Here is a 54865-nt window from a genome sequence, read left to right as displayed (position 1 = left end):
GGCAAAATGCAAGCCGGCCCGTCGCGGCGCTTCCGCAGCGGCGGACACCCTGCAGCTGACCGGCCGCCATCAGCCGCCGGCGCGGCTCGCCGATCAGCCGGAGATCCGCTCGATCTCCGCGCCGCAGTTTCCGAGCTTCTCCTCGAGCCGCTCGAAGCCGCGGTCGAGATGGTAGACGCGGTTGACCAGCGTGTCGCCCTCGGCCGCGAGGCCGGCGATGACCAGCGACACCGAAGCCCGGAGATCGGTCGCCATCACCGGCGCGCCCTTCAGCTTCTCGACCCCCTCGACCCGCGCCACCTGGCCGGCGAGCGAGATCTTCGCCCCGAGACGCGCGAGTTCCTGGACGTGCATGAAGCGGTTCTCGAAGATCGTCTCGGTGATGCTCGCCGTGCCGACCGACTTCGTCATCAGCGCCATGAACTGCGCCTGAAGATCGGTCGGAAAGCCCGGATAGGGGTCGGTGGCGACGTCCACCGGCGCGATCCCGCCGCCGTTGCGATAGACCCTGATGCCGCCGTCGACCGGAGTGAGCGAAACCCCCGCCCGACCGAGCGTCTCCACCGCCGTCGGCAGCAGGTCGGCGCTGGTGCCGGTGAGGATCACGTCGCCGCCGGTCATCGCCACCGCCATGGCATAGGTGCCGGTCTCGATCCTGTCGGGCAGGACGCGGTGGCGGGCGCCGGAGAGGGCGCGCACGCCGTCGATGCGGATCGTCGACGTGCCGGCGCCCTCGATCTTCGCGCCCATCGCCGTGAGGCAGCGGGCGAGATCGGCGACCTCCGGCTCGCGGGCGGCGTTTTCCAGCACCGTCTCGCCCCTTGCGAGCGTCGCCGCCATCATCAGGACATGGGTCGCGCCGACCGAGACCTTGGGCAGGCGGAACCGGTCGCCGACCAGCCCGCCCTTCGCCCGGGCGACGACGTAGCCGGACTCGATGTCGAGATCGGCGCCCAGCGCCCTCAGGCCGTCGATGAAGATGTCGACGGGCCGGGTGCCGATGGCGCAGCCGCCGGGCAGCGACACCTTGGCCTCGTGCATGCGGGCGAGCAGCGGCCCGATCACCCAGAAGCTCGCCCGCATCTTCGAGACGAGATCGTAGGGCGCGGTGGTGTCGACGATGTTGCGGGCGTTGAAATGAACGGTGCGGCCGAAGCCCGATTCCTGGCCGAGGCGTTTGCCGGCGACCGAGATGTCGACGCCGTGATTGCCGAGGATCCGGGTCAGGAGCTCGACGTCGGCGAGGTGCGGCACGTTCTCGAGCGTCAGGATGTCGTCGGTGAGCAGCGAGGCGATCATCAGCGGCAGCGTCGCGTTCTTCGCCCCGGAAATCGGGATCGTGCCGTTGAGTTCGTTGCCGCCGCGAATGCGAATGCGATCCATGAGCGCTCCTGGTGGCCGGTCGTCCGGCGGTGTCGGTTCTAAAATCCGGGCGGATCGGCCAGGCGGGGCCGCAGAACGGTCCGTCGCAAATGTGGCGGCAATGGGCCGATCGCGGGCGACCACCCGCGACCCGTCTCTTCCGCGGCGGTCTCTACACCAGCGAGGAAAAGGTTACAAATCCGCGAAAAGCGGCCGGATGCCGGGGAGGACCGCAGGGCGACGCTGCACCGAGGTGTCGCCGTCAGATAACTGCAATCCGGATCGAGCCTGGCGGTCGGCGACGCGCCCATCCCGGTCCTTTTCGAGGGAGACGGGCAATCCGGAGCGTGTTGCGCCGCTATCCATCGAAGGTCGGCCGCGAGTTCGCCCCCCTCTGCCCTGCCGGGCATCTCCCCCGCCAGGGGGGAGATCACCCCTTGCATCGACGCCCTGCCGTATCCGTCGATCGATCGGCCCGCCCCTCGTCGATCGATCGGCCCGCCCGTATTGGTACTGTTCCGCCCGCCGCCGCTCGTCGGCAGAAGGGGCGGCAGCGTCCAAGCTTCAGATCTCCCCCCGTGCGGGGGAGATGCCCGGCAGGACAGAGGGGGGGTGCCTCGCGCAGCTTCAACGAGGGGGCCGCCCCGCGCCAACCTATCCCTCCCGAACCGGTCTCCTCAGCGCTTGACCTCCCAGGTAGTCACCCGCTCTCCCGTCGCCGGGTCCTTGCCGTCCTTCAGCTGGATGCCCTTTGCCGCGAGTTCGTCGCGGATGCGGTCGGCCTCGGCAAAGTTCCTGTCGCGGATGAGCGCGAGGCGATTGGCCACGGCGGCATCGACTTCCGCCGGATCGATCCCCGCCGATCCTTCGGCCGTCGCTTCCGCCAGCCGTGTCTGGAAGGCCGCGAGATCGACGCCGACGAGGTCGAGGCAGGCGACCAGCGCCGCCGGGTCGGAGCGGCGCAGCGCGTGCAGTTCGGCGATGGCCCCGGCGCTTGCCAGATCATCCTGAAGAGCGGCGACGAATGCCTGGCTCGGTGCGCTGGCTGCAACGCCCGTCCCGGCCCGGGCAAATCCGTCCAACAGGTCTTCCGCCTCTTCCAGCCGCTTGACCGAAAAATCGATCGGCTCGCGGTAATGCGTCATCAGCATGGCGAGGCGCAGCACCTCGCCCGGCCATTTGCGGCCGCCGAATTTTTCGGTCTCCAGCAGTTCGCGGATGGTGACGAAGTTGCCTTCCGACTTCGCCATCTTGCGGCCTTCGACCTGCAGGAAGCCGTTGTGCATCCAGACCTGTGCCATGGCGTCCGTGCCGTGGGCGCAGCGCGACTGGGCGATCTCGTTCTCGTGGTGCGGGAAGATCAGGTCGAGACCGCCGCCATGGATGTCGAAGGTCTCGCCGAGCAGCGCCTCCGACATCACCGAGCATTCGAGGTGCCAGCCCGGGCGGCCGCGCCCCCAGGGGCTCTCCCAACCCGGCTCCTCGGGCGATGACAGCTTCCACAGAACGAAGTCGCCCGGGTTCTTCTTGTGAGCGTCGACGGCGACGCGGGCGCCGGCCCGCTGGTCCTCGAGCCTGCGCCGCGAAAGCCGGCCGTAGTCGGCCATCGAGGTGACGTCGAACAGCACCTCGCCGCCGGCCTCGTAGGCGTGGCCCCTCTCGATCAGGGTCTCGATCATCGAGACCATGTCGTGGCCGTCGCCGCGGCTGACATAGGCGGTGGCGCGCGGCTCGAAGGTGGGCGGAAGGCAGCCGAGCGCCGCGACGTCGGCATGGAACTGCTCGGCCGTCGCCGAGGTCACCCGGACGATCGCCTCGTTCAAAGGCAGCTCCGGATAGTCGCGCAGGGCCCGCGCGTTGATCTTGTCGTCGACGTCGGTGATGTTGCGGACATAGGTGACGTGGTCGGCGCCGTAGAGATGGCGGAGCAGGCGGTAGAGCACGTCGAAGACGATGACCGGCCGGGCGTTGCCGATATGGGCGAAGTCGTAGACCGTCGGCCCGCAGACATACATGCGCACGTGCCGGTCGCGCTCGGCGACGCCGCTTTCGGCGCGCCAGTCGAGCGGGCGGAACGGCGCCTTCTCGCGCGTCATGGTGTTGAAGAGGGTGAGGCCGCGAAAGCCGTCGTCTTCGCTCATCGTCTCAGATCCCGTCCGGCGGGGCTCGTCCCCTGCCACCCCGTCCATGCAAGTCGATATGGTCGCCGCCCGCCTTACAGGATGTCGCCGGTGATGGCGATTCTCGGCTGCTTCGGCCGGGTGGGGCGAGGCCCCCGCGCTGGTGTCCGGCACGCCGGTCCGGCCCTCGGACATGCCGCCGCCGGCCGCCGCGGAGGGCACCCTGCATTCACACATCCGCAGCCTGACGATTCGTCTCGAAACGAAACACAAATTGTCCGCTGAAGCGATCTGGAACGAAAGTCCTCGCACCGGCCGATACGAGGAAAAATCCTCCGCTTTTCAGCATCATCCCTGTCGCCGACAGGCAACGGCCGAGGAACCTCGACGGCCATGGCGGATTAGCCACAAGGATCCGTTAGCGATTGTCTTCAAACTGGCGCAATCGGCGGCCTCTTAGAGACCATCACCCTGAAGATGCGAGCAGCATGACATGACTACCAAGGACACCCTGAAATTCCGGTCGAAGCGCGAACGCGAGAGCGAGATCGACCTCGTCCGCAACTATCGCGACATCGCCATCCCGGCGATCGCCGCCGCCAGCAGCGCAACGCGCAAGAACAACACGGCGACGCGCGAGGCAGCGGCGCGGCAGACGGTCACTCTCGTCGCCGCGGAATAGCGCTTGCAGCCTGGCGGGCGGATCGCAGCGACGAGGCGCTGCAGATCCGCGCGTCCGGGCGGCGCTCGACAAGGGAGCGAGCGCGTGCCGGACGGCGATCCTGCGCGGGATTGCCACAGGGCGCGTTCGCCACGGAACAGCTTGACGGCGGGTGCTCCGATCGGGTCGCCCGCCGTCTGCATCTCGAAGGAGTTGCGTCCGCTTTTCTCAGCCGGGCATCTCTCCTGACACGGCGAGATCCGCCAGAGCCGGCGCCCGCATCAGATCGGCGATCCCTTCCGGCGGAACGTGCCGGCAATCGAGCCAGCGGGCGAAATCGCCCTTACGAATGACGACAGGCAGCCTCTGGACCGGCGACCCCTCGCCGGGGCGCGGCTCCGCGGTAAGGATCGCCGCCGTGTCGATCTCGCTGCCGTCCGGTGCGAGATAGGTCTCCACCAGCCCGGCCATCGCGAACACCGCCGCGCCCTTCGCCGAAAAGCCCAGGGCGGCGCCCGCCCGGCCCTCACCGCTCATCTTGCGGAAGAAGGCGGTTGCCGGGACGAGGCAGCGCCGGTAGCGCAGGGCGCCGCGGAAGGCGGCATTTTCCGCCGCGGTCTCCGCCCTGGCGTTGAACATCGCCGGCAGCCGTTCGTCCGCCTTGAACCAGGCGGGGATCAGTCCCCAACGGACGAGCATGGCCGCGCGGCCGTCGTGGGTCGCCTCGGCCCTCCCTTCCCGGCCGGCGAGAACGACGAGGATCGGCTGGGTCGGAAGGATGAGCGGCCGCGGCGGAAAGTCGTCGATGCTGGACAGGCCGAGACATTCGGCGACGATCGGCGGTGGGGCGGTCAGGGCGAATCGGCCCGGCACGGCGTCAGTCCCTTCCGCCGCGCCGGATCGCCGCGAGGCCGATGGCGGGGCCGCAGAAGGACGAGAAGGCGCGACGCGATGGCTGCAGCAAGCGGAAAACCACTCCTCGGCGTGTCGGTGTGTCTGGCAAACGAGGAGGGTATCCTTCTCGTGCGCCGCGGCAAGGAGCCGTTCCGCGGACTCTGGAGCCTTCCGGGCGGGGCCGTGCAGTTCGGCGAGACTCTCGAATCTGCGGCACGGCGGGAACTCTCGGAAGAAACCGGCGTCGCGGCGCCCGCCCTCAGTCTCGCCACGCTGCACGAAGCGATCGGCGAGGACGCGCATGCGGTCATCGCGGTGTTTCGCGGCAGGCTCCCCAGCGAAACGGCGCCGCTCGCCGGCGACGATGCCGAAGCGGCCGAGATCGTCGCGTTCGCCGATGTCGAGGCGCGCGAGGCGGCCGGCCGCACGACGCCGGGGCTTTGGGGGGTGGTGCGGCAGTGTCTTGCGGGCAGGTCGCTGCCCGAGCCTTGAGCGCCGGCCGACGGCTTTGTCCTGTCTTTCCCCTTCTGGCTGCAGGATGACGCCAAAAGCAACCTTCTGGGCTGTTGCGAAGCGGACGCAGGCTTGGGAATAACGCCCCTCACCCGCCCACTCGCGCTTGCAGCAAGGTTAGCGAATGATGAATTCTCGTCCCATGCAAGCGAGACGACTCATCGCTGCCGCGTTTCTGGCCCTTGCGGGGCCGGCGACGGCGGGCGCCGCAATGGCGCAGGCACCCCTCGAGGCTCCGCCCGAGCGGCAGAACGAGGCCGCCTACATGCCGCAGCTCAGCCGTCTCGCGATGATTCTCGGCTCGATGCACTTTCTGCGCAAGCTCTGCGGCGATGCCGAGGCCGACGTCTGGCGCGACGAGATGCAGGCGCTGCTCGATGCGCAGAACCCGGCGGATGCGGAACGCCAGCAGATCATCGCGAGCTTCAACAACGGCTACCGCACCTTCGCGGCGACCTATCGCAGCTGCACCAGCGCCGCCCGCGTCGCGGTGAACCGGTATCAGAAGGAGGGCGCCGCCCTCGCACGTGAGATCGGCTCAAGGTACGGGACTTAACGTTTGATTAACGATCGCGGGGGATTCGCCGGTCGCGCGTGTCGGATCATGCTAGGTCTTAACGACTGGTGAAATTCGGTACGAAAGTTTTATGGGGGTCACATGATCGATGTACAGAGCGCCGAGCTGGAGGAAATGATCCAGGCGGAGAAGAAGCAGGTGGCCCTGGAATACCACAACGAGGCCTGGGCGGACGGCATGTCCGACGGGATCGAGGCGGACATCCTGGCGGAGACCGCCATCGCCACGGCGCTCACGGAACTCGTCCGGCTGCATGGGGAGGACGACGTCCTGATCATGATGGAGACGCTGAAGAAGCGGCTCGAATACGGAGAGTTCCGCCCCGACCGGACGATCCAGTAGCCACGACCCGCATCGCGATACTGAAAATTTTGCACGGCAGGGCGTCGGGGCGCGCTCTGTCGCGGCAGCCTGACGACATCGGAGACAGCCGCACCATGCGCCCGTCCAGACGCCCCGCCCTTCGCCCGGCCCTTCGCTATGCCCTCGCCGGCCTGTCGCTGCTCGCGGCCGAGGGCGCCTCTGCATTCTCGCAGTTCGAGGGTGACAGCGGCAAGTACAGCGGCAGCCGGGACGGCATCCTGGCCGTGCCTTTGCCCCCCCTTCCAGGCACGGAACGCGAGCGCGCCGGCCCCTATCTTCCCTCCGACAAGCCGGCCGGCAAGGCCCGGCAGCAGGACGACCGGCATCGCGGCACGCCCTCCGGCGGCACCGGCGGAGACGTCGAGGGGACCGACGCCGGCGAGGTGCCGATCTCGCCGGAAGACGAGAAGGAGAGCGGCGGCAAGTCGGGCCGCCCGGCGGCCACGCCGCGCCCGATCGAGGAAGGTGCCCCCTCCGCGCCGGTCAGATACCAGGCCGACCCCCCGCCGCCCGGCCGGGACGGCACCGGACCGCGGGTTGGCCGGCCGTCGCTCGGAGACGAATCGGCCGCCGGCGCCGATGCCGCTGCGGCGGTACCGCTCGCGGCGGAGATCGGCCATGGCGAGGAGAAGCTCCCCGGCCCGGTTCGCGAGATTCGCCGCAAGCTGATGGAGGTCGCCCGCAGCGGCGACATCGAGCGCCTGCGGCCGCTGATTGAGACCGGCGACGAAGGCACGGTCTTCAGCTTCGCCGACACGCCCGAGGATCCGATCGCCTTTCTCAAGCAGATTTCCGGAGACGGGCAAGGCATCGAGCCGCTCGCCATCATGCTCGACCTTCTGGAATCGGGCTATGCGCGGGTCGAGCCGGACACGCCGGACGAGATCTACGTCTGGCCGTATTTCACCCAGGTCGACATCACCAAGCTGACCAAGCCGCAGCTGGTGGAGCTGTTCCAGATCGTCACCGCCGGCGATTACCAGTCGATGACGGATTTCGGCGCCTACAACTTCTACCGGATCGGCATCACGCCGGACGGCAAGCTGCAGTTCTTCGTCGCCGGCGACTGACCGCCGGCCCTTCCGTCCTGCGAAAAGCCTCTCCCGGGCCGGCAGACGCCGTTCGCCCCGGCGCGGCCTCAGCGAAAGCGTGTCGCCGCCTGCCCGTGGGCGGCCCGCAATGCCGAGACGTCGACGCCGAGCGGCAGGCCGTCGACCACCCGCCAGTTGCCGGCCACCATCACCCTGTCGGCGCCCTGGGCGCCGCAGAGGACGAGCGCGGCGATCGGATCATGGGCTCCGGAAAAGCGCAGATCATCGAGCGTGAACAGCGCGAGGTCCGCCTGTGCACCGACGGCGATGCGGCCGAGTTCCGGCCGGCCGAGACAGGCGGCGGAACCGGTGGTGGCGAGGGCGATCGCCTCGCGGGCGGTGAAGGCGGCCGCCGACCGCGTCCTCAGCCGCTGGAGCATCAGCGCGCTGCGCAGCTCGGCGATCATGTTCGAGCCGTCGTTCGAGGCAGAGCCGTCGACCCCGAGCCCCACCGGCGCGCCGGCGGCCAGGAGATCGCTCACCTGGCAAAAGCCCGAGGCGAGCACCGCGTTGGAGGACGGGCAGTGGCAGACGCCCACTTGATGGCGCCCGAGCCTGCGGCATTCCTCGGTGGTGAAATGAATGCCGTGGGCGAGCCAGGTCCGCGGGCCGAGCCAGCCGACCTCCTCCAGATAGTCGAGCGGCCGGCAGCCGAAGGTCGCCTCGCAGAAGCGGTTTTCGTCCTCGGTCTCGCCGAGATGGGTGTGCAGCCGGCAGTCGTGCCGCTCCGCGAGCGACGCGGTCTCCCGCATCAGGTATTTCGTCGCTGAAAAGGGCGAGCACGGCGCCAGCGCGATCTGCACCATCGCCCCTGTCGAGCGGTCATGGTGGCGGGCGATCAGCCGCTCGCAGTCGGCGAGGATGGTGTCGGCATCCTGGACGACGTGGTCCGGCGGCAGGCCGCCGTCCTTTTCGGAAAGATCCATCGAGCCGCGGGTGAGCGTCACGCGGATGCCGAGCGCCTTCGCCTCCTCGACCTCGATGTCGATCGCCTCGTCGAGCCCCCGCGGGAAGAGATAGTGATGGTCGGCGGCGGTCGTGCAGCCGGACATCAGAAGTTCGGTGAGCGCCAACCGGGCGGCGAGCCGCAGGCTGTCGGCGTCGAGCCGTCCCCAGATCGGATAAAGGCTCGTCAGCCAGGGGAACAGCTCTTTGTCGATCGCCGCCGGATGGGCCCTCGTCAGCGTCTGGTAGAAATGGTGGTGGGTGTTGATCAGCCCCGGCAAAACGACGTGCCGCGAGGCGTCGAAGGTCTCGTCGACGGGCGCCTGCGGCGCCCTGCCCGCCGGCACCAGCTCGGCGATGCGGCCATCCTCGACGACGATGCCGCCGCCGGCAGCGTCGTCAAGGATCGCCAGCGGGTTCTTCAACCAGAGGCGGCGCGGGCGTGGGGGCGCCCCTTCGCCTTCATGACGCGGCTCTCCGGCCATCGGCGGCTCCCCTCGTGAAGACGGCGCCCCGGTCACGGCGCGAGGTCGTCCATGTCGAAGGCCAGGACGTCGCGGAGAAAGGCGACGAAGGCCTCCGCCTGATGCTCGGCGATCGCCCGTCCGATCTCCGGCGTCGCGAGGCCGGCGTCGCCGACGACGCCCGCGCGGTTGAGATCGCCCGCCATCCAGCCGAAGCCGAGGCGGCCATGGGCGCGCAGATGGGTGTGGCGCCCGGCAAGTTTCGCCTGCAGCGTCTCAAAGCGGCGGATCTTCTCGCGGCGCACCAACGCCGGGCGAAAATGCAGCATCAGCGCGGTTTCGACGGCACCGCCATGGATGCCATGGTCGATCTCGGCCTCGGGCAGGACGCCTTCGGGATAGCCGAAGCGTAGCCACGAACATGTGGCGACCAGCATATGGCGTCTGTGCCTCAGTTCCAGCGCCGCCGTGTCCATGACCGGCGTGTTGCCGCCATGGGCGTTGACCACGACGAGGCGCCGGAAGCCGGCATCCGCCAGTCCCTCGCCGATCTCGATCAGCGTCTTCGTGGCGGTCTGCCAGCTTAGGCTGAGGGTGCCCGGAAAGCCGGTGTGCTCGGTCGACTTGCCGAACCTGAAGGTCGGCAGGAACGTCGCCGGCAGGTCGTCCGGCAGGCGCTCGATCACCGTTTCGACCATCGCGTCGGCGAGCATCGCGTCGGTCCCGAGCGGCAGGTGCGGCCCGTGCTGTTCGACGGCGGCGATGGGCAGCACGGCGGCGGCGCGGCCGAGTTTCGGCCGCAGCCCCGCCAGTTCCTCGCTCGTCAGTTCCTCGAAGCGGCGTCGCATCGGCCCCTCGTCGATCCCGTTCCCGCCTTGATGCCCTCCCCGCCGGTCGGGCGCAAGCTCTTGTTGCGACTAGACAACGCCGTTCCGCTCGCCCATGGTGGCGCAGGGTCATGGCATGGGAGACATGATGGCGCGGAAAAAGAAGAAGAGCTCCGTCACGGGTCAGCTCGTGCTCGCCGCCCGAAGCGCCAGAACCGCCCTCATGCATGATCTCGACGACGTCGGCCTCTATCCGGGCCAGGACAGCGTCCTCGTCGCCATCGGCGAGGAGGACGGGATCTCGCTGCGCGATCTCGCCGAAAAGCTCGCCGTCAGACCGCCGACCGTGACCAAGACCATCGCCCGCCTCGTCGGCCAGGGACTGGTGGAAAAGCGCGCGTCGGAAAACGATCTGCGGCAGAGCCGGGCGTTCCTGACCGTCGCCGGCCAGGCGGCGGTCGAGGACGTGAAGAGGGCGCAGAAGTCGCTGGAGCGCCGCGCCCTTGGCGGGTTCTCGCCCAAGGAGCGCAAGAATTTCCGCCGCTATCTGATGCGCATTCGCGAGAATCTCGGGGCCGCAGGCGCCGCCGAACTGACAGACGCCGAAGACTGACGGTCCCGGGGCCGCCACCCGGCAGGCGCCGAATTTCGCCCGTGACGAGCCGGCTGGATTGAAGACGGCGGGATTTCGAAAAGCGAAGGCGGCTCCGGCGCCGCCACCGTCCCGTGAAAATCCCCCGGACGATCGCCTCGCCGGCCTTCGAGGCCCGGCCGCTCTGCCAGCGGCCGGGCGTCTTCAGGCGGGATACGGCCGTCGTCCAGTCCGGCGATTAGCCGAGCTGCGACTTCACGAAGTCCTTGACGATCGCCACGATGCCGCGGCCGAGCAGGTCGTCCAGCGCGTCGCAGAACTGGTCGACATGCTCCTCGCCGCAGATCAGCGGCGGCTCGAGCCGGATGACGTTGCGGTTGTACTCGGTGAACGCGACGAGGACGTCGTAATCCCTGAGCAGCAGCGCCCCGATGAAACCGGAGAGCGAGCCCTTCAGCTTGTCGTCCAGCATCGCCACCATCGGCCGCAGCGCCAAAGGCAGCGTGCGGGAGAAGTCCTGGAACTCCAGCCCCACCATCAGGCCCTGGCCGCGGACCTCCTTGATGATCGTCGGATACTTCGCCTGGATGGTCTTCAGTCGGGCCAGCAGATAGGCGCCGGTGTCGGCCGAATTGCCGATCAGGTCCTCGTCGTAGAGGACGTTGAGGCCCTCGATCGCCGTCACGCAGGCTTCGCCGATGCCGCCGAAGGTCGCCTGGGCGTGGATCATCGCCGTCTTCGGCGAACCATAGGCCTTCATGTAGACGTCGCGCCGGGCGATCATCGCGCCGACCGCTGCCTTGCCGGCGCCGAGCGACTTCGCCAGCGCCGTCACGTCCGGCACCACGCCGTGATGCTCGAAGGCGTAGAACCTGCCGGTCCGGCCGTAGCCGCACTGCACCTCGTCGGCGACCCAGATGACGCCGTGCCGGTCGCAGAGAGCCCTCACCCCCTGCCAGTATTCTGTCGGCGCGCCGATGATGCCGCCGCCGCCCTGCACCGTCTCGAGCACGACGACGCCGATGTCCCTGTCGTTCTCCACCGCCCGCTTCAGGGCTTCGAGATCGCCGAAAGGCACCTTCACCCGGTTGTCGACCAGCTTGAACTCGCCCTGATAGAGCGTCGAATCGGTGATCGACAGAACGCCCTTCGACTTGCCGTGGAAGGAGTTCTCGGCATGGACGACCTTGCAATTCTTGCGGCCCGATGCCCGTTCGGCGACCTTGATCGCCGCTTCCATCGCTTCCGACCCGGTCGAGCCGAGAAACACCATGTCGAGCTCGCCCGGCGAGCAGGCGGCGATGTTCTTCGCCAGCGCCGCGGCATATTGCGACAGGAAGGCGATCGCGATCTCGTGGCGCTTCTCCTCCTGGAAGCGCTCGCGCGCCGCGAGGACCCGCGGGTGGTTGTGGCCGTGGGCGAGCGAGCCGAAGCCGCCGAAGAAGTCGAGGATCTTGCGGCCGTTCTGGTCGGTGTAGAACATCCCCTCGGCGCGCTCGATCTTCACCTTGTGGAAGCCGAGCAGCTTCATGAAGTGGAACTGGCCGGGATTGATGTGGCTCTTGAACAGGTCGGCCATGGTCTCGACCGGCATCGCCTTGGCGTCCTCCACGGAGAGGAGGTTCGGCTTTGCCGGGCCGCGGCGTTCTGCGGCATCGAGCGTGGTCACGGGACGGTCGAGCATCGTCTACTCCCTCACTCGGCGGGTTGCGCGCTGGGCGCGGCGTGGCCGGCCGCGCCGGCGCGCTTGTTGCGGTATTCGCTGTAGGCGGCGATCAGCATGTCCTCGTCGCGGTACTGAGGTACCCAGCCGAGCTGCCGCTTGCCCTTGGAAACGTCGAGGACGCACTCCTCGTCGGCGATCAGATACTGCTCCGGGTCCATCAGCGGCATGTTGAGACGGTCCAGGAGGTCGAGCGTCTTCTTCACCGCCCATCCCGGCGTCGGGACGAGGATCGACTTCGAGCCGGCATGCTTGATCAGGTCGCCGAGCAGCTTCCTGACCGGCGGCGGGTTCAGCGAGCCGAGATTGTAGGCCTCGTTGGGCACGCCCGCCTTCCAGGCGAGCCGCGCCGCCTCGGCGCAGTCGAACACCGAGATGAACTGGTAGGGATTGCGGCCCGAGCCGATCATCGGGACCGGCAGGTTGTGGTCGATCAGCTTGAACAGCTTTTCCAGGATGCCGAGGCGCCCAGGTCCGATGATCAGGCGCGGCCTGAACAAGGAGATGTTCATGCCCTTCTCGCGCCATTTGGCGGCGAGGATCTCGGTGTCGAGCTTCGACTGGCCGTATTCGCCGAGCGGGGCGACCGGATGGTCCTCGGTCATCGGATAGACCACGGTGTGGCCGTAGATCATGTCGGTGGTGAAGTGGACGAGGTTCGGCGCTCCGGCCCTGGCCATCGCCTCGATGATGTTCTCGGTGCCGAAATAGTTCACCGGGTAGAAGAAGTCGTGGCGCTTCGCCCGAACCTGGATCGGCGACAGCATCTTGGCCGACAGGTTGTAGACCATGTCCTCGGGAGCGATCGCCACCGCCGCGACGGAGGCCTTGTCGGTGACGTCGCAATGGACGAAGCGGGCCCGGCCGTAATGCTTGAGGTCGCTCCTGACGATGTCGGCGACGACGACATCCTGGCCCTCGGCCACGAGCTTCTGGGCGAGGTGGCGGCCGACGAAGCCGTCGCCGCCGAAGATCACGTGTTTCATTGCGAAACCTCTGACGCGTTGTGCATGTGGGAGGGATTGGCGACGGCGTCGGCCACCTGCCGGTCGACGCTCTCGGCACGCGACGGTCCGCCGCTCTGGGCGATGAAGAAGGTGCCGCCGCAGATCAGGGCGATGCCGAGGATGCGCATCGCGTTGACGTCCTCGCGGAAGACGAAATACGCAAAGACCGCCACGGCGACGTAGGCGAGGGACAGGAACGGATAGGCGAAGGAGAGATCGACCTTCGACAGGACGAAGAGGTGCGAGGCCATCGAGATCACGAAGGTGCAGAGGCCGAGGAACACCCAGGGGCTGAAGACGATCTGCAGGATCTTCAGGATCGGATTGACGCCGGCGAAGGTCAGCGGACCGAGCTGCATCATGCCGTATTTCAGCATCACCTGCGCCGCGGCGTTGGTGAAGACGGTGAAGAGGATGAAGGGGATGTATTTCGTCATCGGCCGGATCTTTCCGTCGAGCCATCAAGGCATTGGCGAGGCATGCGCGACGCGTGCGCGGGGCGTCTCCATGACCGAACGTCATAAGGCCTGAAGTTCAGTGATGGGTTAAAGGTCGTCGCCCTCAGGCGCGGGCGCCAAGTATTGTCCCGGCGATGGTAAAGGAAGCGTCCGCCGGATCGCTCGAATTGTCTGCATCGGCGGGGTTTGCCGCCGGCGCCGCGCCGAGGCGCATTCCGGTCCGCCGCCAGAAGTCCGACATGGCGGCGGGATCGCGCAGCGCCTCCAGCGCGGCGTGGTGCGGAAAGCCCGCCGCGAAGGTCGCGGGCGACATCCGCGCGTCCTTGTAGGGATTGACGGCGCCGCCGGCCTCGACGGTGATCCGGTCGAGTTCGGCGAGAAGCGCCAGCGTCCGCGCGCCGCGATGCGGAAAGTCGAGCGTCAGCGTGTAGCCGGGACGCGGAAAACTGGTGAGGCCCGGGCTCTTCAGATCGCCGAACCGCTTCAGCACCGTCAGGAATGAGCCGTGACCGTGGCTCCTGGCGCATTCGATCAGCGCCCGCACCACCGCCTCGCCGTCGGCGAGGGGGACGACGCTCTGGTGCTGGAACAGGCCGCGGGGACCGTAGAGGCGGTTCCAGTCGCCGATGCGGTCGAGCGGGTAGAAGAAGCCGGAAAACGGCACCGTGCGCTGCCGCGTGCCGGGCCGGGCCTTGCGGTAGTAGGCCTCGTTGAACGCCTTCAGCAGCGGGCCGGCGAGCGGACTGACCGGCGGGGTGAAGGGAACGCCGGCGAGCCGCGGCGAGGCCTCGCCGGTATGATCGCCCTTCGCGGCGTGGTCGCCGCAGATCAGGTGTCCGCGCCCGAGGCTGCTGCCGCCGGCGAGCGAGTCGATCCAGGCGACGGCGTATTCGTGCGCCGCGTCGGCTTCGGCGGCGAGGTCGAAATAGTCGGCGAGCCGGTCGAAGCGGGTCGTCGTCTCGACGATCGACAGCGACGGCACCCGCATCAGCCGCACGGTGGCGCGGCGGATGAGGCCGGTCAGCCCCATGCCGGAGATGGTGGCGGCGAACAGCTCCGCGTTCTCCTCCGGCGTCAGCGTGAGGCGGCCGAGATCGGAGCGTTCGAGCTCGATCGCCTCGACCCAACGGCCGAACGTTCCCCGACGATGGTGGTTCTTGCCGTGGATGTCGTTGGCGATCGCCCCGCCGAGCGTGACGAACTGTGTGCCGGGGGTGACCGGCAGGAACCAGCCATGCGGCGCGACGTGCCGGGTGATCTCGGAGAACAGCACCCCCGCATCGGCGGTGAGGAGTCCCGTCTCCACGTCGAAGGCGTGAATCTGCGGCAAAAACCCGATCCGCGCGTCGACGAGGACGCCGGCGTCGTTGTGGCAGGAGTCGCCGTAGGAGCGGCCGTTGCCGAAGGGCAGATAGCCGCCCTCGCCCGTCGCCGGTGCGGGATCGAGGATCGCCTCGCGCATCGGCATTGCCGCACGCGGCCGGCGGTTCAGCCGGCCCCAGCTGTCGTGGTCGGCACTCTCACGCATAGGCGGCCAGGAGGAACATCACGCCACCGATGCCGATCATCATCTGGCTGCGCCAGTCCTGCAGCATGAAGACGACCGGATCGTCGTGCATCTGGTTGCGCCGCGCCAGCACCCAGATCCGCACGATGATGTAGAGGAGGATCGGACAGAGCGGCCAGACCAGCCAGGGCACCTGGTAATGCGTCAGGACCTCGGGGCTGTTGATGTAGAGCGCGAGCACCATCACCGCCGCGAAGCCCGAGGCCATGCCGGCCTGGGCGAGCGTCTCCAGATCGGCGTCGACATAGCCGCGGCCGGTCTTGGACCGCTCGGCGCCGGAGCCGAAATCCATGAGCTCGGTGTAGCGCTTCACCAGCGCGAGCGAGAGGAAGAAGAACAAGGAGAAGGCCAGCAGCCAGAACGACACCGACACGTCCGTCGCGGCGACACCCGCCATGATGCGGGTGGTGTAGAGGCCGGCGAGCGTCAGCACGTCGATCAGCAGCATCCGCTTGATCACCATCGAATAGGCGGTGGTGGCGACGAGATAGACCGCGAGCACCCCGAGGAAGGCCGGCGGCAGCAAGAGGCCGAGCACCAGCGACGTCGCCAGTAGTCCGGCGGCGAGCTTGAGCCCGTCCGGGATCTTCAGCGTGCCGCTGGCGAAAGGCCGGTTGCGCTTGGTCTTGTGCTTGCGGTCGGCGGTCAGGTCGACGAGGTCGTTGAGGATGTAGACCGAGGACGCGGCGAAGGAGAAGGCGAGAAACGCGATCATCGCCTCGACGATCATGCCGAGGTTGAAGAACTCGTGGGTCAGCGCGGTCGGAACGAAGACGAGGACGTTCTTCGCCCACTGGTGCGGCCGCATCGCCTTCAGCGCCGCCCGGACCGGATTGCCCTCCGCGACGATCAGCTCGGCGCCGCTCGTCCGCTGCCAGCGGCGGGCCGTGCGGTCGGGCGCGACGACGGTCGCCTCGGCCGCCGCCTCGAGCAGGCAGATGTCGTCACGCGAATTGCCGAGATAGTCGAAGCCCTCCTCCCCGCAGCTGGCGGTGATCCGCTCCAGCTTGCGGTCCGAGGTGAGGTTCACCGCGTCGCAGGACGCCATCACCTCGTCGAACAGACCGAGATGGTCGGCGATCGCATGGGCGAGCCGCTCGTTGGCGCCGGTGGCGAGGACGATGCGCCGGCCCTGCGCCTTGGCCGCGCGAAGCTGGCGAAGGACGTCCTCGCGATAGGGAACCAGCGCCGGATCAAAGTTGATCCCGGCGGCGAGTTCCGCCTTCATCCGTGCCTTGCCGGCAAGGTACCAGCCGGGAAGCTGCGCGAGGCGGAGGGGCGACTGGCGGGCGGTGAGGAACAGCGTCTCCCACAGCATGTCGCTCTTGATCAGGGTGCCGTCGAGATCGACGTAGATCGGACGGTCTTTCTGGCCAACGCAAGCGTCCACGAAACCTCTCCCTCGGAACCGGGAGTTTCGGCTCCCTGTCGTGGCGACCATTCTCGTCGCTGACGGTTTCGAGGGCGTTGAGGATCGCGGATCCGGCGCGTGCGAACGGCCGCTATCGCCGGATGTGGCAAAGGAACGGTGAATCCGCGTCGCTCGATTCGATCGACCTCGGCGGCGCGAAGTCGTGCCGCCGCTGCCGGCAGTCGGACCCGTCCGCCGCCGGCGCGGCCCTCAAGAGGCGCGCCCTCGGCGGCGCGACCGGCGCCACCTGGCGATCCGCACGTCCATGCGCCGCCGCCAGCGCCGCATGAGCGGCGAATCGACAGACAGGACGACGAGGCCGAGCGGCGCCATCCAGAATCCGAGGATCGGCAGGAAACCGAGGATGCCGCCGACAAGGAGGGCGCTGCCGAGCGCGATCCGCCAGGGTTTCGACCCGGGCAGCGGAAACTCCCGCCCGAAGAGGCGCAGCCTCGCGCGCGTCCCGCTCCGCTCCGACGCCCCCTGACCGTCGAAAGACGCGTCCGGCGCCGCGTCTTCCGGCCGCCTGCGATCCTCCCTGCCTTCCGGCGTCGATGCCATGCCTCGTCTCCGACGCGTCTTCACGAAATGTGGAGGCAGAGATGGGAGCGCCGGCAGCGGAGCGCAATCGGCCTCGCTGCCGGGCGCCGGCCGGCGGTCGACGCCGGGATTCCGGCAATTTCCGGACCGGTGAGCTTTTTTCCCGCCGAGGCTTGGCAAAGGGCGAAGGCCTTTGCTATAGGCCACGCCAACGCGGTGCCGCGTATTCCCCGGTAGCTCAGCGGTAGAGCATTCGACTGTTAATCGACAGGTCGCTGGTTCGAATCCGGCCCGGGGAGCCACCGCGCTTTTCAAGAAAGACGACGACTGAAAGCCACCGACCGAAACGGTCGTCGGGCCGCGTCGGCGTTTTCGCCGCCCTGCGCCGCCGGGTGCGGCCCTGTGACGCGGGAGAGCGTGTGGCGCCCGCGGCTGCGGCCCCCAAGATTCAACTTGTAAGATTGCCGAGAAAGACCCGTCATGAATGAACCGCCCGCCATCCTCTTCGTGTGCCTGGGCAACATCTGCCGTTCGCCGCTGGCGGAAGCCGCCATGCGCGCCGCGGCGGAACGCGAGAAGCTCTCCCTCCACGTCGAATCTGCCGGCCTCGGCCGCTACCACATCGGTTTTCCGCCGGACCGCCGGGCGCAGGCCGTCGCGATGCGGAACGGCATCGACATCGGCCAAAAGCGGGCGCGCCTCGTCACCCGCGAGGACTTCTACCGCTTCGATCACGTGGTCGGGCTCGACACGGAGAATCTCGCCGGCCTGCGCCGGTTCGCGCCGGCAGATTCCACCGCCAAGGTCAGCCTCCTCCTCGATCACGTCTCCGGGCGCGAGGGCCAGTCGGTCGCCGATCCCTATTACGATCAGGATGCCGCCTTCGACACGGCGTGGCGCGATGCCGTCGCCGGCGCGGAGGCGCTGGTCGCGGAACTGAAGGGGAAAGCCGCGGATCAATGACGGATCTTGCCGGACGAGCCGCCGAACTCGTTGCCGGCAAGGTCGCCGAAGCCCGGCATTTCGCCGGCGGCTCCCTGTCGAGCGTCGAGCTCGTCCGCCTGACGGACGGCCGCGAGATGCTGGTGAAGTCCGGTCCCTCGCCCGAAGCGGAGGCCCGGATGCTGGGCGCGCTCAGGAAGGCCGGCGTTCCGGCGCCGCAGGTCTTCGCCTCGGGTGCAGAGGTGCTGGCGATCGGGCGTCTGCCCGACGACGGCGGCCTTGCCGCCGCCTGGGGCGACCTCGGCCGGGTGCTGCGGCGCCTGCACGGGACGAAGGGCGAATCCTATGGCTGGCCGGATGACTATGCCTTCGGCCGGCTTCCGATCGTCAACCGGTCGTCCGACGACTGGCCGGCCTTCTATGCCGAGCATCGCCTGCTTGCCGCCGCCCGCGGCACCGGCGCCGACGTCGAGCGCCGCGTCGACGCCTTGTGCGGCAGGCTCGCAGAGATCCTGCCGCGGCGACCGTCGCCCGCCCTCCTCCACGGCGATCTCTGGAGCGGCAACGTGCTGACCTCCGGCGGCCGGGTGTCGGGGCTCATCGATCCCGCCTGCTATTTCGGCGACGGCGAGATCGACATCGCCATGCTGTCGCTCTTCGCCCGGCCGAGCCGGGCGTTCTTCGAGGCATATGGCGCACTGCCGGACGGTCACCGCGAACGCGCGCCCGTCTATGCCCTGTGGCCGGCGCTCGTCCATCTCAACCTCTTCGGCGCCGGCTATCGCGGCATGGTCGAGGGATTCCTCCGCGTGGCCGGCTTCTGAAGCCCCGGCGCCTGCCGCGGCGATCCGCCCGCCCGGTGCTGCCTTTCCGATTGACGTCTTACGGCCAGATAGTCGGGCATGACCGAGCCCTGCATCATCACCGTCGCGATCACCGGGTCGCTGCCCACCAAGGCGAACAACCCGGCCGTGCCGATCAGCGTCCCCGAGCAGGTCGAATCGACTCACGCGGCGTTCGAGGCCGGCGCGAGCCTCGTCCACTGCCATGTCCGCAACGACGACGGGACGCCCTCGTCGGACCCGGAGAAATTCGCCCGGCTGATGGAAGGCGTGCGCCGGTACTGCCCCGGCATGATCGTGCAGTTTTCGACCGGCGGGCGATCGGGAAGCGGGCGCGAGCGCGGCGGCATGCTCTCGCTGAAGCCGGACATGGCCTCGCTGTCGACGGGTTCGGTGAACTTCCCGACGCGGGTCTACGAAAATTCCCCCGATCTCGTCGACTGGCTGGCCGAGGAGATGCTGCGCCACGGCGTGAAGCCGGAGATCGAGGCGTTCGACCTGTCGATGATCTTCAAGGCCGTCCAGATGGCTGAGGAAGGCCGGATCGAAGGGCCGCTTCACGTCCAGTTCGTGATGGGGGTGAAGAATGCGATGCCGGCCGATCGCGAGAGCTTTGCGTTCTTCGCGGCGACCCTGAAGCGCCTCGCCCCGGACGCGACCTTCACCGGCGCCGGCATCGGCCGTTTCCAGACGACGCTGGTCGACTGGAGCCTCGACGCCGGCGGCCACTGCCGGACCGGCCTCGAGGACAACGTTAGGCTCAGCCGCGACGCGCTCGCACCCTCGAATGCCGCGCTGGTCCGGCTTGCCGCCGAACGCTGCGAACGGCATGGCCGCCGGGTCGCGACACCGGCCGAGGCGCGGCGCATCCTGTCGCTTCCCGCCGCCTGATTCCCCTCCCTTCAAGAAAACGCCTCGGAACGGACGCGATGATCGACACCGGCAGGACCGCGCATTGGATTCGCCAGCTTTCGCTCCGGCTCTGGTCGAAGGTGGAACTCTGGACGCTGATCGGCGCGCTGCTCGCCGCCGGGGCGATCTGGGCCTTCGTCGCGCTCGCCGGCGAGGTCGTCGAGGGCGACACCAAGGGGCTCGACCGGACGATCCTTCTGGCGCTGCGCTCCTCGACCGACCCTTCCGATCCGGTCGGTCCGCGCTGGCTGGAAGAATTCGGCCGCGACGTGACCGCCCTCGGCGGCACCGGCATCCTGATCATGATCACCACCTTCGTCGCGATCTATCTTCTGATCTCCGGCAAGCACCGCTCGATGGTGATGACCGTCGCGGCGATCGCCGGCGGCTTCCTGGTCGGCCAGGTCCTCAAGCGCAGCTTCGACAGGCCGCGTCCCGACCTCGTCCCGCATGGCGATTACGTCTACACGGCGAGCTTTCCGAGCGGCCATTCGATGATGTCCGCCGTCACCTATCTGACGCTGGCGATTCTCCTCGCCCGCGTCGAGCCGCGGCGGCGGGTGCGGGCCTTCCTGCTCGGCCTCGCGGTTTTCCTCACGGTGATCGTCGGCATCAGCCGGGTCTATCTCGGCGTCCACTGGCCTTCCGACGTCCTCGCCGGCTGGACGGCGGGCGCCGCCTGGGCGCTGATGTGGTGGCTGCTCGCGACCTGGCTGGAGAGCCGCGGCGCCGTCGAGCCGAGCCCTCAGGACGTCGCGGGCCCGGTGACGATCGGCCTCGCAGAACCAGACGAGAGGGAAGCGATCCGCAGCGACCTCGCCTCCCGCGGCGCACCGGCGGGCGGTGCGCCGCGCCCTCAAAAATAGGGCGCCGCACAACCGCCGGCGTCCCGCGGCGGGCGCTGGCGAACGGGCTCAGACTTTCGTCGCAGGCCGGCCCGGCACGTCCGGGCGCAGGGACTTTTTTCGCCACCGAGGCTTGCCATGCCCGTCCCTGCTATGGAATTCATCATGCCCAGTGACGTGGCGCTCCTGACGACAAAGCCGCGCGACGACGCCCTGACCAGATAAGAACCGGCAAAAGGCGGTCGATGGAATATTTTCTGCAGCAGCTGATCAACGGGGTCACCCTCGGTTCGATCTATGGGCTGATCGCCATCGGTTACACGATGGTCTACGGCATCATCGGCATGATCAATTTCGCCCATGGCGAGATCTTCATGATCGGGTCGTTCATCGCGCTCGCGGTGTTTCTCGGTCTCGCCGCCCTCGGCATCACCTTCCTGCCGCTGGTGCTGCTCATCATGGTGATCGTCGCCATGATCTGCACCGCGGCCTGGGGCTGGACCATCGAGCGGGTCGCCTATCGGCCGCTGCGCGGCTCCTTCCGCCTCGCGCCGCTGATCACCGCCATCGGCATGTCGATCTTCCTGCAGAACTTCGTCCAGGTGACCCAGGGCGCGCGGGTCAAGCCGCTGCCCCCGCAGATCCAGGGCGGGCTGATCCTGATGGACTCGCACGACGGGATCGTCGTCCAGATCTCCTGGATGCAGATCATCATCATCGTCATGACCGTCGTCCTGATGACCGCCTTCTCGCTGATCATCTCGAAGACCTCGCTCGGCCGTCAGCAGCGCGCCTGCGAGCAGGATCGCAAGATGGCCTCGCTCCTCGGCGTCAACGTCGACCGCACCATCTCGCTGACCTTCGTGATGGGGGCCTCGCTCGCTGCGGTCGCCGGCATGATGTACCTGCTCTATTACGGCGTGATCGACTTCTACATCGGCTTCATCGCCGGGGTGAAGGCGTTCACCGCCGCCGTCCTCGGCGGCATCGGCTCGCTGCCCGGCGCAATGCTCGGCGGCCTCGCCATCGGCCTCATCGAGACCTTCTGGTCCGGCTACTTCTCGGTCGAATACAAGGACGTCGCGGCCTTTTCGATCCTCGCCATCGTGCTGATCTTCCTGCCCTCCGGCCTGCTCGGACGGCCCGAGGTCGAGAAGGTCTGAGACAATGGCCGACATCACCCAATCCGCCTCCGCCAACCGCCCGGAAGGCGCCGAGCGGCTTTCGGAGGACCGCCGCGAGGCGATGCGGGGCGAGCCGCCCTTCGTCGAGGCGCCGGCCGAGGACAGCCGCCTCGTCAGGGCGCTGAAGGAAGCCGGCATCACCGCCGGGCTGATCGCGGTGCTGACCTTCTTCTTCTTCTTCATGAAGACCGACATCGCGGTCGGCGGCCTGTCGCTGACCGTCGACCCGTGGACCTGGTTCGTCGCGATCGCGATCACCTTCGTCGGCCGCTTCCTCCTCACCTTCTTCGTTTTCGCGGGTGAACGCCCGGCGGTCGGCGGCTGGAAGAAGATCGCGGCGGCGACCGCCGGATGGCCGATCGGCAAGGTCGTCGGGGCGGTGCTCCTCTTCGTCGCGCTGACCCTGCCCTTCCTTCTGACGATCTTCCTGCCGAGCCAGGACCGCTATCTCCTCGATCTCGCGATCCTCATCCTCACCTATGTGATGCTCGGCTGGGGCCTCAACATCGTCGTCGGCCTCGCCGGCCTGCTGGACCTCGGCTACGTCGCCTTCTACGCGGTCGGGGCCTATTCATTCGCGCTGCTCGCGACGAATTTCGACCTCGGCTTCTGGGTCTGCCTGCCGATGGCGGGCCTGTTCGCGGCGCTCTGGGGCGTGATGCTCGGCTTCCCGGTGCTGCGGCTGAGGGGTGATTATCTCGCCATCGTGACGCTCGCCTTCGGCGAGATCATCCGCGTCGTCCTGTTGAACTGGTACACCTTCACCGGCGGTCCGAACGGCATCCTCGGCATTCCCAAGCCCACCCTCTTCGGCCTGGAATTCTCCCGCGGAAAGGGCTCGTTTTCCGACTTCTTCGGGATCGAATATTCCTCGATCCAGCGCTTCATCTTCCTCTACTACATCATCCTGGCGCTGGCTCTTCTGACCAATTTCGTGACGATGCGCATGCGCAAGCTCCCCGTCGGCCGCGCCTGGGAGGCGCTGCGCGAGGACGAGATCGCCTGCCGCTCGCTCGGCATCAACACCACCAACGTCAAGCTGACGGCCTTCGCCACCGGCGCCATGTTCGGCGGTTTCGCCGGGTCGTTCTTCGCCACCCGCCAGGGTTTCATCTCGCCCGAAAGCTTCACCTTCATCGAATCGGCGATCATCCTCGCCATCGTCGTGCTCGGCGGCCTCGGCTCGCAGCTCGGCGTCGTCATCGCCTCGGTGGTGATGATCGGCGGCATCGAGCTGCTGCGCAACCTGACCGGCCTGCAGGCGATCTTCGGCACCGGCTTCGATCCCACCCAGTACCGCATGCTGATCTTCGGCCTCGCCATGGTGCTGATCATGGTCTGGAAGCCGCGCGGCCTCGTCTCGACCCGCTCGCCGTCGGCGATCTACAAGGAGAAGAAGGCGATCGGCGCCGATCTCGTCGCCCAGGGCGAGGGTCACTGATGCTGAAGCAGAACCGCAACTGGTCGGCCGATCCGGTCCTGTCCGTCGAACACCTCACCATGCGCTTCGGCGGCCTCGTCGCCGTCGACGACCTCTCCTTCGACGTCGGCCGCGGCGACATCACTGCCCTGATCGGGCCGAACGGCGCCGGCAAGACAACCGTCTTCAACTGCGTCACCGGCTTCTACAAGCCGACCGAGGGCCGCATCGCGCTGCGCCGCGACGGCAGCGTGACGCCCGAGGCGCTGGCCGAGCTCACCCGCAGCGGCCGCCAGTATGCCGAGGGCGACAAGGGCTCGATCTTCCTGCTCGAGCGCATGGCCGACTTCAAGATCACCGAGGTCGCCGGGGTCGCCCGCACCTTCCAGAACATTCGCCTCTTCGGCGGCATGACGGTCCTGGAAAACCTCCTCGTCGCCCAGCACAACGAGCTGATGCGCGCCTCCGGCTACACCATCGGCGGCCTGCTCGGGCTGCCGGGCTATCGCCGCGCGGCGGAAGCCGCCAAGGAGACCGCCGTCGAATGGCTGCGGCGGGTCAACCTGCTCGACCGCGCCGACGATCCGGCGGCCGACCTTCCCTACGGTGCCCAGCGGCGGCTCGAGATCGCCCGGGCGCTCTGCACCAATCCGGTGCTGTTGTGCCTCGACGAGCCGGCCGCCGGCCTCAATCCGCGCGAATCAGCCGAGCTCAACACGCTGCTGAAATACATCCGCGACGATCACGGCGTGTCGGTGCTTTTGATCGAGCACGACATGGGCGTCGTGATGGAGATCTCCGACCACATCATCGTCCTCGACTACGGCAAGAAGATCTCCGACGGCACGGCGCCCGAAGTGCGCAGCGACCCGAAGGTCATCGCCGCCTATCTCGGCGTCGACGACGAGGAGGTCGAGGACGTCGAGCGCGACCTCGAGGTCAAGCCGGCGCCGACGCGCGCCGAGGGAGACGCCCGATGAGTGCAGCGGAACGCATCGCGGCGCAGCCCGACGCCGAGCCCCTGCTCTCGGTCAGCGGCGTCGAGACCTTCTACGGCAAGATCCAGGCGCTGCGCGGCGTCGACATCGAGGTGCATCGCGGCGAGATCGTCACGCTGATCGGCGCCAACGGCGCCGGCAAGTCGACGCTGATGATGACGATCTGCGGCAATCCGCAGGCGCGCACCGGCCGCATCGTCTACAACGGCAAGGACATCACCGGGCTGCCGACCCACGACATCATGTCGATGGCGATCGCCCAGTCGCCGGAGGGCCGCCGCGTCTTCCCGCGCATGACGGTGATGGAAAACCTGCAGATGGGGGCGATTCTCGAGGACGATCGCTATTTCGAGGATGACCTGCGCAAGGTCTTCGAGCTGTTCCCGCGCCTCAAGGAGCGGCGCGGCCAGCGCGGCGGCACGCTGTCGGGCGGCGAACAGCAGATGCTGGCCATCGGCCGCGCCCTGATGAGCCGGCCGAAGCTCCTGCTTCTCGACGAGCCGTCGCTCGGCCTCGCCCCGCTGGTCGTCAAGCAGATCTTCGAGGTCATCCGCGAACTCAACGCCAGCGAGGGCCTGACGGTCTTCCTCGTCGAGCAGAACGCCTTCCATGCGCTGCGGCTCGCCCATCGCGGCTATGTGATGGTCAACGGCGCGATCACCATGGCCGGAACCGGCCGGGAGCTTCTCGCCCGTGAGGAGGTGCGCAGCGCCTATCTGGAAGGGGGAGCGCACTGACATGACGAATGCGATGGGCATTCTTTGGGAAGTCTCCTTCTGGGAGTTCTTCTTCGTCACCATCCTCCTCGGCGGCGGCGGCGCCTGGATGATCGGCCGCTCGACGGCCCTGACCTGGAGCGGCTGGGGTCTGCTCGCCTTCTACGTGCTGCTGCTGGCGATCGCGGTGCGGTTCATCCACTTCAGCCTGTTCCACGGCACGTTCCTGCTGCCGCCGACGGGCTTTAAGACCGGCCTCTATTACGGCGTCGTCGACTACATCGTGCTGTTCGCCATCGCCGCGGCCGGCCGGCTCTATGTCAGGGGCCTCCAGATGTCGCGGCAATACGGTTTTCTCGACCAGCAATCGGCGTAACGCCGCAGAAATGCCGGTCGCCATCGGCCCGTTCTGCTTCCATCCGGAGGCGATCCGGGCTTTAATCCCCGCCAGGTAGGGGGAGATTTGCTACCTGCTGCGGCTCAAGCCGCAGAAACGTCCAACGATAGGGAAGGTTCGTATGAAGAAGGCACTTCTTTTAGGCGCGGCGCTCAATCTGGTCTTCGCGGGCGCGGCCCTTGCCGACATCACCATCGGCGTCGCCGGCCCGATGACCGGCCAGTATGCGAGCTTCGGCGAACAGTTGAAGATCGGTGCCGAGCAGGCGGTCGCGGACATCAACGCCAAGGGCGGCGTCAACGGCGAGATGCTGAAGCTCTCGGTCGGCGACGACGCCTGCGATCCGAAGCAGGCGGTCGCCGTCGCCAACAACTTCGCCTCCGAGGGCGTGCCCTTCGTCGCCGGCCACTTCTGCTCGGGTTCCTCGATCCCGGCGAGCCAGGTCTATGCAGACGAGCAGATCGTCCAGATCTCGCCGGCCTCGACCAATCCGGACTTCACCGACAAGCGTCCCGGCGACGGCGTCTTCCGCGTCTGCGGCCGCGACGACCAGCAGGGTGAGGTCGCCGGCAACTACATCGCCAAGAACTTCCCCGACGCCAAGGTCGCGATCATCAACGACAAGACCGCCTACGGCAAGGGTCTCGCCGACCAGACGCAGAAATACTACGAGCAAGCCGGCGGCAAGCCGGTGCTCGTCGAGGCCTACACGGCGGGCGAGAAGGACTACACCTCGCTGGTCACCAAGATGAAGCAGGCGGGCGTCGATCTCGTCTATATCGGGGGCTACCACACCGAGGCCGGCCTGATGGCGCGCCAGATGCGCGAACAGGGCATGAAGACGACGATCATGTCCGGCGACGCGCTGGTCACCGACGAGTACTGGGCGATCACCGGCGACGCCGGCGAAGGCACGCTGATGACCTTCTCGCCGGACCCGCGCAAGAACGAGGAAGCCAAGCCGGTCGTCGACGAGCTCAACAAGAAGGGCCAGACGGCGGAAGGCTACGTCCTCTACACCTATGCCGCGATCCAGGCCTGGGCGCAGGCGGCCGAGAAGGCCGGCTCGACCGACTACGACGCGGTGGTCAAGGCGCTCGACGACGGCACCTTCGACACGGTGATCGGCTCGCTGCAGTTCGACGACAAGGGCGACGTCACCCTGCCGGGCTACGTCGTCTACGAGTGGAAGGACGGCAAGTACGACTACGTCGAATCGGCCGACGCCGGCGACGCGATGGGCACCGAGAAGAAGAGCAACTGAGCTTCTTCCCGCGCCGCAGCCGACGTCCGGAGTTGATCCTCCGGACGCCGGATCGGCAGTGTCGGCCCTCATACCGGCGCCGCGCCGCGGCGATGCGGCAGGGCCGGCCGATGCCTCGCCTGTGAATCATAATCGACGGGGTGCGGACCACGACGGCGGTCCGCACCCTTTTTTTGCGTCTGACGTTTTTGCATCTGCCGGGGTGAGGTTCACCACGGGCCGCGCCCGGCTTGCGTGAACGCGTCCCGGCGGTCTGCCGAGCCTCATACGGTTTCCGGTAGATCACGTCGTGATGCCGGAAACAAAGCCGCTCATTCGCCGCGCGGGCTTGCGACGAGCCCCGCTCAGATCGAGCGGATCTCGTGTCAGTGGCTGATCGCCCGGTCGAGGCCTTTCAGGCCCGTCTCCAGACCCAGCCGCTCGTCCTCCGAGAGACTGCTGAGAACGGCGGACTCCGCCTCGAAGATCTTCGGCATCAGATGCGCGAGCGCGTTACTGCCGGTCTCGGTGAGCGTCAGATATTCGAAGCGCCGGTCCGACGTCGCGCGTTCGCGGGAGATCCAGCCGCGCTGGTCAAGCGCCGCCACCGCCCGGCTTACCTTGGTCTTGTCCATCGCCGTCACTTCGACGATGTGCGACGAGGTGAGCTTGGATCGCTCGCCGCTCAGCGCCACGAGCACGGCGAATTCCGGAGAGGTCAGGCCCTGCTCGCGCTTGTGAACGCGAGACGTGACCCGGCCGAGCGCCGTCGCCGCGCGAATCAGCCGATTTGAAATCAGAAGTGGCAGACCTTGGTCCCCAACGCCTCCCATGATCCGGCTCCTCGGTTCAGAACGGTCGTCTTCTCGTCGCGGCCTCTCGGACCTCGCAACAGGCCGCCTTCGCGCTCTCTGGCCAAACTGGCTCGCGGCCGGCGCCAGCATCCGCGCGTTCGAGGCTCGATGGATCGCCGGTCACGTCACGCAACGCCAGCTTCGCGCGGATTTAGCCGGCTTGCAAGTCGTGACTGTTGGATTTTGTCCGGGCGATCGGCGCCCGCCGAGGCCGCCGCACGGCCCCTCCGGCGCCGTCATGGCTGCCACGCGGACAGGGGAATCGAACAGACTTTGCTTTTCGCCCGCCTTTTCCCTATAGCATCGCGCCAATCCGAAGAGACCAGTTGCATAAGGGTGGGTCATTGTCGTCAACATTCGACCGGGTCGCCGACATCATTGCCGAAACCAGCGAGATCGACCGCTCGGAAATCACGCCGGAAAGCCACACGATCGAGGATCTCGGCATCGATTCCCTCGACTTCCTCGACATCGTCTTTGCGATCGACAAGGAGTTCGGGATCAAGATCCCGCTCGAGAAGTGGACGCAGGAGGTCAACGAGGGGCAGGTTCCGACCGAGGAATACTTCGTCCTGAAGAATCTCTGCGCCAAGATCGACGAATTGCGGGCGGCCAAGGCCGCCGGCTGAGCGCTCGCGGCGCCGGGCTTCCGGCGCATCGACGCGGCGATCCCGCGGGCCGCCGTTTCACGTTCCGTGGGGCAAGGCCCATATGCGCCCTTGCCCGCAACCGCGGGCGAAGCGGCGACGCCCGTGCCGTCGCCGCCCTCCGGACTTGATGGAAGCTTTGCATGAGCGACACGCAGAGGGACGTCCTGATCACCGGGATCGGTCTGGTCTCATCCCTCGGCGAAGGGATCGGCACGCATCTCGACGTCTTCGCCCGCGGACCGGGCCTGCAGCCGAACATCCGCAGCGACGGCTTCGCACCCTATTTCGTCCACGGCCTGCCGCCGATCGACTGGTCGCGGCAGATCCCCAAGAAGGGCGACCAGCGCCAGATGGAGACCTGGCAGAAGCTCGGCACCTATTCGGCCGGGCTGGCGCTGGAAGATGCCGGCATTCCGATGGACGAGGCCGTGCGGAGCGAGATCGACATGGTCGTCGCGGCCGGCGGCGGCGAACGCGACGCCGCGGTCGACGCCATGGTGCTGGAGCGGGCCCGCGGCGCGAACGACGTCGAGACCGTCATCAACGAGACGCTTTCCACCGAGCTGCGGCCGACGCTGTTTCTCGCCCAGCTGTCCAATCTCCTCGCCGGCAACATCTCCATCGTCCACAAGGTCACCGGCTCGTCGCGGACCTTCATGGGCGAGGAGGCCGCCGGCATCTCGGCGCTCTACTCCGCGCGGGCGCGGATCGCCTCCGGCCAGAGCGAGATCTGCCTCGTCGGCAGCGCGTTTTCCGCCGAGCGCAAGGATCTGCTCCTGAACTTCGATCTCGCCGGCCTGCTGCTCAGGGACGAATGGCGGCCGGTCTTCGCCCGTTCCGGCGCGCATCAGGGCATCGCCGTCGGCAGCGTCGGGGCGTTCCTCGTGCTGGAATCCCCCGCCCATGCCGCGCGGCGGTCGGCGCGGGCCTATGCCCGGCTCACCTCGGCGGTCGGGGACCGCGGCCGGCGCGGCGGCGGAAAGACCGCGAAGCGCTTCGCCGATCTCCTGCCCGCAGCCTCGGGCGGGTCCGATGAGTTGATGGTGCTTTCCGGCGCGACGGGGATCGAAGAGCTGACGGCTGCCGAGCGGGCGGTGCTCGCCGAACGGTATCCCGGCGCGGCCGTCCGCGCCTACGGCACGATGCTCGGCCATTCCTTCGAGGCGCAGATGCCGGCCGGCGTCGCGATTGCCGCCGGTGCCCTGGCGCGCGGCATGGCGCTTCCAGCCTTCGACACCGGCGAGGAGCGTGCCGCCGGCGCGCCGCCCCGCCGCGCCGTCGTGACGAGCATCGGCCATCTTCATGCCGAAGGCGTGTGCCTGGTGGAAAAGATCGAGGACAGCCCGGCGTGACGTGCGCGGCACAAGGGCGGACCAGCCCGGCCGAACGGCCCGGACCACCAAGCGACAGGAAGGACAAGCGATGAGCGCCAGCGACACCGACTTCCTCGGCCGGCCGATCGTCGCCGTGACCGGGATCGGCATCGTCTCCTCCCTCGGCCGCGGCGTCGAGGAGAACTGGCGGGCGCTCACCTCGGGCCGGTCCGGGATCCACCGGATCGAGCGCTTCTCGACCGACGGGCTGAGGACGACGATCTCCGGCAGCGTCGACTTCATGGGGGAGATGGGCCGGACCTCGACCGGTCTGTCCTACGCCATGGCGGAAGCCGCCGGGAGCGAGGCCGTCGCCATGGCCGGCCTCGACGACGGAGATTTCGGCGGCCCGTTGTTCCTCGCCGCCCCGCCCGTCGAGATGGAATGGCAGCACCGGATCGGTCTCGACCGCATGGACGGCGCCGAGACGGCCGAGGCCGGCTACGACCGGCTGCTCGAGATCGCCCGCAGGCACCCCGATCCGTCGATCTACCATCTCACCCAGTGCAGCCGGATCTCCGAGCTCCTCGCCGATCGGCTGGGCACCCGCGGCCTGCCGATCACCCTGTCGACGGCCTGCGCCTCGGGCGCGAGCGCCATCCAGCTCGGCGTCGAGGCGATCCGCCGCGGCGAGACGAGCCGGGCGATCACCATCGGCACCGACGGGTCGATCACCCAGGAATCGCTTATCCGCTTCTCGCTGCTCTCCGCCCTGTCGACGCAGAACGAGGTGCCGGAAAAGGCCTCGAAGCCGTTTTCGAAGGACCGCGACGGCTTCGTCATGGCCGAGGGCGCCGGCGCCCTGGTGCTGGAATCCCTGTCGGCGGCGAAGGCCCGCGGCGCGACGATCCACGGCCTGATCCTCGGCTGCGGCGAGCGGGCCGACGACTTCCACCGCACCAGGTCCAAGCCTGACGGCTCGCCGATCATCGCGGCGATCCGCGCCGGCCTCGCCGATGCCGGCCTTGAGCCGGAGGGCGTCGACTACATCAACGCCCACGGCACCTCGACGCCGGAAAACGACCGGATGGAGGCGACGGGGCTTGCCGCCGTATTCGGCGAAACGCTGAAGAAGACGCCGATCTCCTCCAACAAGTCGATGATCGGCCACACGCTGACGGCGGCCGGCGCCATCGAGGCGGCCTTCTCGATCCTGTCGCTGCGGGAAGGCGTGCTGCCGCCGACGATCAACTACAACAATCCCGACCCCGCCATCGAGCTCGACGTCGTGCCGAACGAGGCGCGCCGCGCCGAGATACGCACCGTCCTTTCCAACTCCTTCGGCTTCGGCGGCCAGAACGCCTGCCTCGTGCTCGGCCGCGCCCCCGGCGCCTGACCGCATCGTCCGGACCATCGCTTCAGGGCTTTTCTCCATGCGCGCACTGCAACTCGTCGCCGACCGCGACCTCCGCTCCGTCGACGTCCCGCCGCCGCCGCCGCCCGCTGCCGGCGAGGTGACGTTGAGGATCGCCGCCGTCGCGCTGAACCACATCGACGTCTGGGGCTGGCGCGGCATGGCGTTCGCCAAGCGCAAGCTGCCGCTCACCGTCGGCGCCGAGGCTTCCGGTGTCGTCGAGGCGATCGGGCCCGGCGTCGGCAACGTCCTGCCCGGGCAGCTCGTCGCGATCTACGGCGCCCGCACCTGCGGCCTCTGCCACCACTGCCGCGCGGGGCGCGACAATCTCTGCGAAAACGTCGGGGGGGTGCACGGCTTCCATCTCGACGGATTCGCCCAGGAGAAGATCAACCTCCCCGCCCGCCTCGTCGTCCCTGCCCCGCCCGGCTGCGACGCCGTGGGCGCGGCGCTCGCGCCGGTCACCTTCGGCACGGTCGAGCACATGCTCTTCGACAACGCGAAGCTCCAGCCGGGCGAGACGATCCTCGTCCATGCCGGCGGCTCGGGCATCGGCACGGCGGCGATCCAGCTCGCCAAGCGCACCGGCTGCACGGTGATCACCACCGTCGGCTCCGACGACAAGGTGGAGCGCGCCAAGGCGCTCGGCGCCGATCACGTCATCAATTACCGGGCGGACCGCTTCGAGGGCGTCACGCGCAAGCTGACGAAGAAGAAGGGCGTCGACGTCGTCTTCGAACATGTCGGCGCCGACACCTGGGCAGGCTCGATGCTGTGCCTAAAGCGCGGCGGCCGGCTGGTCACCTGCGGCTCGACCTCGGGCGTCTCCACCCAGATCAACCTCATGCAGCTCTTCCAGCAGCAATTGAAGCTCTTCGGCTCCTTCGGCTGCCGCATGGAGAACATGGCCGACGCGATGGAAAAGATGGCGCGCGGCCTCGTCCATCCGGTGATCGATTCCGAGATCGGCATGGACGAGATCGATCTGGCGCTGAAGCGGATGGAGGCCCGCGAGGTGTTCGGCAAGATCGTCCTGAGGGTCGACCGGCAGGACGGCGCGAAAGAGGCCGGCAGCACCGCCCCGGCATGAACCCGCGGTTTCTGAAATTCGCGCTTAGGGCGAAGCGCGCCGGCGACTTCGTCATCGCCAAGACGCTGTTCGGGCTCTTGCGCATCCTGCGTCTGCTCCCCGCCGATGCGGGCCTTGCGATCGCCGACCGGGCCGCTCGGCTGCTCGGCCCGCTGTCGCCGCGCCACGCGCTCGCCAAGGAGAACCTCGCCCAGGCGTTTCCGGAGAGGGACGCCGCCTGGGTCGAGGCGACCGCCAAGGCGAACTGGGGTCAGATGGGCCGGATCGCCGCCGAGTTCGTCTATCTCGACGACCTCTTCGACTTCGATCCGGCGCGGCCGAACGAGGGCCGCATCGAGGTCGCCGGCATCGACACCTTCGTCGAGCTGCGCGAACGCAAGGGGCCGTTCATCTTCTTCACCGGCCATCTCGGCTGCTTCGAGCTCCTGCCGATCGGCGCCGCCGCCTACGGCCTCGAATTCACCGCGCTCTTCCGTCAGCCCAACAACGTCTATGTGGCAAGACGCGTCCAGGCGGCGCGCCGCACCGCCGGCGGCCATCTGATCCCGTCGAAGGCCGGGGCCGTGTGGTCGCTCGCCGGCATCCTCAAGGGCGGCGGCTCCGTCGGCGTGCTGGTCGATCAGAAATTCCGCAAAGGCGTCAGGACGACGTTCTTCGGCTTACCGGTGAAGACCAATCCGCTTCTGCCGAAGCTCGCGCGGCAATACGGCGCGGAGGTCTATCCCGCCCGCTGCATCCGCCTTCCCGGCGGCAGATACCGGCTGGAACTCCAGCCGCGGCTCGATCTGCCGCGCGACGGGGCCGGCGAAATCGACGTCGAGAAGAGCTGCCAGGCCCTCAACGACGTCGTCGAGGGCTGGGTGCGCGAGCATCCGGACCAGTGGATGTGGTTCCACGACCGCTGGCAGATCAAGCGCCGGCTTAACAAGCGACGGACGGGCCGGGCATGATCCGCGCCGGCGGCGAATGTCGCCGCCGCGAACCTCCTTGCCCGTTTCGTCCCGGAAAAGCCTCCGGCGCTGCGGTCAGCGCTGGATGACCACGCGGGTGTTGCTCATGCCGTTCTGCTTGACCAGCGAGTAGAACACCTTGGCGTTCGCCGGATGCAGCCGCACGCAGCCATGCGAGGCGGGCCGGCCGAGCCGGCTGACCGCGCCCGTGCCGTGGATGGCGTAGCCGCCGGTGAAGAACACCGAATAGGGCATCGGCGACATGTCGTATTTGCGGGAATACCACATGCGATGCAGGCGCTTCGGCGTCCAGCTGCCGGTCGGCGTGCGGTAGCCGCGCCGGGCAGTCGAGACCGGCCAGCGATACATCACCGTGCCGTCGTTGATGACCGTCAGGGTCTGCGAAGATAGATCGATCTTCGCCACGAGACCGGCTTCTGCTCCCGACACCGCAGCAAAGCACGAGGCGATCGCGACCGCGGCCGCAAGGACAATTCGTTTCACAACACCACTCCTGCCAAAACGTCGTCGTTCTTTTGCCCCGAAAAAACCTAAATCGAGCGGACTGGTGAATCAATTGCCAAAGTCGTGATCGTCCGAAGCTTCGCCGCTATGGTTAGCGCCGAGAAGATCGGCGCTCGCCTCGCAGAAAAACACCTCGGGGCGACGCAGAGGAATCCCGGACGTTCGTCGCAATGCCTTCGGCAGGTCTCGGCGATCGGCCGCGAAACGCTCGGAAGCCCGCGGCGCCGATCCGCAAGCCCTCGAAGCCGAGAGGCGGCGAGGGACGACGGCCGCTTCAAAGGTCTTCCGACGGGAAAAGTGAGAGAGCGCCCGGCGGCGCGAGGAGCCCGCCGCAAGGCCGAGCGGTGCTCGCTGTCGCCCTGTCCCAGCCGCCCGGTCGACTTCGCCGCGCGTACGGCACCGGTCGGCTCGTCCATCCCGGGCCGGCCCCGGCCGGGCCTCAGCCGTGCCGGACCTGCTCGTCCTTCATCGCCAGCATGTCGAAGTCGAAACCCGGGCCGTCCTCGTCGCCGCGACGTCGGAGCGTCGCATGCGAGGCGACGAAGCGTGCCTGGCAGGCGGCGCTGAGCGCGCCGGCGAGGCCGAGAAGCTCGTCGAAAAGGGCGACCACGAGAAGGTTCGGATCCGGGGCATGCCGGCAGAACGGCTTCAGCGCCGCGGCCGCCTCGGTCGGCGGGAGGCTCGCCGCGAGGATGCCGAGCGCCACGGCAGGGGCGCGGCGCACGCCCTGCAGCCCGTGCAGGCAGAGCCTCGCCTCCTCCGGAAGCGCGCCGGCAAAATCCATGATCTCGCGCATTGCCGAAAGGGTCGGGGCGCCCGGCCGGGCGGCATCCTCGACGTCGTCGAACTCGATCTTCAGATGCCTGTCGGGCGGAACGTCGCGCGGCCCGAGATAGGAGCGCCCCGGCGTGACGATCGACAGGACGTGGCTCGGCGCCAATTCCACATGGAACCGACGCGCTTCCGACTGCCCGCAGACGAGCATCCGGCAGGGCCATCCGTTCGGGTGGGAGCCCGGCTTGGGAAGAGCGTGAAACGTCGTGACCAATTGATCCTCCGAAGGCTCCGCCCGAACTTTGCGTAGAGGCACTATGCACCCGAGCGAAGCGCGGCGCCAAGCCGGAAAAGCCCGGCAGCGCCCCGTCGAAGGTTACAAATCGTTAAAATTGCCGGCAGCGACTTCCCGCGGCGGCAGGCGCACGCGGCGCCGGAAACCATGATGGCGCAAAAAAAATTTCGGCGGTCGGGAACCCTGCTTTCGTCGGCGCATTATTCAGGCACCCCCAAGCGATCATCCCCCTCGATCGCAACATGCAGACGAAAAAGGGCAGCTTCCCCCTCGCTGCCCTTTTTCGTGTCTGCACCTCCCTGCCATGGCCGCCGCCGATCCTCCGCGCTCCTGCGCGACATGGCCGAAGTCCGACGTCCGGCTCCCATCGATGCCCGACCGCCCGCCGGCCGGGTCGCGGCGCGTTTATCCTCTGCCGTGTCCCGATGCGGCTTGTCAGTTCCGTCCCGCCGGGGCTATCGCGGGGTCTGACCTCTTGAGGAAAGCCCCTCCCCCATGCAGACCGGCATCCTGCTCGCTTTCGCGGCGTATCTTTCGTTCGCCTTGGGCGACGCCACGCTGAAGGCGATCGGGCACCGGCTGCCGGTTTTCGAGGTCGGCTTCTTCATCTCGCTGATCGCGCTTCTTCCCGCCCTCTTCACCAAGCGGCCGGAAGACAGCTGGGCGAGCGTCTTCGTCCCGAAGCGCCCGGCCCTCCTCGCCGTCCGCATGGCGAGCGGCACGATCGGCGGCATCCTCGGCGTCGTCGCCTTCACCTCGCTGCCGCTCGCCGAGGCCTATGCGCTGATCTTCCTCCTGCCGATCTTCGTCACGGTGTTTTCCTACGTCGTCCTCAAGGAAGAGATCGGCTGGCGGCGCTGGCTCGCCGTCCTCGGCGGCCTTCTCGGCGTCATCCTCGTGGTGCGCCCGGGCTTTCGGGAGATCCTGCCCGGCCATTTCGCCGCGGTCGGCGTCGCGATCTGCGGCGCGGTCACCGTCATCGTGCTGCGCGTTCTCGGCACGAGCGAACGCCGCGTCACGCTGATCGGCGCCGTCCTCGTCGCCGCGGTGGCGGCGAACGGCCTTTTGATGCTGACGGAGTTCGTCATGCCCACGCGCGAGCTCTGGCCGCTGCTCGTCTTCGGGGGTCTGGTCGTCGGCGTCGCCCATCTCCTCCTCGTCTTCGCGACGCGCCTCGCCTCGGCGGCGCGGGTCGCGCCGACCCAGTACAGCCAGATCATCTGGGCGACGGTGATGGGGGCGATGTTCTTCGAGGAGTTCCCGGACGTCGTCGCCATGGCCGGCATGGCGCTCGTCGCGGTCTCCGGCCTCTTCACCTTCGTGCGCGAGAAGGAAAAGACCGACTGGCCGGAAAAGACGCCGCTCTTGCGCAACCGATAGACGCTGCCTCGCACGTCTGGCGCAGCGAAGCGCAGTCACATGATCGCCTCGACCCCCTTCCTGTAGGCAAGCGAGAGCAATTTCAGCGACGGCCCGCTGGGCCGCTTCTCTCCCTGCTCCCACTTGCTGACGACCGAGGTACTGACATTCAACACTCTGGCAAAGACGGCCTGGCTCATTTGCGCCTTCTCGCGAAGCGCCCGAATGCCATCGGCATCGAAAGTTTCGATGGTCGTCAGGCATTCGACGTCGAATTCCCGCATGGTCTTCCGGTCTATCGCACCGACCTTGTGAAGCCCTTCCATCGCCAGATGAAGCGAACGAAGCGCCTTACTTCGATAGGGGTGTTGCTTCGTCGCCATTTTCGATCTCGATCCATTCCCCGGATTGAACAAGAGCCTGCACCTGACCTTCGGTCAGACCAACGATGACCTTTGCCGCCTTTTTGTATGAGCGCTCCTCATTCGTGCTCAGATTGGCCTTCTCGCTCTTGCCGAAAAGATGGACGAAAACGAGCCGGTCGCGCGCCCTGAAGACGATCACGGCCCGGTGTGAGCCCCACCGGCCGCCCTGTCCCTGGGATATCCTCTGCTTGATCAGAAAGGCACCAAGCTCTGCATCGATGGTCCCGCCGAGGGTCCGTTTGATCGTTTTTCTCAATTCGTCTTCGACGACCTTCTCTTTCCGGGCGGCTCGCGCAAATTCCTTGGTCTTGAAAACCCTCATTTCTCTGCTCGTCGACGTAACGATGGAAAATCGCAAGGCTCCAAAAGCGGTCTCGCCGTCGTCGCAACTGATGTGAAATCGCCTGAAATCTATATGACCAAGTCATATAGATCAAGAATCGCTTCCCACGGTGCTGACATTCGCGGAGGCCGCGAAACAGGGACCGAGGTCCCGATCCGGAGACGCGCGGCGCGCGGCCACTTCTTCGCACTTGCGAAATCAGACGCCGCGCCGCAATCTTGTGCATCCGCGCCGCTGGCGATAAGTCGGCGGTCCATGTGAACGATCGGGAGGTGTTCCTCAGTGGCCATCCGCAAGATTCTCGTCGCCAACCGGTCGGAAATCGCCATCCGCGTGTTCCGCGCCGCCAACGAACTCGGGCTCCGCACCGTGGCGATCTGGGCGGAAGAGGACAAGCTGGCGCTGCACCGCTTCAAGGCGGACGAGAGCTACCAGGTCGGCCGCGGATCGCATCTCGACAAGGACATGGGGCCGATCGAGAGCTATCTGTCGATCGACGAGGTGATGCGGGTCGCCAAGCTTTCGGGCGCCGACGCGATCCATCCCGGCTACGGCCTGCTCTCCGAAAGCCCAGAATTCGTCGAGGCCTGCGTCCAGAACGGCCTGACCTTCATCGGCCCCACCGCCGACACCATGCGCCGGCTCGGCAACAAGGTCGCCGCCCGCAATCTCGCCGTCGAGGTGGGGGTGCCGGTGGTGCCTGCCACCGCGCCGCTGCCGGATGACATGGCAAAGGTGCGGGAGATGGCGGCCGAGGTCGGCTATCCGGTGATGCTGAAGGCCTCCTGGGGCGGCGGCGGCCGCGGCATGCGCGTCATCCGCTCGGAAAAGGACGTCGAGCGCGAGGTCGTCGAGGCCAAGCGCGAGGCCAAGGCCGCCTTCGGCAAGGACGAGGTCTATCTCGAAAAGCTCGTCGAGCGCGCCCGCCACGTCGAGGTGCAGATCCTCGGCGACACCCACGGCACCGTCGTCGACCTCTTCGAGCGCGACTGCTCGATCCAGCGCCGCAACCAGAAGGTCGTCGAACGCGCGCCTGCCCCGTATCTCTCCCACGAGCGGCGGCGCGAACTCGCCGGCTACGCCCGCAAGATCGCCGAAGCGACGAACTACGTCGGCGCCGGCACGGTCGAGTTCCTGATGGATGCCGACACCGGCGCCTTCTACTTCATCGAGGTCAATCCGCGCATCCAGGTCGAGCACACCGTCACCGAGGAGGTGACCGGCATCGACATCGTCAAGGCGCAGATCCACATCCTCGACGGCGCGGCGATCGGAACGCCCGAATCCGGCGTCCCCGCCCAGGCCGACATCAAGCTCAACGGCCACGCGCTGCAGTGCCGGATCACCACGGAAGATCCCGAGCACAACTTCATCCCCGACTACGGCCGCATCACCGCCTATCGCGGCGCCACCGGCTTCGGCATCCGGCTCGACGGCGGCACCGCCTATTCCGGCGCCGTCATCACCCGCTTCTACGACCCGCTGCTCGAAAAGGTCACCGCCTGGGCGCCGACGCCGGAGGAGGCGATCGCGAGGATGGACCGGGCGCTGCGCGAGTTCCGCATCCGCGGCGTCGCGACCAACCTCACCTTCCTCGAGGCGATCATCGGCCACGAGAAGTTCCGCAACAATTCCTACACGACGAAGTTCATCGACGAGACGCCGGAGCTGTTCCAGCAGGTCAAGCGAAGGGACCGCGCGACGAAGCTCCTCACCTATCTCGCCGACGTCACGGTGAACGGCCATCCGGAGACCAAGAACCGGCCGAAGCCGCCGGCCGACCACGCGCCGCCGGTGCCGCCGCTGTTCAACGCCCCGATCATCGACGGCACCCGCCAGAAGCTCGACGCGCTCGGCGCCAAGGGCTTCGCCGACTGGCTGCGCGACAAGCCCGAGGTGATGCTCACCGACACGACGATGCGCGACGGGCACCAGTCGCTGCTGGCGACCAGGGCCCGCACCCACGACATCGTCGCCATCGCCGAGGCCTATGCGCGGGGCCTGCCGCAGCTTCTCTCGCTCGAATGCTGGGGCGGCGCGACCTTCGACGTCTCGATGCGCTTCCTGACCGAAGACCCCTGGGAACGCCTCGCCCTGATCCGCGAAAAGGCGCCGAACATCCTCCTGCAGATGCTGCTCCGGGGGTCGAACGGCGTCGGCTACACCAACTATCCCGACAATGTGGTGAAGTATTTCGTCGCCGAGGCGGCGAAGGGCGGCGTCGACCTCTTCCGGGTCTTCGACTGCCTCAACTGGGTCGAGAACATGCGCGTCTCGATGGACGCGGTCTGCGAAGCCGGCAAGCTCTGCGAGGGCGCGATCTGCTACACCGGCGACCTGTTCGATCCGGAACGCTCGAAATACGACCTGAAATATTACGTCGGCCTCGCGCGGGAGATGGAGGCCGCCGGCGCCCACATCCTCGGCGTCAAGGACATGGCCGGCCTCCTCAAGCCGGCCGCCGCGCGCGTCCTGTTCCGGACGCTGAAGCAGGAGGTCGGACTTCCGATCCACTTCCACACCCACGACACCTCGGGCATCTCGGCGGCGACCGTGCTCGCCGCGGTCGATGCCGGCGTCGACGCGGTGGATGCGGCGATGGACGCCTTTTCGGGCGCGACGTCGCAGCCCTGCCTCGGATCGATCGTCGAGGCGCTGAAGGGCTCGGACCGCGATCCCGGCCTGTCGTCCGATGCGATCCGGCGGATCTCCTTCTACTGGGAGGCGGTCCGCGCCCAGTACGCCGCCTTCGAGAGCGACCTGAAAGGCCCCGCCTCGGAAGTCTATCTCCACGAGATGCCGGGCGGCCAGTTCACCAATCTAAAGGAGCAGGCCCGCTCGCTCGGCCTCGAGACCCGCTGGCACCAGGTCGCCCAGACCTATGCCGACGTCAACAAGATGTTCGGCGACATCGTCAAGGTGACGCCTTCCTCGAAGGTCGTCGGCGACATGGCGCTGATGATGGTCTCCCAGGATCTCGCCGTTGCCGACGTCATGGACCCGAAGAAGGACCTCGCCTTCCCCGACAGCGTGGTCGCGATGATGCACGGCGACCTCGGCCAGCCGCCGTCGGGATGGCCGAAGGACATCCAGAAGAAGGTGCTGAAGGACCGGGAGCCGATCACCGTCAGGCCGGGTTCGCTGATCGCCGACGCCGACCTTGCCAAGGAGCGCGAGACGATCGAGGCGAAGATCGAGCGCGAGGTGACCGACGCCGAATTCGCCTCCTATCTGATGTATCCGAAGGTCTTCACCGACTTCGCGCTCGCGGCCGACAAATACGGCCCGATGTCGATGCTGCCGACGCCGAGCTATTTCTACGGCATCGAGCAGGACGAGGAGGTGCTGGTCGACATCGAGCGCGGCAAGACGCTGGTCATCCGCTGCCTCGGCTTCGGCGAGACCGACGAGAAGGGCATGCGCACGGTGTTCTTCGAACTCAACGGCCAGCCGCGGCGCGTGAAGGTTCCCGACCGGGCGCACGGCGCGGCCGGCGGCGGCGTCAAGCCGAAGGCCGACCCGACGAACCCGAACCATGTCGGCGCGCCGATGCCGGGCGTCGTCTCGACGCTCGCCGTTTCGGCCGGCCAGGAGGTCAAGGCCGGCGACGTGCTTCTCTCCATCGAGGCAATGAAGATGGAGACGGCGATCCATGCCGAGCGCGACGGCAAGATCGAGGCCGTGCACGTCACCGCCGGCTCGCAGATCGACGCCAAGGACCTGCTCGTCACCTATGCGGGGTGAGGCAAGCGCCTCGGCGTGACGACGTGCGATCGGAGAAAACCGTCCCGGCCGGGAGCGGCCTGACGGGACGACAGCCCTCGGCATCCCGGCGGGCCTTCGTCCGGCGTCGATGCGTCGATGCCAGGCATCACCGATTTTGGTTGGAAGCCCCCGGCGACGACAGGCTACGTTCCCCGAAACGAGAGCGAGGAACGAGAGCCATGGCCGATAGCCCCGTCGTCAGACTGTCCGATTTGAAGCTCACGACCCAGACCCACGGTGCGGGCTTCGAAGCCCGTTTCGCAGCCGTCGCCGCGCCCCTTGGCGCGAAACGGCTCGGCTCGCGCTACGTCGAGATCCCCGCCGGCAGGAAGGGCTGGCCGCTCCACTGCCACCACGCCAATGACGAGCTCTTCGTCATCCTCTCGGGCCGCGGCACGCTTCGTTTCGGGACAGAGACGTTTCCGGTCGCGGCCGGCGACGTCGTCGTCTGCCCTGCCGGCGGGCCGGAGACCGCCCACCAGCTGATCGCGGCGGACGACGCGCCCCTCGCCTATCTCGCCGTCTCGACGATGAACGAGCCGGACGTCATGGAATATCCCGACAGCGGCAAGCTCACGGTTTTCGCCGGCGCGGCGCCCGGCGGCGACAAGGCGGCCCGCCGCGTCGCGATCACCGTCAGAGCCGACAGCGGCGTCGACTACTGGGACGGAGAGGCCTGAGGCGGGGGCCGGGCGCTCGGGCGGGCCTTGCGCTGGCTGCTCTGGTTCTTCCGGCTTGCCCCCATAGATGCGGCTGTCCTGCCGAACATTCACTATGGACCGATGCGCGCACTCATTCAGCAATATTACGAGCGGATCAGCGCGAGCTACTGGTTCATTCCCTCCATCATGGCTATCGCGGCCGCCGCCCTCGCCTTCCTGCTGATTCAGGCCGACAGCGCCATCTCGGTCGATGCGCTCGGCTCCAGCCCGTTCCTCTACGCCACGCAGCCGGACGGCGCCCGCGCCATCCTGTCCGCCATCGGCGGCTCGATGATCGGCGTCGCCGGCACCGTCTTCTCCGTCACCATGGCGGCGGTCGTCTTCGCCTCCGGAAGCTACGGCCCGCGGCTCCTCACCAACTTCATGAACGACCGGGGCAACCAGGTCACCCTCGGCGTCTTCGTCGCGACCTTCGTCTATTCCATGCTGGTCCTGAGGAGCGTGCGCGACGGCGGCGCGGACAGCGGCTTCGGCCCGATGTTCGTCCCCAACCTCGCGATCTTCGGGGCGATCGTGCTGGCCATCGTCTCGATCGGCGTCCTCATCTACTTCATCCACCACGTCCCCTCGAACATCCACATCTCCAACGTCATCGCCGGCATCGGCCAGGGTCTCCTGAAACACGTCGAGCGGGAGTTTCCGGACGAGGCGGTGCGCAGCGCCGAGGAAGACGAGGCGGTGCGCTGGCAGGTGCCGCCCTGCTTCCGGCATGACGGACATGACGGGCAGACCGAACGCGGAGCGGGCGAGCCCCGCGCCTATGGGAGGATCCCCTCGGACAGGGTCGGCTATCTCCAGATCGTCGACAGGGAATCGCTGATCGAGGCCGCGCGCAGGGACGAGGTCGTCGTGCGCGTCGTCTGCCGGCCCGGCGTCTTCGTCCATGAGGGCCAGACGCTCTTCGAGGTCTGGCCGGCCGAGCGCTGCGGCCCGCAGACCGGCGAGCGTCTGCTCGCCTCGATCGCCGCCGGCACCCGGCGCAGTCCCCGCCAGGACATCAACTTCCTGTTCGACGAACTCGTCGAGATCGCCGGCCGGGCCCTGTCTCCCGGCGTCAACGATCCCTATACGGCGATCACCTGCATGGACTGGCTGACGGCGGCGATGGCGGCGATCGCCGCCAAGCATCCGGGCGACCCCTTCCTCGTCGACGACGAAGGGCACCTCAGGGCGCTCATCGAGGCTGGCGACTTCGCCAGCTATCTCGAGATCGCCTTCGGGCATCTCCGCCAATATGCCGCGTCCGACATGATCGCCGGCGAACATCTCGTCGCCTGCCTCGGCAAGGTCCTGCCGGCTTGCCGGGAGGACAGCCAGCGTGAGGCGATCCGCCGCCAGGTCCGGCGATATCTGGAACTTGCCCGCGAGGCGCTGTCCGGTGCGTCGCTGACCACGGTCGAGGCGGCGGCGGAACGGGTGCTGAAGGCGCGCTGAGCGCCGGCCAGCGAAGTCGGGCCCGATGTCGCGCCCCGATGTCGGGGCCCCGATGCCGGGATTGCCCCTGCCGACCGCCTGAACGAATCGCGCCGGCTCTGCCGGCGGGCGGAGTCGTGTGGGTTGCTTCTGCGGCGCGCTCCGATGGATAAATGGCGGGACGGCGCGCCGTTCGTGCTATCGATACCGCCGGGCGTCGACCGGACGGCCGTCCTGCCTTCTCGAAGGGCGGCGGACGGCCGTTGCGCCGACCGCCCGGCCCATGTCTGACGTGATGGTAGTCCCCCGCATGAAACCGCTTCTTCTCGTCGCCGCACTCGCCGCCCTCTCGGGCTGCACCAGCACCGCCAGCTCGACCGCGGTCCACAAGCCGTCGACCGCCGAGGCCGAATGCGCCCGCTTCGGCTATACCCCCGGTACCCCGCCCTACAACGAATGCGTCACCGACATGCGGCAGCAGGCGCAGGTGCTGGCGACCGCCCGCTCCTGACGGGGCGGCCGGTCACGGATGCATCGCCGCGCCCCTGGCCGCCTTGTCGACGTCCTTCCTCGGCCCGTAGAGCGCGACGCCGACGAGGTTCGGCGCGTCCTCAGGTTCGGCCCGGAAGGCTTCGCGATTGGCGGCGTCGTGCCCCGTCGCAAACATCGCCTCGACATAGACGGCGCGGATCAGGCCGCGCTGGATCGCCTGGCCGAGGGCGCGCCGCAACACGTCGGGCGTTGCTGCGAGGATCATCACCGGCTGACCGAGCAGAGCCGCATGCCGACGCCCCGCCGCGTCCTCGTAGGCCTCGCCCATTGCCTCCGGCGCCGCCCCGGCGATGCCGGACGCAAGAAACGCCGTGACGTTCAGCTTCTGCCACATCGCCAGATCCTCCCGCACGAGGATCGCCACCTTGGTCTCGAACGTCATCGCCGTCGCCTTTCGAACCTGCCGCGTCGAAGAGGCTTGCTAGCGCCGGGCCGTGCCTGTGTCTGGAACGTCCGTGCAGGCGGCACGGTAGGCCCCCGGCGTCATGGCGAAGGCGCGGCGGAACCAGCGGCCGAGATGGCTCTGGTCGGCAAAGCCGCAGGCCGTGGCCACGGCTGCCGGCGGCTCGCCGCGCGCCAGAAGGCGGCGCGCCTCCGCAAGCCGGATGCGGACGAGATAGGCGTGCGGCGAGGCGCCGTAGGCGGCGCGAAAGGCGCGGGCGAGCTGGAACCGGTCGCCGGCGCCGGCCGCCCGGGCGAGCGCATCGGTGCCGATCTCGCTCGCCAGCTCGTCATGCAGCCTCTCCCGGGCACGCCGTGCGATCTCCGGCCCCCCGGCTGCCTCGACCGGCCGCTCGCGAAGGCCGAGGTGGGTGCGCAGCCGGTCGACGACCGCGTCGATGGCGGCCTCGGCGCCGAGCCTCTCGCCGCTCTCCCCGACGAGATCCGAGGCGTTGCGGATGGCGACGGCGAGCTGCCGGTCGTCCGAGATCGTCTGGCGAAACCCGCCTGCACCGCCGGCGGGATCACCCAGCCCCGCCCGCATGACGGATTGCGGCACATAGAGCATGCGATAGGCAAAGCCGGCGGCGGTGACCGCCTGGCCGTCGTGCATCTCGCCGGGTTCGATGAGGATGACCCGGCCCTCGGTGCTCTGGCGCCGCGCGCCGCGGCAGAAGAAGTCCTGGACGCCCCGATCGGTCACCCCGACGAGCCATTCGTCGTGGTGATGCATGTCGTAGGCATGACCGAAGAAGCGGGCGCGGATCGCCTCGACGCCGCTTGCGGCATCCCGGCGGAAGCGGATCTGGTCCCGGCCCGCCACCGCGCTCAGTCCCCGCCGCCTTCCTCGAAGAGGCTCGCCTGCGTCCCCTGATGGGCCGGCGGCACGGCGAGGCCGAGATGGCGGAAGGCGTGCTGGGTCAAAAGCCGGCCACGGGGCGTGCGCTGGATGAAGCCCTGCTGCAGGAGATAGGGCTCGACGATGTCCTCGATCGCGTCGCGCGGCTCGGAAAGCGCGGCGGCGATGGTCTCGATGCCGACCGGTCCGCCGCCGAAGTTGAGGGCGATCAGGTCGAGATACCGGCGGTCGAGCTGGTCGAGGCCGAGGCTGTCGACCTCGAGCCGCGACAGCGCCGCGTCGGCGACCTTGCGGTCGACACGCTCGGCGCCGGCGACATGGGCGAAGTCGCGCACCCGGCGAAGCAGCCGTCCGGCGATGCGCGGCGTGCCGCGGGCCCTTCGGGCGATCTCCCGGGAACCGTCCTCGGACATCGGCATCGCCATCAGCCGGGCGCCGCGCGTGACGATCTGCTCGAGCTCCTCGACCGTATAGAAGTTCAGCCGCACCGGAATGCCGAAGCGATCGCGCAGCGGCGTCGTCAGGAGGCCGAGACGGGTGGTCGCGGCGACGAGGGTGAATTTCGCCAGGTCGATCTTCACCGAACGCGCCGCCGGCCCCTCGCCGATGATCAGGTCGAGCTGGAAATCCTCCATCGCCGGATAGAGGATCTCCTCGACGGCGGGAGACAGCCGGTGGATCTCGTCGATGAACAGCACGTCGCGTTCTTCGAGATTGGTCAAGAGCGCGGCGAGATCGCCGGCCTTGGCGATCACCGGGCCGGAGGTCGAGCGGAAATTGACGCCGAGCTCCTTCGCCATGATCTGGGCGAGCGTCGTCTTGCCGAGGCCCGGCGGACCGACGAAGAGCACGTGGTCGAGCGCCTCGCCCCGCGCCTTGGCCGCCTCGATGAACACTTTGAGATTGGCCCGCGCTGCGGCCTGGCCGACGAAGTCGTCGAGCCGCTGCGGCCGCAGCGTCGCGTCGATGTCCTCGCCGCGCTTGTCCGGCGTGATCAGGCGGGTCGTCTCGCTCATGCGAGGAGATCCGCCACGGGGATGGTCTTGGCGGCGTGCTGGTCGAAGGTCACCATGCGCGAACAACCGTGTCTCTCGCAGGCTCTCGCAATCAACCGATCCGCCAGGCCGCCCCTGACCGCCTCTTCGTCGGCAAACAGCATGCGGATGAAATCCTGATCCTCGAACTTCACGCTGTCGACCGACAGGAGCTTTTGGAAGGTGTCGGCGACCGCCCTGGCGTCGACTTTCGCGATTCGGCGGAGATACCAGATCGCTTCAATCAGCACGATGGCCGGAATGAAGGCCGGATCGGCCCGCGTTCTCTCGGTGAAGAAGCGCCTGGCGATCGGATGCTGACGCGGGTCATCGTCGAGGATGAAGCGAAGGAGGACATTGGTATCAACGCCCGTCATGGCGCCGCTCGTGCCACTCGCGCCGGATGCGCTCATCGTCCTCGGCAACGGCTTGGCCGATCGCATCGTCCATTTCTTCGTCCGTCAGGGCGCGTCCAAGCGGATTTCCCAATATTCCGGCCAGCTCGGCAATATCGACGGATTTGGAGAGCAGATAGGCCCTTCCATCCGCGACCTCCCATTCGACCATCGAGCCTTCATGAAGGCCGAGAGCATCGCGAACAGCTTTGGGGACGGTGGTCTGGCCTTTCGACGTTATCCGGCCCAGGATGCCCATTTCCTTACCTTTTTTCTCGTCCTTACGATGGCATACTGTAAGGAAATACGTCGACGGTCAATTCACCGGCTCAGCGCCTTGAGCCCCAACCGGATCAGCTTGGCGCCGTCCGCTCCCTCGCCAGCCTCCTTGACGGCCGCGGCGACGGCATTTGCCGCCTGGTCGCGCGAATAGCCGAGATTGGTCAGCGCCGAGACCGCATCGGCAACCGGCGCCGACGCGGTTCCGCCGCCGATGTCGCGCTTCAGGCCGAAGCTCTCTTCGGCACCGGGGCCGGAAAAGGCCGGCGCCCGGTCCTTGAGCTCGGCAACGATGCGCGCCGCGACCTTCGGCCCGACGCCGGGCGCCCGGGCCACCATCGCCTTGTCCTGCAATGCAACGGCATTGGCGAGGTCGCCGGCCGACAGCGTGCCGACCACCGCGAGCGCCACCTTCGAGCCGACCCCCTGCACCGTCTGGAGCAGGCGGAACCACTCGCGCTCGGGGGCGCTGGCAAAGCCGTAGAGGCGGATCATGTCCTCGCGCACGACGGTTTCGATGAAGAGCACCACGGCCTCGCCCGGCCCGGCCAGTCCGGCAAGGGTGCGCGCCCCGCAATAGGCGACGTAGCCGACGCCATGGACGTCGACGGTCAGATGGTCCTCGCCGATCTCGTCGATCGTTCCCTTGAGTTTGCCGATCATCGTCGCCCGCACCCCTCGCCGAAAAGCCCTCCGGCCGCGACGGCCGCTTCTGCTCGGCAGGGATCAGGCGCTACGCAAACCGGCGGAACATGTCAAGAACATGAAGGCGTATCGACCCGCCTGCGGCGCCCTTCGGCGAGCCTGCGGGCGTCAGGCGGCCCGCGACGCCGACACGGACGTCAGGCGCCGCGTCTCGCGCAGCATCGCCCGGCCCGCATCGACGAAGCGACCTTCGTCTCCGAGGGCCGCATCGGCCTCGACGAAGCGTCGCAGGGACCGGTCCGCCCTCTCGCGGGCGCTCGACAGTTCCTCGCCCGAAAGCGCGTTCTTTCCGGCGAGGTGCCGCAGGGCCCACTGCAGACGCGCGGAGACGACCGCCGCATGGAAGGAACGGTCGAGCGGCTCGTCGTGGCCGGACGGAAGCGAGGTCGGTACCGCCCTGTCCCGCAACAGCGACCCGCCCTGGGCGAGGCCGTAGAGCAGCGCATGGGTGCTCTCGGTGACGAGCACCTCGACGACGTCGAGGCGCCGGCTGCAGGCGGCGGGGTTCAGGAAGACCGCGCCCCAGATGTAGAAGGTCGACGCACCGGCGAAGTCCCCGTCGACATCAGCAGGCGAGCAGAGCACGATCTCGCTGAGGAGGGTCCTTATCTCGTCGGCGAGATCGGGCAGGTAGACATCGAGCAGTTCGAGCGACGCTGCGACGTCGCTTCTCAGGCGAACGACCTCTTCTCCAGCCGGTTCGACGAGATCGAGACTTTCTTTCCCGCCGCGTGCGAAGGGGCGGGCGTAGCGGGCGCGGCGCCCCGGCTCCAGATCGGCCCACGAAAAGACTTCCAGCGATCCGGCCGGCATGCGGCGATCGCGCAGCCGCCCCGGCTGCCCGGCTCCCCGCTCGATCTCGCGAGACATATCCTCCATCAATGCGACGGAAGTGCTCACGTCGCCTGCATCGACGGCCTGCAATATTTCGAAGTATCTCGCAAAATAATCCGGCGGCGCGACCGGCAGATATTGCAACGCCTGCCCCATCGTCAACGCCTTGTGCGACAGCATTCCTGCCTTGGAGACGGCTTTCGCCATTTCTCCGAGACTTTCCGCGAGGCGCCCCTTGATGTCTTTCGCAACGCGAAACGCGCCTCCAGGGTTGGGCAAGAACATCGTCAAACTTTCAACCTCCCGGATTTTCGACGATCCTTGTGTTTCTCGTTCTTGTGCAATCGCGCCATACGACACGACCGGGGGACCGCCGACAACTCTTTCGAGCCGGTCTATGTTGATGATGTCCAATTGTTTCGCAAGCGGCGATTGCGACAGCCGGCCACGCGATCACCACAATTCCGGCGGTTGCCCACATGCCGCGCGACACTTTGTCGTCGTCTGTTTCCATCCGCTGCCGCCACGCATCGACATCGAGCCGCCATTTGCGCCGGCGGAGCCCGCCCGACCGCCGTATGGGACTTCGTGGGCAGGACTCAACAGTCCGGTGCGGTCCCCTAGATTTTTCACGATAGGCCCGCTTAGGCGGGTCTGGCCTGGAGGAACGAGATGAGCGGGAGGCTCAGCCTGCATGTCCCCGAGCCGGAGGTCCGGCCGGGCGGCGCGCCGGATTTTTCCGGCGTCAGGATCGCCAAGGCGGGGTCGGTGCGCCGGCCGCCGGTCGACGTCGAACCGGCGGACATCCGCGACATGGCCTATTCGATCGTCCGGGTTCTCAACCGCGCGGGCGAGGCGGTGGGCGAATGGGCCGGCAGCCTGAGCGACGAGGACCTTCTCGCCGGCCTCAAGACGATGATGCGTGTCAGGGGCTTCGACCGGCGCATGCTGATGGCCCAGCGCCAGGGCAAGACGAGCTTCTACATGCAATGCCTCGGCGAGGAGGCGATCGCCTGCGCCTTCAGAAAGGCGCTCGAGCCCGGCGACATGAATTTTCCGACCTATCGTCAGCAGGGGCTTCTGATCGCCGACGACTATCCGCTCGTCGACATGATGTGCCAAATCTATTCCAACCGCCGCGACCCGCTGAAGGGCCGGCAGCTGCCGATCATGTATTCCTCGAAAGCGCACGGATTCTTCTCGATCTCGGGCAATCTCGCCACCCAGTTCGTGCAGGGCGTCGGCTGGGCGATGGCCTCGGCGATCAAGGGCGGCGACCGCATCGCAGCCGCCTGGATCGGCGACGGCTCGACGGCCGAGAGCGACTTTCACTCCGGCATGGTCTTCGCCTCCACCTACAAGGCGCCCGTCGTCCTCAACATCGTCAACAATCAATGGGCGATCTCGACCTTCCAGGGAATCGCGAAGGGCGGCTCCGGAACCTTCGCCGCAAGGGGGCTCGGCTTCGGCATCCCCTCGCTCCGGGTCGACGGCAACGACTATCTCGCCGTCCATGCGGCGGCGAAATGGGCGGTGGAGCGGGCGCGGCAAAATCGCGGGCCGACGCTGATCGAATGGGTGACCTACCGTGCCGCCGCCCATTCGACCTCCGACGATCCGTCCGCCTATCGCCCGAAGGAGGAGAGCGACGCCTGGCCGCTCGGCGACCCGGTGAAGCGGCTGAAGAACCACCTGATTCTCAAGGACGTCTGGAGCGAGGAGCGCCACGTCCAGGCCGAGGCCGAGATCGACGCGGAGATCCTCGCCGCCCAGAAGGAGGCGGAAAGCCACGGCACGCTGCATACCGGGCCGAAGCCCTCTGTGCGCGACATGTTCGAGGACGTCTACGAGGTGATGCCGCCACACCTGCGGCGCCAGCGTCAGGAGGCGGGGGTTTGAGCGAGGGCGACAAGCCCGTCGTTCTCACCCGACATGCACAAACGGTGCAGCGCGAGCGGGGCATCGATCTGACTTGGATCATGCGGACCGTGGAAGCACCGGAATGGCAGGAAAACGACCGACAATGGAAGGGTGCCAGGCGGCTGTTTCGCAGCATCCCGGAGTTCGGAGGACGGGTCCTCCGCGTGGTCGTCATGGAAGAAGCAGCGGAAAGACGCATACTGACCGCGTTTTTCGATCGAAGGGCAGGAAAGCGATGACGACGCCAACAGTTCGGTACGACGAGTCCTCGGACGCCGCCTATATCCGCTTTTCTCCGGCACCGGTGCTCGAAAGCGAGGAAGTGTCGGAGGGGATCGTTCTCGATTTCGACGCCATGGGTCGGATCGTCGGAATGGAGGTGATGGAAGCGACCCGTCGTCTTGCACCGGATCTTCTCGGCAAGGCTGCCTGAGGAGGTCCTCCGACCAACCCGATTTGAGGTTTCGGAAGTCAGCATGCCGCGCATGACGATGATCGAGGCGATCCGCGACGCCCATGCGGTGAAGATGGCCGAGGACGACAGCGTCGTCGTGTTTGGCGAGGACGTCGGCTATTTCGGCGGCGTCTTCCGCTGCACCGCCGGACTGCAGGAGAAGTTCGGCAGAAACCGCTGCTTCGACGCGCCGATCAACGAGAGCGGCATCGTCGGCACGGCGATCGGCATGGCCGCCTTCGGCCTCAGGCCGGTGGTCGAGATGCAGTTCGCCGACTACGTCTATCCGGCCTACGACCAGATCGTCTCGGAGGCCGCGCGTCTTCGATACCGCTCGGCCGGGGACTTCACCTGCCCCCTCGTCGTCAGGATGCCGACCGGCGGCGGCATCTTCGGCGGCCAGACCCATTCGCAGTCGCCGGAGGCGCTGTTCACCCACGTCTCGGGCCTGAAGACCGTCGTCCCCTCCAACCCCTACGACGCCAAGGGACTTCTGATCGCCGCGATCGAGGACAACGATCCGGTGATCTTCCTCGAGCCGAAGCGCCTCTACAACGGCCCCTTCGACGGCGACCACGACAAGCCCGTGACGCCGTGGTCGAAACACCCGCTCGGCGAGGTGCCCGAGGGGCGCCACGTCGTGCCGCTCGGCAAGGCGATCGTCCGCCGGGAAGGCGCGGAACTGACGGTGCTCGCCTACGGCACGATGGTGCATGTGGCCGAGGCGGCAGCGGCGCTGGTCGGCGTCGACGCCGAGATCGTCGACCTGCGCACTCTCGTGCCGCTCGACATCGAACTGATCGCGACCTCGGTGAAGAAGACCGGCCGCTGCCTCGTCGTCCACGAGGCGACGCTGACCTCCGGCTTCGGGGCCGAACTGGTCGCGGTGGTCGCGGATGCCTGCTTCTACCATCTCGAAGCGCCGATCGTGCGGGTCGCCGGATGGGACACCCCCTATCCTCACGCCCAGGAGTGGGACTACTTTCCCGGCCAGGCGCGGGTCGGCGGGGCGATGAAGCGCGTGATGGAGGGCTGAGTGGGCACCGTCACCGTCAAGCTGCCGGATGTCGGGGAAGGCGTCGCCGAGGCCGAACTGGTCGAATGGCACGTCGCGGTCGGCGATCCCGTCCGGGAAGACATGACGCTCGCCGCGGTGATGACCGACAAGGCGACGGTCGATATTCCCTCTCCCGTCGACGGCACGGTCGCATGGCTCGGCGGCGCGGTCGGCGACACGCTGGCCGTCGGCTCGCCACTGGTGCGGCTCGACGTCGACGGGCCGGGCGGCACGAATGAGCCGGAGGAGAATTCGGGCGACTCGGCCGCTTCAGAAGATGTGACGCCCTCCAAGCCGCCGATCTCCCCCCCTGAGGGGGAGATGCCCGGCAGGGCAGAGGGGGGCGCCGAAGGGCACAAGCGTCCTGAATTCGACGCGCGGAACCGTGGCGGCGGCACACCCCCCTCTGGGCTGACGCCTGCCGGGGCGAGCCACGCGTCTCGCCCGTCCCCCGGATCCCCCGCAAGGGGGGAGATCAGGCCCACCGCAAAGGCCGCGCCCGCCGCGAAAGGCGCGCCATCCTCCCACCCCGCCCGCAAGCCCGGCGAAAAGCCCCTCGCCTCGCCGGCGGTGCGCCGCCGGGCGCTGGAAGCCGGCGTCGACCTGCGCCGGGTCGCCGGCTCCGGTCCGGCGGGCCGCATCGCTCAGGCCGATCTCGACGCCTATCTCGAGGCGGGAGCCGAGATCGTCGGACGGACCGGCGCCATCGCCGACACCTCCGTCACAGAAATCAGGATCGCCGGGCTGCGGCGGCGCATCGCCGAAAAGATGGAGACGGCCTCGCGCCGCATCGCCCACATCACCTATGTCGACGAGATCGACATGGAGGCGATCGAACAGTTGCGGGCGGCGATGAACCGGGACCGCCGCGACGACCGGCCGAAGCTCACTCTCCTTCCCTTCCTGATGAAGGCGATGGTCATCGCCGTGCGCGAACAGCCGTCGATGAACGCCCTCTATGACGACGAGGCCGGCCTCCTGCATCAGCATGGCGGCGTCCATATCGGCATCGCCGCGCAGACCGGATCCGGGCTGATGGTCCCGGTGGTCCGCCACTGCGAGGCCCGCGACGTCTGGAGCTGCGCCGGCGAGGTCGCAAGGCTCGGCGAGGCCGCCAAGGCGGGCGCGGCGAAGCGCGAGGAGCTTTCCGGCTCGACCATCACCATCACCTCGCTGGGTGCTCTGGGAGGCATCGCCACGACGCCGATCATCAATCATCCGGAGGTGGCGATCGTCGGCGTCAACAAGATGGAGATCCGGCCGGTCTGGAACGGCACGGCCTTCGCGCCGCGCAGGCGCATGAACCTCTCATCGAGCTTCGATCACCGGGTGATCGACGGCCACGACGCGGCGGTGTTCGTGCAGCGGATCAAGGCGCTTCTCGAAAACCCGGCGATGATCTTCGTCGAGGAGGCGGCACGATGAACGAAATCGCTTGCCAGTTCCTCGTCATCGGCGCGGGGCCCGGCGGCTACGTCGCGGCGATCCGCGCCGGCCAGCTCGGCCTCGACACGGTGGTGGTCGATTCCGCCAAGCCCGGCGGCACCTGCCTCAACATCGGCTGCATTCCGTCCAAGGCGCTGATTCATGCGGCGGACGAGTATTTCCGCATGAAGGAAGCGTCCGAGGCTGCCGGAATTCCGGGCCTTGCGGCAGGGGCGCCGAGCCTCGACTGGCCGGCCGTCCTCGGCTGGAAGGACGGGATCGTGAACCGCCTCAACAACGGCGTCACCGGGCTTTTGAAGAAGGCCCGCGTCAAGCTGGTCGAGGGCCGGGCGGGCTTCGTCGACGGCAAGACCGTCATCGTGACCGGCGAGACCGGCGAGCAGCGGATTTCCGCCGAGACCGTGGTCATCGCCACGGGCTCGGAGCCCGTGGCGCTGAAGGCCCTGCCCTTCGGCGGCAAGGTCATCTCGTCGGAGGGTGCCCTGTCGCTCGCGGAGCCGCCGGAGCGCCTCGCCGTCGTCGGCGGCGGCTATATCGGCGTCGAGCTCGGCACCGCCTTCGCCAAGGCGGGATCGAAGGTGACGATCGTCGAGGCAGCGGAGGAGATCCTGCCGCTCTACGACGCCGACCTCGTCAAGCCGGTGCGCCGGCGGCTCGACCGGCTCGGCGTCGAGGTCATGACCGGCGCCAGGGCGCAGGGGCTCGCCGGCGAGAACGGCGATCTCCTGGTCGAGACCGATGGCGGCGGGGAACGGCGGATCGCCTGCGAAAAGGTGCTCGTCACCGTCGGCCGCCGGCCGGTCACCGAGGGCTGGGGCCGCGAGGAGCTGGTGCTCGACATGGACGGGCCGTTCATCCGCACCGACGAGACGCGGCGAACCGCGATGCGCGGCGTCTACGCCATCGGCGACGTCGCCGGCGAGCCGATGCTCGCCCACAAGGCGATGGCGGAGGGCGAGATGGTCGCCGAGATCGCGAGCGGCCACCGCCGCGTCTTCGACCACCGGGCGATCCCGGCCGTCTGCTTCACCGATCCGGAGATCGTCTCCGTCGGCCTGTCGCCGGCACAGGCGAAGGCGCGAGGGATCGAGACCACCGTCGGCCGGTTCCCGTTCCAGGCGAGCGGCCGGGCGATGTCGCTCGGCAGGGAAGACGGCTTCGTGCGCGTCGTCGCCCGGGGCGACGACCATCTCATCCTCGGCATCCAGGCGGTCGGCGCCGGGATCAGCGAACTTTCCGCGGCGTTCTCGCTGGCGCTGGAGATGGGCGCCTGCCTCGAAGACTTGGCCGGCACGATCCACGCCCATCCGACGCTCGGCGAGGGTTTTCAGGAGGCGGCGCTGGCGGCGCTCGGCAAGGCGCTGCATGTCTGACGAGTGCGCGTGACGCCCCTCGCCCTTCGAGGCCGCCTGCGGCGGCACTTCAGGATGAGGGGCGTGGCTCGACGGCGGTCGCTGCATACCAGTCCCCCCTCATCCTGAGGTGTGGAGCCGGTCGAAGACCGGCGGAGCCTCGAAGGGCGAGGGGCGCTTCAGACAGCAGCGTAACGGGCTACACCCAGTTCTCGACCCGCAGACCCGGCATCCGGTCGAATTCGCGCCGATTGTTGGTGACGAGGATCAGCCCCTCGCTGCGAGCATGGGCGCCGATCTGCATATCGTACGGGCCGCAGGGCGTTCCGGCCCGCTCCAGTTCGGCGCGGAGCTGGCCGTAATGCGCCGCTGCCTTGTCGGCGAAGGGCAGCACCTCCAGCCGCGCCACGAAATGTTCGATCGCCGCCAGGTTTTCCGGAGGTCGCCCGGACTTCTCTGCGCCGTAATGCAGCTCTCCCAGCGTGATGCTCGATATGCACAGCTGCTCCGCCAGCCCGTTGAACTTTTCACGCACGCCGGGAGGATAGGTCTTCATCACGTAGATGCAGATATTGGTATCGAGCATATGGGTGAGCATCAAAAGGGCTCACGTTCATCCGCTTCAGGCTGCTCGCGCACGTCGAGGAAATCGTCGCTGACCCGCGGGCCGTTCTCGAAAAGGTCGTCCCAGCGCTGGCCTTTCGGCACGATGACACGGCTGCGACCGATTTTCAGGATATCGACCTGATGGACATCCTCGGGAAATGCGACGTCTTTCGGCAGCCGGACGGCCTGACTGCGATTGCTGGTGAAGATGGTTGAGCTCGCCATCACCGCCTCCGAATGGGATATGCCAATGGGATATACGTAACGAGCGTCAATCGGAAACTCAAGGAACGATGCGCGCGATCCGACGCTCGGCGAGGGTTTTCAGGAGGCGGCGCTGGCGGCATTGGGAAAGGCGCTGCATGTCTGACGCTTGCGCCCGACGCCCCTCGCCCTTCGAGGCCGCCTGCGGCGGCACCTCAGGA

The 54865-nt window shown here is 67.8% G+C and carries 57 protein-coding genes and 1 tRNA gene; 33 read left to right on the top strand and 25 right to left on the bottom strand.

From position 1 onward, the window contains the following. Positions 1-93 precede the first annotated feature (93 nt). Both murA and cysS read right to left on the bottom strand, forming a co-directional pair. Positions 94-1383 carry a UDP-N-acetylglucosamine 1-carboxyvinyltransferase gene (murA, locus tag J1C47_RS16765; RefSeq protein WP_207351938.1) on the bottom strand — a complete coding sequence of 430 codons (1290 nt, stop codon included), beginning with the start codon at positions 1381-1383 and terminating at the stop codon, positions 94-96. Positions 1384-2039: 656 nt separating this feature from the next. Next, entirely contained in the window at positions 2040-3503 is a 1464-nt protein-coding gene (cysS, locus tag J1C47_RS16760; RefSeq protein ID WP_207351937.1) for a cysteine--tRNA ligase, read from the bottom strand. A gap of 472 nt (positions 3504-3975) precedes the next feature. On the opposite strand from cysS, the gene J1C47_RS16755 reads away from it, so the two are divergent. After that, on the top strand, positions 3976-4164 hold the full coding sequence (locus J1C47_RS16755; RefSeq protein ID WP_207351936.1) for a hypothetical protein: 189 nt from the start codon (positions 3976-3978) through the stop codon (positions 4162-4164). A 207-nt stretch (positions 4165-4371) separates the two neighbouring features. On the opposite strand, the gene J1C47_RS16750 is transcribed toward J1C47_RS16755, so the two are convergent. Beyond that, positions 4372-5016: an SOS response-associated peptidase family protein gene (locus J1C47_RS16750; protein WP_207351935.1), complete on the bottom strand. Its 645-nt coding sequence runs from the start codon at positions 5014-5016 to the stop codon at positions 4372-4374. A gap of 78 nt (positions 5017-5094) precedes the next feature. On the opposite strand from J1C47_RS16750, the gene J1C47_RS16745 reads away from it, so the two are divergent. The 4 genes from J1C47_RS16745 to J1C47_RS16730 all read left to right on the top strand — a co-directional run bounded on the left by J1C47_RS16745 (position 5095) and on the right by J1C47_RS16730 (position 7560). Then, positions 5095-5529, top strand: a complete 435-nt coding sequence (locus J1C47_RS16745; protein ID WP_207351934.1) for an NUDIX domain-containing protein — start codon at positions 5095-5097, stop codon at positions 5527-5529. Between the two features lie 232 nt (positions 5530-5761). Then, positions 5762-6106 carry a TIGR02301 family protein gene (locus J1C47_RS16740; RefSeq protein WP_245396626.1) on the top strand — a complete coding sequence of 115 codons (345 nt, stop codon included), beginning with the start codon at positions 5762-5764 and terminating at the stop codon, positions 6104-6106. A 102-nt stretch (positions 6107-6208) separates the two neighbouring features. Next, positions 6209-6469, top strand: a complete 261-nt coding sequence (locus J1C47_RS16735; RefSeq protein ID WP_207351932.1) for a hypothetical protein — start codon at positions 6209-6211, stop codon at positions 6467-6469. A gap of 95 nt (positions 6470-6564) precedes the next feature. Continuing rightward, a complete protein-coding gene (locus tag J1C47_RS16730) occupies positions 6565-7560 on the top strand; it encodes a hypothetical protein (RefSeq protein WP_207351931.1) in 996 nt (331 codons plus the stop codon). A 68-nt stretch (positions 7561-7628) separates the two neighbouring features. On the opposite strand, the gene J1C47_RS16725 is transcribed toward J1C47_RS16730, so the two are convergent. Further along, the gene (locus tag J1C47_RS16725) at positions 7629-9011 is read right to left on the bottom strand and encodes an 8-oxoguanine deaminase (RefSeq protein ID WP_207351930.1); all 1383 of its coding nucleotides are present in this window, start codon (positions 9009-9011) and stop codon (positions 7629-7631) included. A gap of 32 nt (positions 9012-9043) precedes the next feature. Next, positions 9044-9838, bottom strand: coding sequence for a creatininase family protein (locus tag J1C47_RS16720; RefSeq protein WP_207351929.1), 795 nt, complete (start codon positions 9836-9838; stop codon positions 9044-9046). Between the two features lie 202 nt (positions 9839-10040). Here J1C47_RS16720 and J1C47_RS16715 point away from each other — a divergent pair, with 202 nt between their 5' ends. After that, on the top strand, positions 10041-10430 hold the full coding sequence (locus J1C47_RS16715) for a MarR family winged helix-turn-helix transcriptional regulator (RefSeq protein WP_245396625.1): 390 nt from the start codon (positions 10041-10043) through the stop codon (positions 10428-10430). A 217-nt stretch (positions 10431-10647) separates the two neighbouring features. Here J1C47_RS16715 and J1C47_RS16710 read toward each other — a convergent pair whose 3' ends face one another. The 6 genes from J1C47_RS16710 to J1C47_RS16685 all read right to left on the bottom strand — a co-directional run bounded on the left by J1C47_RS16710 (position 10648) and on the right by J1C47_RS16685 (position 17025). Further along, positions 10648-12093, bottom strand: a complete 1446-nt coding sequence (locus J1C47_RS16710; RefSeq protein ID WP_207351927.1) for an aspartate aminotransferase family protein — start codon at positions 12091-12093, stop codon at positions 10648-10650. Between the two features lie 11 nt (positions 12094-12104). Further along, the gene (locus tag J1C47_RS16705; protein WP_207351926.1) at positions 12105-13118 is read right to left on the bottom strand and encodes an NAD-dependent epimerase/dehydratase family protein; all 1014 of its coding nucleotides are present in this window, start codon (positions 13116-13118) and stop codon (positions 12105-12107) included. Continuing rightward, positions 13115-13576, bottom strand: a complete 462-nt coding sequence (locus tag J1C47_RS16700) for a DMT family transporter (RefSeq protein ID WP_245396624.1) — start codon at positions 13574-13576, stop codon at positions 13115-13117. The genes J1C47_RS16705 and J1C47_RS16700 overlap by 4 nt, the downstream gene beginning before the upstream one ends. A gap of 124 nt (positions 13577-13700) precedes the next feature. Then, positions 13701-15065, bottom strand: coding sequence for an FAD-binding oxidoreductase (locus tag J1C47_RS16695; RefSeq protein ID WP_245396633.1), 1365 nt, complete (start codon positions 15063-15065; stop codon positions 13701-13703). A gap of 52 nt (positions 15066-15117) precedes the next feature. Then, entirely contained in the window at positions 15118-16554 is a 1437-nt protein-coding gene (locus tag J1C47_RS16690) for a UbiA family prenyltransferase (protein WP_342592008.1), read from the bottom strand. Between the two features lie 231 nt (positions 16555-16785). Then, complete coding sequence (locus J1C47_RS16685) at positions 16786-17025, bottom strand: hypothetical protein (RefSeq protein ID WP_207351990.1); 240 nt, start codon at positions 17023-17025, stop codon at positions 16786-16788. A gap of 317 nt (positions 17026-17342) precedes the next feature. Between J1C47_RS16685 and J1C47_RS16680 the strand changes: the two genes are divergently transcribed. The 11 genes from J1C47_RS16680 to J1C47_RS16630 all read left to right on the top strand — a co-directional run bounded on the left by J1C47_RS16680 (position 17343) and on the right by J1C47_RS16630 (position 26635). Beyond that, positions 17343-17417, top strand: a tRNA-Asn gene (locus J1C47_RS16680). A 178-nt stretch (positions 17418-17595) separates the two neighbouring features. Further along, positions 17596-18078, top strand: a complete 483-nt coding sequence (locus tag J1C47_RS16675) for a low molecular weight protein-tyrosine-phosphatase (protein WP_207351923.1) — start codon at positions 17596-17598, stop codon at positions 18076-18078. After that, a complete protein-coding gene (locus J1C47_RS16670) occupies positions 18075-18881 on the top strand; it encodes a fructosamine kinase family protein (protein WP_207351922.1) in 807 nt (268 codons plus the stop codon). Before J1C47_RS16675 ends, J1C47_RS16670 begins: the two co-directional genes overlap by 4 nt. Positions 18882-18959: 78 nt before the next feature. Beyond that, on the top strand, positions 18960-19790 hold the full coding sequence (locus J1C47_RS16665) for a 3-oxoadipate:acetyl-CoA acetyltransferase (RefSeq protein WP_207351921.1): 831 nt from the start codon (positions 18960-18962) through the stop codon (positions 19788-19790). A gap of 38 nt (positions 19791-19828) precedes the next feature. Beyond that, the gene (locus J1C47_RS16660; protein ID WP_207351920.1) at positions 19829-20677 is read left to right on the top strand and encodes a phosphatase PAP2 family protein; all 849 of its coding nucleotides are present in this window, start codon (positions 19829-19831) and stop codon (positions 20675-20677) included. 224 nt (positions 20678-20901) lie between these two features. After that, positions 20902-21819, top strand: a complete 918-nt coding sequence (locus J1C47_RS16655; RefSeq protein WP_207351919.1) for an ABC transporter permease subunit — start codon at positions 20902-20904, stop codon at positions 21817-21819. Between the two features lie 4 nt (positions 21820-21823). Next, positions 21824-23281 (top strand): high-affinity branched-chain amino acid ABC transporter permease LivM, encoded by a 1458-nt coding sequence (livM, locus tag J1C47_RS16650; RefSeq protein ID WP_207351918.1) that lies wholly within the window; start codon positions 21824-21826, stop codon positions 23279-23281. Then, positions 23281-24240 carry an ABC transporter ATP-binding protein gene (locus J1C47_RS16645; RefSeq protein WP_207351917.1) on the top strand — a complete coding sequence of 320 codons (960 nt, stop codon included), beginning with the start codon at positions 23281-23283 and terminating at the stop codon, positions 24238-24240. Before livM ends, J1C47_RS16645 begins: the two co-directional genes overlap by 1 nt. Then, positions 24237-24995, top strand: coding sequence for an ABC transporter ATP-binding protein (locus tag J1C47_RS16640; RefSeq protein WP_207351916.1), 759 nt, complete (start codon positions 24237-24239; stop codon positions 24993-24995). The genes J1C47_RS16645 and J1C47_RS16640 overlap by 4 nt, the downstream gene beginning before the upstream one ends. A gap of 1 nt (position 24996) precedes the next feature. Beyond that, complete coding sequence (locus J1C47_RS16635; RefSeq protein WP_207351915.1) at positions 24997-25350, top strand: DUF6867 family protein; 354 nt, start codon at positions 24997-24999, stop codon at positions 25348-25350. Positions 25351-25492: 142 nt separating this feature from the next. After that, positions 25493-26635 carry a branched-chain amino acid ABC transporter substrate-binding protein gene (locus J1C47_RS16630; protein ID WP_207351914.1) on the top strand — a complete coding sequence of 381 codons (1143 nt, stop codon included), beginning with the start codon at positions 25493-25495 and terminating at the stop codon, positions 26633-26635. A gap of 365 nt (positions 26636-27000) precedes the next feature. Here the strand turns inward: J1C47_RS16630 and J1C47_RS16625 are convergent, their stop codons facing one another. Then, positions 27001-27558 (bottom strand): MarR family winged helix-turn-helix transcriptional regulator, encoded by a 558-nt coding sequence (locus tag J1C47_RS16625; RefSeq protein WP_207351913.1) that lies wholly within the window; start codon positions 27556-27558, stop codon positions 27001-27003. Positions 27559-27812: 254 nt separating this feature from the next. On the opposite strand from J1C47_RS16625, the gene J1C47_RS16620 reads away from it, so the two are divergent. From J1C47_RS16620 to J1C47_RS16600, 5 genes are all read left to right on the top strand, one after another. Beyond that, positions 27813-28097: an acyl carrier protein gene (locus tag J1C47_RS16620; RefSeq protein ID WP_207351912.1), complete on the top strand. Its 285-nt coding sequence runs from the start codon at positions 27813-27815 to the stop codon at positions 28095-28097. 161 nt (positions 28098-28258) lie between these two features. After that, a complete protein-coding gene (locus J1C47_RS16615) occupies positions 28259-29470 on the top strand; it encodes a beta-ketoacyl-ACP synthase (protein WP_207351911.1) in 1212 nt (403 codons plus the stop codon). Between the two features lie 70 nt (positions 29471-29540). After that, positions 29541-30827 carry a beta-ketoacyl-ACP synthase gene (locus J1C47_RS16610; RefSeq protein WP_207351910.1) on the top strand — a complete coding sequence of 429 codons (1287 nt, stop codon included), beginning with the start codon at positions 29541-29543 and terminating at the stop codon, positions 30825-30827. Positions 30828-30864: 37 nt separating this feature from the next. Next, positions 30865-31935, top strand: a complete 1071-nt coding sequence (locus J1C47_RS16605) for a zinc-binding dehydrogenase (RefSeq protein ID WP_207351909.1) — start codon at positions 30865-30867, stop codon at positions 31933-31935. Then, the gene (locus tag J1C47_RS16600; RefSeq protein ID WP_207351908.1) at positions 31932-32885 is read left to right on the top strand and encodes a lipid A biosynthesis lauroyl acyltransferase; all 954 of its coding nucleotides are present in this window, start codon (positions 31932-31934) and stop codon (positions 32883-32885) included. Before J1C47_RS16605 ends, J1C47_RS16600 begins: the two co-directional genes overlap by 4 nt. A gap of 75 nt (positions 32886-32960) precedes the next feature. On the opposite strand, the gene J1C47_RS16595 is transcribed toward J1C47_RS16600, so the two are convergent. Both J1C47_RS16595 and J1C47_RS16590 read right to left on the bottom strand, forming a co-directional pair. Next, positions 32961-33389 carry a L,D-transpeptidase family protein gene (locus tag J1C47_RS16595; protein ID WP_207351907.1) on the bottom strand — a complete coding sequence of 143 codons (429 nt, stop codon included), beginning with the start codon at positions 33387-33389 and terminating at the stop codon, positions 32961-32963. A 460-nt stretch (positions 33390-33849) separates the two neighbouring features. Then, positions 33850-34356, bottom strand: coding sequence for a hypothetical protein (locus tag J1C47_RS16590; RefSeq protein WP_207351906.1), 507 nt, complete (start codon positions 34354-34356; stop codon positions 33850-33852). A gap of 618 nt (positions 34357-34974) precedes the next feature. Here J1C47_RS16590 and J1C47_RS16585 point away from each other — a divergent pair. Continuing rightward, entirely contained in the window at positions 34975-35859 is an 885-nt protein-coding gene (locus J1C47_RS16585) for a DMT family transporter (protein ID WP_207351905.1), read from the top strand. 35 nt (positions 35860-35894) lie between these two features. On the opposite strand, the gene J1C47_RS16580 is transcribed toward J1C47_RS16585, so the two are convergent. Then, the gene (locus J1C47_RS16580) at positions 35895-36221 is read right to left on the bottom strand and encodes a helix-turn-helix domain-containing protein (RefSeq protein ID WP_207351904.1); all 327 of its coding nucleotides are present in this window, start codon (positions 36219-36221) and stop codon (positions 35895-35897) included. Further along, positions 36190-36585: a type II toxin-antitoxin system RelE/ParE family toxin gene (locus J1C47_RS16575; protein WP_207351903.1), complete on the bottom strand. Its 396-nt coding sequence runs from the start codon at positions 36583-36585 to the stop codon at positions 36190-36192. The genes J1C47_RS16580 and J1C47_RS16575 overlap by 32 nt, the downstream gene beginning before the upstream one ends. 303 nt (positions 36586-36888) lie before the next feature. Between J1C47_RS16575 and pyc the strand changes: the two genes are divergently transcribed. The 4 genes from pyc to J1C47_RS16555 all read left to right on the top strand — a co-directional run bounded on the left by pyc (position 36889) and on the right by J1C47_RS16555 (position 43017). Continuing rightward, entirely contained in the window at positions 36889-40350 is a 3462-nt protein-coding gene (gene pyc, locus J1C47_RS16570) for a pyruvate carboxylase (protein WP_207351902.1), read from the top strand. Positions 40351-40550: 200 nt separating this feature from the next. Beyond that, positions 40551-41051, top strand: a complete 501-nt coding sequence (locus J1C47_RS16565) for a cupin domain-containing protein (RefSeq protein ID WP_207351901.1) — start codon at positions 40551-40553, stop codon at positions 41049-41051. A gap of 102 nt (positions 41052-41153) precedes the next feature. Then, on the top strand, positions 41154-42527 hold the full coding sequence (locus tag J1C47_RS16560; RefSeq protein WP_207351900.1) for a DUF2254 domain-containing protein: 1374 nt from the start codon (positions 41154-41156) through the stop codon (positions 42525-42527). A gap of 289 nt (positions 42528-42816) precedes the next feature. Continuing rightward, positions 42817-43017, top strand: a complete 201-nt coding sequence (locus tag J1C47_RS16555; RefSeq protein WP_207351899.1) for a hypothetical protein — start codon at positions 42817-42819, stop codon at positions 43015-43017. A gap of 12 nt (positions 43018-43029) precedes the next feature. Here the strand turns inward: J1C47_RS16555 and J1C47_RS16550 are convergent, their stop codons facing one another. From J1C47_RS16550 to J1C47_RS16520, 7 genes are all read right to left on the bottom strand, one after another. Next, positions 43030-43440: a DUF2000 domain-containing protein gene (locus tag J1C47_RS16550; RefSeq protein ID WP_207351898.1), complete on the bottom strand. Its 411-nt coding sequence runs from the start codon at positions 43438-43440 to the stop codon at positions 43030-43032. A gap of 39 nt (positions 43441-43479) precedes the next feature. Beyond that, positions 43480-44322, bottom strand: a complete 843-nt coding sequence (locus J1C47_RS16545) for an AraC family transcriptional regulator (protein WP_342592007.1) — start codon at positions 44320-44322, stop codon at positions 43480-43482. A 5-nt stretch (positions 44323-44327) separates the two neighbouring features. Next, a complete protein-coding gene (gene ruvB / locus J1C47_RS16540; RefSeq protein WP_207351897.1) occupies positions 44328-45374 on the bottom strand; it encodes a Holliday junction branch migration DNA helicase RuvB in 1047 nt (348 codons plus the stop codon). After that, positions 45371-45805 (bottom strand): type II toxin-antitoxin system VapC family toxin, encoded by a 435-nt coding sequence (locus J1C47_RS16535; RefSeq protein ID WP_207351896.1) that lies wholly within the window; start codon positions 45803-45805, stop codon positions 45371-45373. The genes ruvB and J1C47_RS16535 overlap by 4 nt, the downstream gene beginning before the upstream one ends. Then, positions 45756-46046, bottom strand: coding sequence for an AbrB/MazE/SpoVT family DNA-binding domain-containing protein (locus tag J1C47_RS16530; RefSeq protein ID WP_207351895.1), 291 nt, complete (start codon positions 46044-46046; stop codon positions 45756-45758). Before J1C47_RS16530 ends, J1C47_RS16535 begins: the two co-directional genes overlap by 50 nt. Before the next feature lie 62 nt (positions 46047-46108). After that, positions 46109-46729, bottom strand: a complete 621-nt coding sequence (gene ruvA, locus J1C47_RS16525; protein WP_207351894.1) for a Holliday junction branch migration protein RuvA — start codon at positions 46727-46729, stop codon at positions 46109-46111. A gap of 150 nt (positions 46730-46879) precedes the next feature. Further along, a complete protein-coding gene (locus tag J1C47_RS16520; protein ID WP_207351893.1) occupies positions 46880-48019 on the bottom strand; it encodes an aKG-HExxH-type peptide beta-hydroxylase in 1140 nt (379 codons plus the stop codon). 258 nt (positions 48020-48277) lie between these two features. Here J1C47_RS16520 and J1C47_RS16515 point away from each other — a divergent pair, with 258 nt between their 5' ends. From J1C47_RS16515 to lpdA, 6 genes are read left to right on the top strand one after another with little or no spacing between them, the layout of a single operon-like run. After that, positions 48278-49504, top strand: a complete 1227-nt coding sequence (locus J1C47_RS16515) for a 3-methyl-2-oxobutanoate dehydrogenase (2-methylpropanoyl-transferring) subunit alpha (protein ID WP_207351892.1) — start codon at positions 48278-48280, stop codon at positions 49502-49504. Further along, positions 49501-49764 carry a DUF4258 domain-containing protein gene (locus J1C47_RS16510; RefSeq protein ID WP_207351891.1) on the top strand — a complete coding sequence of 88 codons (264 nt, stop codon included), beginning with the start codon at positions 49501-49503 and terminating at the stop codon, positions 49762-49764. Before J1C47_RS16515 ends, J1C47_RS16510 begins: the two co-directional genes overlap by 4 nt. Next, entirely contained in the window at positions 49761-49958 is a 198-nt protein-coding gene (locus J1C47_RS16505) for a DUF2283 domain-containing protein (protein WP_207351890.1), read from the top strand. The genes J1C47_RS16510 and J1C47_RS16505 overlap by 4 nt, the downstream gene beginning before the upstream one ends. Before the next feature lie 43 nt (positions 49959-50001). Continuing rightward, complete coding sequence (locus J1C47_RS16500) at positions 50002-51015, top strand: alpha-ketoacid dehydrogenase subunit beta (protein WP_207351889.1); 1014 nt, start codon at positions 50002-50004, stop codon at positions 51013-51015. Further along, positions 51016-52461, top strand: a complete 1446-nt coding sequence (locus tag J1C47_RS16495) for a 2-oxo acid dehydrogenase subunit E2 (protein ID WP_207351888.1) — start codon at positions 51016-51018, stop codon at positions 52459-52461. Further along, a complete protein-coding gene (gene lpdA, locus J1C47_RS16490; RefSeq protein WP_207351887.1) occupies positions 52458-53855 on the top strand; it encodes a dihydrolipoyl dehydrogenase in 1398 nt (465 codons plus the stop codon). Before J1C47_RS16495 ends, lpdA begins: the two co-directional genes overlap by 4 nt. A 178-nt stretch (positions 53856-54033) precedes the next feature. Here the strand turns inward: lpdA and vapC are convergent, their stop codons facing one another. Then, the gene (gene vapC / locus J1C47_RS16485; protein ID WP_207351886.1) at positions 54034-54432 is read right to left on the bottom strand and encodes a type II toxin-antitoxin system tRNA(fMet)-specific endonuclease VapC; all 399 of its coding nucleotides are present in this window, start codon (positions 54430-54432) and stop codon (positions 54034-54036) included. Next, a complete protein-coding gene (gene vapB, locus J1C47_RS16480; RefSeq protein WP_207351885.1) occupies positions 54432-54665 on the bottom strand; it encodes a type II toxin-antitoxin system VapB family antitoxin in 234 nt (77 codons plus the stop codon). Before vapB ends, vapC begins: the two co-directional genes overlap by 1 nt. Between the last annotated feature and the right edge of the window lie 200 nt (positions 54666-54865).

Origin of the sequence: Jiella sonneratiae, from assembly GCF_017353515.1 — a bacterium.
In the GTDB taxonomy this organism is placed as follows: domain Bacteria; phylum Pseudomonadota; class Alphaproteobacteria; order Rhizobiales; family Rhizobiaceae; genus Jiella; species Jiella sonneratiae.
Note: the sequence above shows the minus strand (reverse complement) of the source record. Positions and strands in the feature narration are given on the sequence as shown.

Bases quoted from the DNA above. Each gene is read 5' to 3' on its own strand.
- murA (WP_207351938.1), bottom strand. From the start codon at position 1,383: ATGGATCGCATTCGCATTCGCGGCGGCAACGAACTCAACGGCACGATC.
- cysS (WP_207351937.1), bottom strand. From the start codon at position 3,503: ATGAGCGAAGACGACGGCTTTCGCGGCCTCACCCTCTTCAACACCATG.
- J1C47_RS16755 (WP_207351936.1), top strand. From the start codon at position 3,976: ATGACTACCAAGGACACCCTGAAATTCCGGTCGAAGCGCGAACGCGAG.
- J1C47_RS16745 (WP_207351934.1), top strand. From the start codon at position 5,095: ATGGCTGCAGCAAGCGGAAAACCACTCCTCGGCGTGTCGGTGTGTCTG.
- J1C47_RS16740 (WP_245396626.1), top strand. From the start codon at position 5,762: ATGGCGCAGGCACCCCTCGAGGCTCCGCCCGAGCGGCAGAACGAGGCC.
- J1C47_RS16735 (WP_207351932.1), top strand. From the start codon at position 6,209: ATGATCGATGTACAGAGCGCCGAGCTGGAGGAAATGATCCAGGCGGAG.
- J1C47_RS16730 (WP_207351931.1), top strand. From the start codon at position 6,565: ATGCGCCCGTCCAGACGCCCCGCCCTTCGCCCGGCCCTTCGCTATGCC.
- J1C47_RS16725 (WP_207351930.1), bottom strand. From the start codon at position 9,011: ATGGCCGGAGAGCCGCGTCATGAAGGCGAAGGGGCGCCCCCACGCCCG.
- J1C47_RS16720 (WP_207351929.1), bottom strand. From the start codon at position 9,838: ATGCGACGCCGCTTCGAGGAACTGACGAGCGAGGAACTGGCGGGGCTG.
- J1C47_RS16715 (WP_245396625.1), top strand. From the start codon at position 10,041: ATGCATGATCTCGACGACGTCGGCCTCTATCCGGGCCAGGACAGCGTC.
- J1C47_RS16710 (WP_207351927.1), bottom strand. From the start codon at position 12,093: ATGCTCGACCGTCCCGTGACCACGCTCGATGCCGCAGAACGCCGCGGC.
- J1C47_RS16705 (WP_207351926.1), bottom strand. From the start codon at position 13,118: ATGAAACACGTGATCTTCGGCGGCGACGGCTTCGTCGGCCGCCACCTC.
- J1C47_RS16700 (WP_245396624.1), bottom strand. From the start codon at position 13,576: ATGACGAAATACATCCCCTTCATCCTCTTCACCGTCTTCACCAACGCC.
- J1C47_RS16695 (WP_245396633.1), bottom strand. From the start codon at position 15,065: ATGCCGATGCGCGAGGCGATCCTCGATCCCGCACCGGCGACGGGCGAG.
- J1C47_RS16675 (WP_207351923.1), top strand. From the start codon at position 17,596: ATGAATGAACCGCCCGCCATCCTCTTCGTGTGCCTGGGCAACATCTGC.
- J1C47_RS16670 (WP_207351922.1), top strand. From the start codon at position 18,075: ATGACGGATCTTGCCGGACGAGCCGCCGAACTCGTTGCCGGCAAGGTC.
- J1C47_RS16665 (WP_207351921.1), top strand. From the start codon at position 18,960: ATGACCGAGCCCTGCATCATCACCGTCGCGATCACCGGGTCGCTGCCC.
- J1C47_RS16660 (WP_207351920.1), top strand. From the start codon at position 19,829: ATGATCGACACCGGCAGGACCGCGCATTGGATTCGCCAGCTTTCGCTC.
- J1C47_RS16655 (WP_207351919.1), top strand. From the start codon at position 20,902: ATGGAATATTTTCTGCAGCAGCTGATCAACGGGGTCACCCTCGGTTCG.
- livM (WP_207351918.1), top strand. From the start codon at position 21,824: ATGGCCGACATCACCCAATCCGCCTCCGCCAACCGCCCGGAAGGCGCC.
- J1C47_RS16645 (WP_207351917.1), top strand. From the start codon at position 23,281: ATGCTGAAGCAGAACCGCAACTGGTCGGCCGATCCGGTCCTGTCCGTC.
- J1C47_RS16640 (WP_207351916.1), top strand. From the start codon at position 24,237: ATGAGTGCAGCGGAACGCATCGCGGCGCAGCCCGACGCCGAGCCCCTG.
- J1C47_RS16635 (WP_207351915.1), top strand. From the start codon at position 24,997: ATGACGAATGCGATGGGCATTCTTTGGGAAGTCTCCTTCTGGGAGTTC.
- J1C47_RS16630 (WP_207351914.1), top strand. From the start codon at position 25,493: ATGAAGAAGGCACTTCTTTTAGGCGCGGCGCTCAATCTGGTCTTCGCG.
- J1C47_RS16625 (WP_207351913.1), bottom strand. From the start codon at position 27,558: ATGCTGGCGCCGGCCGCGAGCCAGTTTGGCCAGAGAGCGCGAAGGCGG.
- J1C47_RS16615 (WP_207351911.1), top strand. From the start codon at position 28,259: ATGAGCGACACGCAGAGGGACGTCCTGATCACCGGGATCGGTCTGGTC.
- J1C47_RS16610 (WP_207351910.1), top strand. From the start codon at position 29,541: ATGAGCGCCAGCGACACCGACTTCCTCGGCCGGCCGATCGTCGCCGTG.
- J1C47_RS16605 (WP_207351909.1), top strand. From the start codon at position 30,865: ATGCGCGCACTGCAACTCGTCGCCGACCGCGACCTCCGCTCCGTCGAC.
- J1C47_RS16600 (WP_207351908.1), top strand. From the start codon at position 31,932: ATGAACCCGCGGTTTCTGAAATTCGCGCTTAGGGCGAAGCGCGCCGGC.
- J1C47_RS16585 (WP_207351905.1), top strand. From the start codon at position 34,975: ATGCAGACCGGCATCCTGCTCGCTTTCGCGGCGTATCTTTCGTTCGCC.
- J1C47_RS16580 (WP_207351904.1), bottom strand. From the start codon at position 36,221: ATGGCGACGAAGCAACACCCCTATCGAAGTAAGGCGCTTCGTTCGCTT.
- J1C47_RS16575 (WP_207351903.1), bottom strand. From the start codon at position 36,585: ATGAGGGTTTTCAAGACCAAGGAATTTGCGCGAGCCGCCCGGAAAGAG.
- J1C47_RS16565 (WP_207351901.1), top strand. From the start codon at position 40,551: ATGGCCGATAGCCCCGTCGTCAGACTGTCCGATTTGAAGCTCACGACC.
- J1C47_RS16560 (WP_207351900.1), top strand. From the start codon at position 41,154: ATGCGCGCACTCATTCAGCAATATTACGAGCGGATCAGCGCGAGCTAC.
- J1C47_RS16555 (WP_207351899.1), top strand. From the start codon at position 42,817: ATGAAACCGCTTCTTCTCGTCGCCGCACTCGCCGCCCTCTCGGGCTGC.
- J1C47_RS16550 (WP_207351898.1), bottom strand. From the start codon at position 43,440: ATGACGTTCGAGACCAAGGTGGCGATCCTCGTGCGGGAGGATCTGGCG.
- ruvB (WP_207351897.1), bottom strand. From the start codon at position 45,374: ATGAGCGAGACGACCCGCCTGATCACGCCGGACAAGCGCGGCGAGGAC.
- J1C47_RS16535 (WP_207351896.1), bottom strand. From the start codon at position 45,805: ATGAGCGCATCCGGCGCGAGTGGCACGAGCGGCGCCATGACGGGCGTT.
- J1C47_RS16530 (WP_207351895.1), bottom strand. From the start codon at position 46,046: ATGGGCATCCTGGGCCGGATAACGTCGAAAGGCCAGACCACCGTCCCC.
- ruvA (WP_207351894.1), bottom strand. From the start codon at position 46,729: ATGATCGGCAAACTCAAGGGAACGATCGACGAGATCGGCGAGGACCAT.
- J1C47_RS16515 (WP_207351892.1), top strand. From the start codon at position 48,278: ATGAGCGGGAGGCTCAGCCTGCATGTCCCCGAGCCGGAGGTCCGGCCG.
- J1C47_RS16505 (WP_207351890.1), top strand. From the start codon at position 49,761: ATGACGACGCCAACAGTTCGGTACGACGAGTCCTCGGACGCCGCCTAT.
- J1C47_RS16500 (WP_207351889.1), top strand. From the start codon at position 50,002: ATGCCGCGCATGACGATGATCGAGGCGATCCGCGACGCCCATGCGGTG.
- lpdA (WP_207351887.1), top strand. From the start codon at position 52,458: ATGAACGAAATCGCTTGCCAGTTCCTCGTCATCGGCGCGGGGCCCGGC.
- vapC (WP_207351886.1), bottom strand. From the start codon at position 54,432: ATGCTCACCCATATGCTCGATACCAATATCTGCATCTACGTGATGAAG.
- vapB (WP_207351885.1), bottom strand. From the start codon at position 54,665: ATGGCGAGCTCAACCATCTTCACCAGCAATCGCAGTCAGGCCGTCCGG.